The 51033-nt window shown below is 57.9% G+C and carries 51 protein-coding genes and 1 tRNA gene; 21 read left to right on the top strand and 31 right to left on the bottom strand.

Features of this window, described 5'->3' with window-relative positions; genetic code table 11:
* A partial coding sequence (locus VNL17_06595) for a sigma-70 family RNA polymerase sigma factor (protein ID HXI83743.1) occupies window positions 1–1198 on the bottom strand: 1198 nt, incomplete at its 3' end.
* Between the two features lie 154 nt (window positions 1199–1352).
* On the opposite strand from VNL17_06595, the gene VNL17_06590 reads away from it, so the two are divergent.
* The 3 genes from VNL17_06590 to VNL17_06580 are packed head-to-tail and all read left to right on the top strand — an operon-like array spanning window position 1353 to window position 5900.
* Window positions 1353–2327 carry a GDP-mannose 4,6-dehydratase gene (locus VNL17_06590; GenBank protein ID HXI83742.1) on the top strand — a complete coding sequence of 325 codons (975 nt, stop codon included), beginning with the start codon at window positions 1353–1355 and terminating at the stop codon, window positions 2325–2327.
* Between the two features lie 43 nt (window positions 2328–2370).
* On the top strand, window positions 2371–3486 hold the full coding sequence (locus tag VNL17_06585; protein HXI83741.1) for a glycosyltransferase family 4 protein: 1116 nt from the start codon (window positions 2371–2373) through the stop codon (window positions 3484–3486).
* A complete protein-coding gene (locus VNL17_06580; GenBank protein ID HXI83740.1) occupies window positions 3483–5900 on the top strand; it encodes a hypothetical protein in 2418 nt (805 codons plus the stop codon). The genes VNL17_06585 and VNL17_06580 overlap by 4 nt, the downstream gene beginning before the upstream one ends.
* Here VNL17_06580 and VNL17_06575 read toward each other — a convergent pair.
* Genes VNL17_06575 through VNL17_06565 form a run of 3 tightly spaced genes read right to left on the bottom strand, consistent with a single transcriptional unit; the run spans window position 5897 to window position 8537 of the window.
* Entirely contained in the window at window positions 5897–6784 is an 888-nt protein-coding gene (locus VNL17_06575; protein ID HXI83739.1) for an NAD(P)-dependent oxidoreductase, read from the bottom strand. The two genes, VNL17_06580 and VNL17_06575, sit on opposite strands and share 4 nt — an antisense overlap.
* A complete protein-coding gene (gene rfbB / locus VNL17_06570; GenBank protein HXI83738.1) occupies window positions 6781–7785 on the bottom strand; it encodes a dTDP-glucose 4,6-dehydratase in 1005 nt (334 codons plus the stop codon). Before rfbB ends, VNL17_06575 begins: the two co-directional genes overlap by 4 nt.
* Window positions 7785–8537 carry a sugar phosphate nucleotidyltransferase gene (locus VNL17_06565; protein HXI83737.1) on the bottom strand — a complete coding sequence of 251 codons (753 nt, stop codon included), beginning with the start codon at window positions 8535–8537 and terminating at the stop codon, window positions 7785–7787. Before VNL17_06565 ends, rfbB begins: the two co-directional genes overlap by 1 nt.
* On the opposite strand from VNL17_06565, the gene VNL17_06560 reads away from it, so the two are divergent.
* Genes VNL17_06560 through VNL17_06545 form a run of 4 tightly spaced genes read left to right on the top strand, consistent with a single transcriptional unit; the run spans window position 8466 to window position 13334 of the window.
* Complete coding sequence (locus VNL17_06560; GenBank protein HXI83736.1) at window positions 8466–9416, top strand: class I SAM-dependent methyltransferase; 951 nt, start codon at window positions 8466–8468, stop codon at window positions 9414–9416. The genes VNL17_06565 and VNL17_06560 overlap by 72 nt on opposite strands.
* Complete coding sequence (locus VNL17_06555) at window positions 9413–10189, top strand: glycosyltransferase family 2 protein (GenBank protein ID HXI83735.1); 777 nt, start codon at window positions 9413–9415, stop codon at window positions 10187–10189. The genes VNL17_06560 and VNL17_06555 overlap by 4 nt, the downstream gene beginning before the upstream one ends.
* Window positions 10186–11658: a DUF2079 domain-containing protein gene (locus tag VNL17_06550; protein HXI83734.1), complete on the top strand. Its 1473-nt coding sequence runs from the start codon at window positions 10186–10188 to the stop codon at window positions 11656–11658. Before VNL17_06555 ends, VNL17_06550 begins: the two co-directional genes overlap by 4 nt.
* A gap of 29 nt (window positions 11659–11687) precedes the next feature.
* Complete coding sequence (locus VNL17_06545; GenBank protein HXI83733.1) at window positions 11688–13334, top strand: hypothetical protein; 1647 nt, start codon at window positions 11688–11690, stop codon at window positions 13332–13334.
* 59 nt (window positions 13335–13393) lie between these two features.
* On the opposite strand, the gene VNL17_06540 is transcribed toward VNL17_06545, so the two are convergent.
* From VNL17_06540 to VNL17_06460, 17 genes are read right to left on the bottom strand one after another with little or no spacing between them, the layout of a single operon-like run.
* Window positions 13394–14977, bottom strand: a complete 1584-nt coding sequence (locus tag VNL17_06540; protein ID HXI83732.1) for a PfkB family carbohydrate kinase — start codon at window positions 14975–14977, stop codon at window positions 13394–13396.
* On the bottom strand, window positions 14974–15741 hold the full coding sequence (locus VNL17_06535) for a glycosyltransferase family 2 protein (protein ID HXI83731.1): 768 nt from the start codon (window positions 15739–15741) through the stop codon (window positions 14974–14976). Before VNL17_06535 ends, VNL17_06540 begins: the two co-directional genes overlap by 4 nt.
* A 59-nt stretch (window positions 15742–15800) precedes the next feature.
* On the bottom strand, window positions 15801–16340 hold the full coding sequence (locus tag VNL17_06530; GenBank protein HXI83730.1) for an NUDIX hydrolase: 540 nt from the start codon (window positions 16338–16340) through the stop codon (window positions 15801–15803).
* 4 nt (window positions 16341–16344) lie between these two features.
* Window positions 16345–17586, bottom strand: coding sequence for a class I SAM-dependent methyltransferase (locus tag VNL17_06525; protein ID HXI83729.1), 1242 nt, complete (start codon window positions 17584–17586; stop codon window positions 16345–16347).
* Window positions 17583–18323 carry an SDR family oxidoreductase gene (locus VNL17_06520; protein ID HXI83728.1) on the bottom strand — a complete coding sequence of 247 codons (741 nt, stop codon included), beginning with the start codon at window positions 18321–18323 and terminating at the stop codon, window positions 17583–17585. The genes VNL17_06525 and VNL17_06520 overlap by 4 nt, the downstream gene beginning before the upstream one ends.
* Window positions 18320–18841, bottom strand: a complete 522-nt coding sequence (locus VNL17_06515) for a WbuC family cupin fold metalloprotein (GenBank protein ID HXI83727.1) — start codon at window positions 18839–18841, stop codon at window positions 18320–18322. Before VNL17_06515 ends, VNL17_06520 begins: the two co-directional genes overlap by 4 nt.
* Before the next feature lies 1 nt (window position 18842).
* Complete coding sequence (locus VNL17_06510) at window positions 18843–20030, bottom strand: methyltransferase domain-containing protein (protein ID HXI83726.1); 1188 nt, start codon at window positions 20028–20030, stop codon at window positions 18843–18845.
* A 10-nt stretch (window positions 20031–20040) separates the two neighbouring features.
* Window positions 20041–20703, bottom strand: a complete 663-nt coding sequence (locus VNL17_06505; GenBank protein HXI83725.1) for a class I SAM-dependent methyltransferase — start codon at window positions 20701–20703, stop codon at window positions 20041–20043.
* A gap of 20 nt (window positions 20704–20723) precedes the next feature.
* Window positions 20724–21719, bottom strand: coding sequence for a GDP-mannose 4,6-dehydratase (locus tag VNL17_06500; GenBank protein HXI83724.1), 996 nt, complete (start codon window positions 21717–21719; stop codon window positions 20724–20726).
* Complete coding sequence (locus VNL17_06495) at window positions 21716–22726, bottom strand: phosphotransferase (protein ID HXI83723.1); 1011 nt, start codon at window positions 22724–22726, stop codon at window positions 21716–21718. Before VNL17_06495 ends, VNL17_06500 begins: the two co-directional genes overlap by 4 nt.
* Window positions 22723–23307 (bottom strand): haloacid dehalogenase-like hydrolase, encoded by a 585-nt coding sequence (locus VNL17_06490; protein HXI83722.1) that lies wholly within the window; start codon window positions 23305–23307, stop codon window positions 22723–22725. The genes VNL17_06495 and VNL17_06490 overlap by 4 nt, the downstream gene beginning before the upstream one ends.
* A gap of 7 nt (window positions 23308–23314) precedes the next feature.
* Window positions 23315–24355 (bottom strand): zinc-binding dehydrogenase, encoded by a 1041-nt coding sequence (locus VNL17_06485; GenBank protein HXI83721.1) that lies wholly within the window; start codon window positions 24353–24355, stop codon window positions 23315–23317.
* Complete coding sequence (locus tag VNL17_06480) at window positions 24352–25272, bottom strand: transketolase C-terminal domain-containing protein (protein ID HXI83720.1); 921 nt, start codon at window positions 25270–25272, stop codon at window positions 24352–24354. The genes VNL17_06485 and VNL17_06480 overlap by 4 nt, the downstream gene beginning before the upstream one ends.
* Window positions 25269–26090: a transketolase gene (locus VNL17_06475; GenBank protein ID HXI83719.1), complete on the bottom strand. Its 822-nt coding sequence runs from the start codon at window positions 26088–26090 to the stop codon at window positions 25269–25271. Before VNL17_06475 ends, VNL17_06480 begins: the two co-directional genes overlap by 4 nt.
* Window positions 26087–27085 carry an SDR family oxidoreductase gene (locus VNL17_06470; GenBank protein ID HXI83718.1) on the bottom strand — a complete coding sequence of 333 codons (999 nt, stop codon included), beginning with the start codon at window positions 27083–27085 and terminating at the stop codon, window positions 26087–26089. The genes VNL17_06475 and VNL17_06470 overlap by 4 nt, the downstream gene beginning before the upstream one ends.
* A 47-nt stretch (window positions 27086–27132) precedes the next feature.
* Window positions 27133–28101 (bottom strand): hypothetical protein, encoded by a 969-nt coding sequence (locus tag VNL17_06465; GenBank protein HXI83717.1) that lies wholly within the window; start codon window positions 28099–28101, stop codon window positions 27133–27135.
* A 3-nt stretch (window positions 28102–28104) separates the two neighbouring features.
* A complete protein-coding gene (locus VNL17_06460) occupies window positions 28105–29799 on the bottom strand; it encodes a glycosyltransferase family 39 protein (GenBank protein HXI83716.1) in 1695 nt (564 codons plus the stop codon).
* A gap of 86 nt (window positions 29800–29885) precedes the next feature.
* Between VNL17_06460 and VNL17_06455 the strand changes: the two genes are divergently transcribed.
* The 3 genes from VNL17_06455 (at window position 29886) to VNL17_06445 (ending at window position 32882) form a co-directional block, all read left to right on the top strand.
* The gene (locus VNL17_06455) at window positions 29886–30818 is read left to right on the top strand and encodes a glycosyltransferase family 2 protein (GenBank protein HXI83715.1); all 933 of its coding nucleotides are present in this window, start codon (window positions 29886–29888) and stop codon (window positions 30816–30818) included.
* 1 nt (window position 30819) lies between these two features.
* Window positions 30820–31575 carry a class I SAM-dependent methyltransferase gene (locus VNL17_06450; protein ID HXI83714.1) on the top strand — a complete coding sequence of 252 codons (756 nt, stop codon included), beginning with the start codon at window positions 30820–30822 and terminating at the stop codon, window positions 31573–31575.
* A gap of 89 nt (window positions 31576–31664) precedes the next feature.
* A complete protein-coding gene (locus VNL17_06445; GenBank protein ID HXI83713.1) occupies window positions 31665–32882 on the top strand; it encodes an argininosuccinate synthase in 1218 nt (405 codons plus the stop codon).
* Between the two features lie 9 nt (window positions 32883–32891).
* Here the strand turns inward: VNL17_06445 and VNL17_06440 are convergent, their stop codons facing one another.
* The 4 genes from VNL17_06440 to VNL17_06425 all read right to left on the bottom strand — a co-directional run bounded on the left by VNL17_06440 (window position 32892) and on the right by VNL17_06425 (window position 36599).
* Window positions 32892–33392, bottom strand: a complete 501-nt coding sequence (locus VNL17_06440; GenBank protein HXI83712.1) for a glutathione peroxidase — start codon at window positions 33390–33392, stop codon at window positions 32892–32894.
* A 139-nt stretch (window positions 33393–33531) separates the two neighbouring features.
* Window positions 33532–34239, bottom strand: coding sequence for a hypothetical protein (locus VNL17_06435; protein ID HXI83711.1), 708 nt, complete (start codon window positions 34237–34239; stop codon window positions 33532–33534).
* A 67-nt stretch (window positions 34240–34306) separates the two neighbouring features.
* Window positions 34307–35011 carry a PEP-CTERM sorting domain-containing protein gene (locus tag VNL17_06430; GenBank protein HXI83710.1) on the bottom strand — a complete coding sequence of 235 codons (705 nt, stop codon included), beginning with the start codon at window positions 35009–35011 and terminating at the stop codon, window positions 34307–34309.
* A 409-nt stretch (window positions 35012–35420) separates the two neighbouring features.
* Window positions 35421–36599, bottom strand: a complete 1179-nt coding sequence (locus tag VNL17_06425; GenBank protein HXI83709.1) for a lactonase family protein — start codon at window positions 36597–36599, stop codon at window positions 35421–35423.
* Between the two features lie 225 nt (window positions 36600–36824).
* Here VNL17_06425 and VNL17_06420 point away from each other — a divergent pair, with 225 nt between their 5' ends.
* Together VNL17_06420 and VNL17_06415 are read left to right on the top strand one after the other, a co-directional pair.
* Entirely contained in the window at window positions 36825–37193 is a 369-nt protein-coding gene (locus tag VNL17_06420) for an RNA-binding protein (protein ID HXI83708.1), read from the top strand.
* A 289-nt stretch (window positions 37194–37482) separates the two neighbouring features.
* Entirely contained in the window at window positions 37483–37968 is a 486-nt protein-coding gene (locus VNL17_06415; GenBank protein HXI83707.1) for a hypothetical protein, read from the top strand.
* Window positions 37969–38033: 65 nt separating this feature from the next.
* Here the strand turns inward: VNL17_06415 and VNL17_06410 are convergent, their stop codons facing one another.
* On the bottom strand, window positions 38034–38684 hold the full coding sequence (locus VNL17_06410; GenBank protein HXI83706.1) for an HAD family hydrolase: 651 nt from the start codon (window positions 38682–38684) through the stop codon (window positions 38034–38036).
* Between the two features lie 101 nt (window positions 38685–38785).
* Between VNL17_06410 and VNL17_06405 the strand changes: the two genes are divergently transcribed.
* The 3 genes from VNL17_06405 to VNL17_06395 are packed head-to-tail and all read left to right on the top strand — an operon-like array spanning window position 38786 to window position 41990.
* Complete coding sequence (locus tag VNL17_06405) at window positions 38786–39568, top strand: DUF4412 domain-containing protein (GenBank protein HXI83705.1); 783 nt, start codon at window positions 38786–38788, stop codon at window positions 39566–39568.
* Between the two features lie 9 nt (window positions 39569–39577).
* Entirely contained in the window at window positions 39578–40942 is a 1365-nt protein-coding gene (gene argH, locus VNL17_06400; GenBank protein HXI83704.1) for an argininosuccinate lyase, read from the top strand.
* Between the two features lie 31 nt (window positions 40943–40973).
* The gene (locus VNL17_06395; protein HXI83703.1) at window positions 40974–41990 is read left to right on the top strand and encodes a phosphotransferase; all 1017 of its coding nucleotides are present in this window, start codon (window positions 40974–40976) and stop codon (window positions 41988–41990) included.
* Window positions 41991–42256: 266 nt separating this feature from the next.
* Here VNL17_06395 and VNL17_06390 read toward each other — a convergent pair whose 3' ends face one another.
* Both VNL17_06390 and VNL17_06385 read right to left on the bottom strand, forming a co-directional pair.
* On the bottom strand, window positions 42257–42832 hold the full coding sequence (locus tag VNL17_06390; protein ID HXI83702.1) for a hypothetical protein: 576 nt from the start codon (window positions 42830–42832) through the stop codon (window positions 42257–42259).
* Window positions 42833–43161: 329 nt separating this feature from the next.
* Window positions 43162–43383 carry a hypothetical protein gene (locus VNL17_06385; protein ID HXI83701.1) on the bottom strand — a complete coding sequence of 74 codons (222 nt, stop codon included), beginning with the start codon at window positions 43381–43383 and terminating at the stop codon, window positions 43162–43164.
* A 208-nt stretch (window positions 43384–43591) separates the two neighbouring features.
* Between VNL17_06385 and VNL17_06380 the strand changes: the two genes are divergently transcribed.
* From VNL17_06380 to VNL17_06365, 4 genes are all read left to right on the top strand, one after another.
* Window positions 43592–43693 (top strand) — tRNA-OTHER (locus VNL17_06380).
* Window positions 43694–44009: 316 nt separating this feature from the next.
* Window positions 44010–44786 carry a hypothetical protein gene (locus tag VNL17_06375; GenBank protein HXI83700.1) on the top strand — a complete coding sequence of 259 codons (777 nt, stop codon included), beginning with the start codon at window positions 44010–44012 and terminating at the stop codon, window positions 44784–44786.
* A gap of 861 nt (window positions 44787–45647) precedes the next feature.
* Window positions 45648–46445 (top strand): ROK family protein, encoded by a 798-nt coding sequence (locus tag VNL17_06370; protein HXI83699.1) that lies wholly within the window; start codon window positions 45648–45650, stop codon window positions 46443–46445.
* A gap of 3 nt (window positions 46446–46448) precedes the next feature.
* Window positions 46449–47255 (top strand): metallophosphoesterase family protein, encoded by an 807-nt coding sequence (locus VNL17_06365; GenBank protein ID HXI83698.1) that lies wholly within the window; start codon window positions 46449–46451, stop codon window positions 47253–47255.
* A 36-nt stretch (window positions 47256–47291) separates the two neighbouring features.
* On the opposite strand, the gene VNL17_06360 is transcribed toward VNL17_06365, so the two are convergent.
* Window positions 47292–47708 (bottom strand): response regulator, encoded by a 417-nt coding sequence (locus tag VNL17_06360; GenBank protein HXI83697.1) that lies wholly within the window; start codon window positions 47706–47708, stop codon window positions 47292–47294.
* A gap of 88 nt (window positions 47709–47796) precedes the next feature.
* Here VNL17_06360 and dapF point away from each other — a divergent pair, with 88 nt between their 5' ends.
* Together dapF and VNL17_06350 are read left to right on the top strand one after the other, a co-directional pair.
* Window positions 47797–48600 carry a diaminopimelate epimerase gene (gene dapF / locus VNL17_06355; GenBank protein ID HXI83696.1) on the top strand — a complete coding sequence of 268 codons (804 nt, stop codon included), beginning with the start codon at window positions 47797–47799 and terminating at the stop codon, window positions 48598–48600.
* Between the two features lie 154 nt (window positions 48601–48754).
* Window positions 48755–48955 carry a cold-shock protein gene (locus VNL17_06350; protein ID HXI83695.1) on the top strand — a complete coding sequence of 67 codons (201 nt, stop codon included), beginning with the start codon at window positions 48755–48757 and terminating at the stop codon, window positions 48953–48955.
* A 61-nt stretch (window positions 48956–49016) separates the two neighbouring features.
* Here the strand turns inward: VNL17_06350 and VNL17_06345 are convergent, their stop codons facing one another.
* Window positions 49017–49964 carry a small ribosomal subunit Rsm22 family protein gene (locus tag VNL17_06345; protein HXI83694.1) on the bottom strand — a complete coding sequence of 316 codons (948 nt, stop codon included), beginning with the start codon at window positions 49962–49964 and terminating at the stop codon, window positions 49017–49019.
* Window positions 49945–51033: SAM-dependent methyltransferase (locus VNL17_06340; protein ID HXI83693.1), on the bottom strand; the 1089-nt coding region annotated here is incomplete at its 5' end. The genes VNL17_06340 and VNL17_06345, both read right to left, overlap by 20 nt.

The raw sequence follows: 51033 nt of genomic DNA, 5'->3' as shown, positions 1-51033 counted from the left end.
TGATGATTTGCCAGGCACCCAACCCGAGCATCAATCCCGTAACGACGATCGCCGTGCCGGTGTCATGCGTCCGCCACGCCAACGGAATCAACCACGAGAAAAACGCCAGGGTCGTGCAGCCCATCACCACGGCGTTTCTCGCCGGATTCAAGGGAACCATCCCGGGTCGTTGAATGTCCCCGGCCTTTTCGCCCTGTTGACGAAGCAAAATAAACCGCCGCATCATGACAATCGTCATGGTCACGGCAATCACGGCGTAGAGCCACCAGTAGCCCGCCATCGCAACATAATAAGTCGGGTCGCTCCACTGCAAGTGCTGGCGTAAGGCCCCCATTCCGATCTGGCCCGCCACCGCCCAGAGCAGCACGAAAACCCAAAGGCTGGTGAACGCAAATTTTTGGGCCCGCCGTTCGGCTTCCGTCGGGGCGGCGCGCACCACAAGCCAATGGGCGAACATTCCGCTGAAAATCCCCAAGAACGGAGCCAACCATGCCAGGACACCTGATTTCGCTGCCGCCGCACTCGCTGTCGAGGCCGCGGCCGACCCCATTGTCAGTGGCAACGCCGCCAGCACCGCTCCCGAGAACGCCTGGCCCGGCGCCGTCCGGCTCAAGGTGCCTTCCACAAACGAGATTACTTCTTCGTGCAGCATCTTGCGTCCACGCGAGAGCCGTTGTTTCACGGCATCCTCGCTCAATTCCAATTCCACCGCCACGCGCTCTACCGACTGCTGTTCGCGATAAAACAAAATCATTGGTTCACGGTACGCATCCGGAATCCGCTCCAGCGCGCGCCAAAGGATCGCTTCTTCTTCACGACTCACGGCCTGCGCCGCCGGCGATGGCTCGAGCGCCGCCAATTCATGGATCGCGTCCACGGTCTCGGCCGCATGAATCGGCTCGTGACCTTGTCGACGCAGTTGTTTGCCAACCAGAAAACGGGCGATGCCGCACAACCACGAGCGAAGCAGGGACGGCTCGCGCAGTTCGGGAAGCTGTTTCCACGCGGCGATGAACGTCTCCTGGGCGATGTCTTCGCTCAAGGTCAGGCTGCCCGTGGCATTGTAGGTGATCGAACAGACCAATGACTGGTACCGTTCGACGATCTTCCGGAAGGCGTCGCGGTCGCCCGTCAGGCTCCATTCCACCAGTTGCATATCGCTACTCGCTGTCGTCGGCATTGTTTGGGTTGTCATCATATCACCGTATAAGTACCGGGAAAGTGTGAAGAGGTGACAAAGAAACTGTCACAACCACCCGTCATCGAGTCAACATCCTGCAAATCAATGTAGTACCGCGAATTTCACGGCTTGCTTCGCTGGGAACACCCCGGTATCATCCGCCGCTACCGTTATGCCGAGGGCTCTAATCACGGGTATTGCCGGACAGGATGGATCGTACTTGGCCGAATTCCTTTTGGCCAAGGGCTACGAGGTCGCCGGCATTATTCGTCGGGCACGCACTGAGCGGCATGAGCGCATCGCGCACATCCAAAACCGCTTACAACTCCACGAAGGGGACGTGCTCGATCAGGTTTCCCTGACGGGTGTGCTCCAGAAGTTCGAGCCCGACGAGGTTTACAACCTGGCTTCCCAATCCTCCGTGTTCCGCAGTTGGGCCGAGCCGATCCTCACGGGCGAAATCAACGCCCTCGGAGTCAGCCGCCTACTGGAAGCAATCCGCAGCACGAATCCCAAGATTAAATTCTACCAGGCCTCCAGCAGCGAGATGTTTGGCAAGGTCCGCGAATCTCCCCAGAACGAATTGACCCCGTTTTATCCGCGGAGTCCGTATGGGGTCTCGAAAACATATGGCCACTTCGTCACGGTGAACTATCGGGAGAGCTACGGGATCTTCGCCGCCTCGGGTATTCTCTTTAACCACGAATCCCCGCGGCGTGGCCTCGACTTTGTCACACGCAAAATTACGCACGGCGCCGCCTCGATTGCGGCCGGACGCAGCCAGACCCTCGTACTCGGGAATTTGGACGTCGAACGCGACTGGGGGTTTGCAGGCGACTACGTCGAGGCGATGTGGTTGATGCTCCAGCAGCCCGCCCCGGAAGATTTTGTGATTGGGCAAGGGAAGGCGCATAGTTTGCGCGATTTCCTGGGAGTAGCCTTCGAACACGTGGGCTTGAATTGGGAGAAGTTTGTCCAGATAGACCCGAAACTGTTGCGGCCCGCGGAGGTCGAGCACGTGGTGGCCGATTGCGCGAAGGCGCACGCGAAGCTCGGTTGGAAACCGCATACCAGTTTTCGTGAACTGGTGGGAATGATGGTCGACTCAGATGTTCAATTACTAAAGGCCCAATCATCGGCTAGGTGAAAGCCTCTCGCACGGTCACCTTCTATCAGCCCGACCTATCTCCATGCGTATTCTAGTCATTAACCATCGCGACGTCAAAAACCCGCGCGCGGGCGGCTTGGAGGAATTGGTCCAGCAAACTGCCAAATACTGGGTTGCTTGGGGACATCACGTAGATCTCTTGTGTGCGGGCTATGCCGGAGGGCGGCGAGACGAGACGATCGATGGTGTTCGCGTGATTCGCGGCCCGAACGAGTACATTTTCAATTGGTGGGCGCCCTGGAAAGCCCGAGCTATCGGCCCGCGCCAGTACGATATCATTCTCGAATACATCAGCAAGGTGCCGTGCTTTACCCCGATTTTCATTCGATCCACACCCACAGCTGTCATGATCCCGCATCTGTTCGGCAAGACGGCGTTTGCCGAATTGCCGTGGTTGATGGCCGCCTACGCCTACGCACTCGAGCAGCCTATCCCTTGGGTGTACCGCCGGTGCCTGTTTTGGGCCCTGTCGAAAACCACCGCCGAGGATTTGCTGGGCCGTGGCATTCCGGAAGAACGCATGGAGGTCATTTATCCCGGCTTCAACGAGGACCTGCTCAAACCAGATCCGCGGGTGCAGAAGACGCCAAATCCGACCCTGATTTATATCGGCCGCCTGAAACGCTACAAGCGGGTGGATCTGATCATCAGTGCCACGGCGAAATTGCAGGCGCAGTTTCCAGATATTCACCTTTTTATCGTGGGCACGGGCGACTACGAGAAGGAGTTACGGAATCAGGTGGCCTCCTTGGGAGTGGAGAAATCCGTGGAGTTTTGCGGATTTGTGAGCGAAGCGCGCAAGAAGGAACTCATGCAAATGGCCTGGATTGGCGCTCAGACGTCAACCATTGAAGGCTGGGGCTTGGGGGTCATTGAAGCCGCTGCCTGCGGCACGCCGACCGTGGCCAGCAATTCACCCGGTTTGCGGGAGTCCGTCCGGGATGGTGAGACGGGAATTCTCGTGCCGCACGGTGATGTCGAGGCCCTGCGGAATAAGGTGTCTGGTTTGTTTGCGGACACGGCGTTGCGCGAGACGATGGGCACGGCAGCCCGCGCCTGGGCCAGGCAATTCTCATGGAAGGAAATGGCGCACCATTCGTTGCAGTTTTTGGAAAGGGCCGCGGGCAAATCAAAATGAAGACGCGCGTCGGACTCTGGGTCACGCTGGCCGTCGCGCTCGCCTACGTAGTGTATCTCGGCACGTATTGGTTGCCTTTGGGGATGAGCGACCAGGAGCTAAGCGCGTCCGCTTCCCGCGTCTGGGACATCAAACAGCAAATCACCCAACATCATGCACTACCATGGTGGACGCCGTGGTACATGAGCGGATCGAGCTACGGGCTTAACCATGCCCGCGGTTTCTATCTTATCCCGTGGATCGCGTTTTCGACGTTCGCCAATTTGATAACCGCAGGCAAGCTCACCGCATTGATGGCCATCCTGGTAGGCGCCGTCGCCATGTACTTTTGCGCGCGGCATTTCATGAAAAACGAATGGGCCGCGGTCCTCGCTGCTGTCGCTTTCACGCTGCATCCCGAGCAGATCATCCGCGCGGCGGGCCACGAGCACACCACCATCGTGCTGTTCTTTCCATTCATGCCGCTGTTGTGGCTCACATTGTCGCGCGCGCTGGAGAAGAATACGTTTCGCGACACCTTTGTGTGCGCGCTCGTGGCGGTGCTGGCGTGGTGGACCGATAACAAGCAGGCCTTTATCTTTTTTCTCTTCTTGTTTGCCTACGCGCTCTACTGGCTCTGGCCGCGCCGCAAACAATGGCAGTCAACCGCAAAGACATGCGTCTTGCTCGGACTCCTGGGACTGGCGCTGGGTGCATGGGTGCTCGCGCCGGGCGTCGTCGAATCAAGCGACGTAAAATTGTTCGCCGGCGACCCTCTGGAAGGCTGGCAGAAGAATTATTCCTTCAAGAGCCTGTTCGCTTTGGTTGACCGCAACGGCGTGGTCACGAGCAACACCACGAATATCGTCTACACGCACGCGACCACCGCCGGTGTGCGCAGCCAGGCGGAATTGGAGCAGGTCCAGCGAGTAATGTCTCTCGGCTCCAATTCGCCCGAAAAATATCTGGGCATCGTCCTCGTGCTGGTGATCGCCATTACCGCCCTGTGGAACCAGCGGCGCGCGGATCGCCGGTCATTTTGGTTTCTCGTCGCGGCGCTACTGTGTAGTGTGATGTTCGCGACGAATGGCAGCGTCTGGACAGCGAACTGGCTGACGTGGGACGCCTTGCCATCCCAGCCAACACAACCCATGACGGCTGCCGTGCTGCTGTGGCTGTTGGTGACCGTGGTATTTCTCGTGTTTTTCTGGCTACGGAAGCTGACGAATCCCGAAAAGATCGCGCAAGCGTGCGTGGCGCTGGCGATCTTCCTGTTTTTGCCGGGGTTCAAGGTTCTCGCCGATCTGCCTTACTTCAAGGACATCCGCTCGCCATTTGTGTTTTATGACAGCCCCGCGATGTTCTGGGGCGCGATGCTCGTGGGCTTTTTCGTGACCGACTTTCTGGTCGGTGAGAAATGGCGTCGACACATCCCGAGAATTGTCGGCGTGGTCGGCGTGTTGCTACTTGTGGATTATTGGCCATACCAAGGCCCGGCGAAAGAAACCGATGTTCCCGCACGCACTGCTGAAAACTTGCAAGCCACGTATCGTTCGCTGGCGGCGGACAAGGACTGGGTCAAGAGCTGGGCGTTCACTGGTCGCTACTTTCATTTGCTCGGTCCCATGTGGGGTGGCAAACCCCAGGTGTATGAAGCTTTCTACGACTGGATGGCCCCGATCGGCCTCGGAGCGTTGAAACAACAGGCCTTTGGGTCGTGGGAAAACCATCGGGCATTCCTGAATCTGTTGTCGGCCCGCTATGTGGTCTTCGATAAGACCGACCCGAGCAACGCCCAACAGAAGGGATCGCAGCAAATCCTCGCCATGTACCGGCAGAGCTATCCCGTTTTCGTCGAGAACGAAGATTTTGTGGTGTTCCGCAACGACACAGCCCGAGCTTATATTACGGCGTACAGTCGGGCGTGTCTCTACGCAGGGGACGTCCGCAAGTCGGCGACCCTCGCGCTCGCTCTTTCCGCAAGGAACTGGCCGTTGGTTCAACCGAAAGAGGCAGTGGTGCAAACCTGGAGGCCTGACGATGGGCATATAGAAAAATATGAAAAGATTTATAAGGAAGACAGCTCTCCATTTCCGCCGGTTACCGAATCCGTTCCCGTGTCCTTAAGCGACATCCAACTCGTCCGGGAGAACTCACAGTTGATTCGCATCCATCTGACAGCGCCGTCAAGCTGTCTGGCTGTCATCGCGGAGAGCTATTACCCATTTTGGCACGCGGAGATGGATGGTCAACCGACAGAAGTCCTGCAGGTCAGTTGTGGCGTGATGGGATTGGAGTTACCCGCCGGTACTCACACCATCGCCCTGCGCTACCAACCACCACGGGTCTATGCAGTGGCTGGGGTGGTGAGCCTCGCGACGCTCATCCTGGGGATCGGTTTAACTGTCTTTGGCGGCAAACGCTCGGTGCGTTAGCGATTCTTCCACCATTCAATTGTCCGGCGCAGTCCCTCATCAAGTGGATAATGCGGTTTCCAGCCGGTGCCTTCGCGCAGCTTCGTGTTATCGGCCAGAAGATGCATCGGCTCGCTGGCCGGATAGGGGAGGGCGCCGACCTTTAGCAAACTGACCCGGTCGAGCGTCTCGCCGATCTTCCAGGCGATCTCGCGTACGGTGACAGGCTCTCCACTGCCGATATTGACGGCCCCCGTGAGACAGCTGCCGGCCACGGCGCAGGCCGCGGTGGCCACGTCCTCGATGTGCAGGTAATCGCGTACGCGGTCGCCCGGGACCAGCTTCATCTCCTGGTTGCGCAGCAGGGTATTGATGACGGCGGGCACCAGCCGCCGCGGGTCTTCACCGGGCCCGTATTGATAGAAAAAGCGCAGCCACGCGCTTTCGATGCCGACGGATTGGAGTGCGTCAAAGAGTTCGAGTTTGGCTTGCACGTAGGGCGTGGTCGGCTGTGTCGGGGTCGATTCGCGTTGCGGGGGATCAGCGGGTGCATATTCGAAACATGTTCCGGCCCCGATAAAATGCCGGCAGCCCGCTGTCTGGAGCATGCGGGCCAGTCTCAGGCTGGCCTGCACCCAATCTTTGTTTTGCGGGGCATGAAGGTACTTGCCCGGCTCAACATACCAGGCGAGATGAAGACAACAATCGTAGGAAGCCGGTTGGAGGACGAAAGATGGAGCAATCAGATCGCCGTGAATGATGCGCAGAGATGGCTCGATGTCCGCGACGCGACGGAGGTCGCTCTGGGGGCGCACGAGGGCGTGGACTTCGTGGTTTTGACGCACCAACTCACGTGCGACGTGAGAGCCGATGAAGCCGGCACCGCCAGTGAGCAGGACTTTCACAGTCGCGAGCCGTACTGCGCGGCGTAATATTTCTTGAAATCACCGCTCTTGATCTTGCGCCACCACGACGCGTTCTGGACATACCAGTCAATGGTTGCGTCCAATGCGCTCCCAAAATCGCGTTGCGGTCGCCAGCCGAGTGCGGCGAGTCGGCCGGTGTCCAGCGAGTAACGGCGATCGTGACCGGGACGGTCCTTGACCAACTGGATCAACGATTCGGGCTTGCCAAGCTTGCGAAGAATGCGGCCCGCGATTTCGATGTTCTCAACTTCGTTGCCGCCACCGATATTGTAGGTTTCACCGGACTGGCCGTGGGTGATGAGAAAATCGATCGCAGCGCAGTGGTCCTCGACGTAAATCCAATCGCGCACATTGCGCCCGTCGCCGTAAAGCGGTAGGGGCTTGTCTTCGAGCGCGTTCGTGATGAACAACGGGATAAATTTCTCGGGGTATTGGTTGGGGCCGAAGTTGTTCGAGCAGCGGGTGATTGTGACAGGCACGTTATGCGTTGTGAAATAAGCGAAGGCCAGGCGGTCCGCGCCGGCTTTGCTGGCGGAGTAGGGGTTGCGGGGATTCAACGCCGAGCTTTCGGTGAAGCTGCCGCTGGCGATGCTGCCGTAGACCTCGTCCGTGGAAACCTGGATGAACTTCTTTACACCGAACTCCCGGGCGGCTTCCAGGAGCGTGAATGCACCAAGGACGTCGGTCTTGATGAAATCGTCCGCCCAGAGGATTGACCGGTCGACGTGCGTCTCCGCGGCGAAGTTGACGACGACATCGATGCCCTGGCTCCAGAGGCGCGCTACGATTTCGTGGTCGGCGATGTCGCCCTTCACGAACTGGTGGCGCGTGGCGTCCGGAAGATTTGTGAGGTTTTCGAGATTGCCCGCATAGCTGAGTTTGTCGAGATTGACAATGTGCCAGTCGGGGTGCGCGCCCAAGGCGAACTTCACGAAGTGCGATCCGATAAAACCCGCGCCTCCTGTAACGAGGACGCGCATCAAGTCTTTCCTCGCGAAACGCTGAAGTTGGCGCCCTCGCGTTGGGCAACCAAAAGGCTGGTTTCGAGAAGTTTCTCGTGGGATGCGCCGGCATCGGCCCACCAGCCGTCGAGAACATCGAATGCCAGTTGGCCGCGCTTGATGTAGGCGTTATTGACGTCCGTAATCTCGAGTTCCCCACGGCCCGACGGCTTTAACGTGTGGATGATTTCAAAAACCGAGGGGTCGTACATGTAAATGCCGATGACCGCCAGGTTGGATTTCGGGCGGGTTGGTTTCTCCACGATGCCGATGATCCGGTCGCCACGCATCTCAGCCACCCCGTAGGCACGCGGGTTGGCCACTTGCTTGACGTACACGCGGGCGCCTCGCTTCTGTTTGCGGAACGCGGCCACGCCCCTGCGGATGTCCTTCTCAATGACGTTGTCGCCGAGCATTACGACGAGCTTTTCACCGTCGGCAAAGTGCTCGGCGAGCCGCAAGGCGTCCGCGATGCCGCCTTCGCCTTCCTGGTACGTGTAGTTGATGTGCGGCAGATTGAAGGCGCTGCCGTTGCCGAGGAGCCGGAGGAAATCGCCGGCATTGTTGCCGCCGGTCACAATCAGCAGGTCGCGCACGCCCGCGTCCACCAGCGTCTGGATCGGGTAGAAAATCATGGGCTTGTCGTAAATGGGCAGAAGATGCTTGTTGGTGATCTTGGTCAACGGCGACAGCCGCGTGCCCAATCCGCCCGCGAGGATGACTCCCTTCATTTCTGCTCCTTCGGTGCCATGGCGGGCGAGACTAGCGAAGCACTCGGCGCAAGTCAATCGCTGGCGCAGCCGCAAGGGATTATCATGCTTGACTTTGGATTCACGTTGCGGCCTCCTTACCTGTCTGTGCCGGACGGTCAAACAGTACGCGCGGGTGAGACTCAGGTTGATGCAGGCATGCACGATCCGGGCAAGAGGCTTACCTACCAATCGAAAGTAAGCGACCCTTATTCGAGTCACTCGGTAATCCTTTCGCGGGTTGGCGACGGGAAGGGGCGGAGGGTCTTGGATGTGGGAGCTGCGCAAGGAGTTTTGGCGCAACAATTTACACAACGTGGTTTCGAGGTGACGTGCATTGAGGGTAGCGCGGAGTTGGCAGCCATGGGCAAAAGCCAGTGCCACGAAATGATTGTAGCCGATTTGGACAAGCCGCTACCGTCATTGAACGGAGAATTCGACATGATCGTGTATGGTGACATTTTGGAGCATCTGAGGAATCCATTGGAGGTGTTCAAGGGGTTCAATCGCTACCTGCGCCCGAACGGCAAGGTCATCGTTTCGGTGCCGAATTTTGCCCACCTCTGGGTACGTCTCAACCTGCTTCTTGGCCGCTTCGATTACGCGGACCGCGGAATTCTCGACCGGACCCATCTGCGCTTTTTTACGTTGCGGTCCTTCAGGGATTTCCTGGGGGAGGCCGGGTTGGAAGTGGAGGAAATTGTCGCAACACCAGTGCCTCTGCTGCTGGTGGTGCCGGAACGCCGGCATGGCGGCTGGTTGTATGCCTTGCACAGCCTGAACGCCGCGCTGGCAAAAAGCTGGAAAACCATGTTTGGTTATCAATTCGTTGCTGTCGCTCATGCGAGGGCAACGTCATGAAGCCCAAAGTCGTTGTCGTCATGCCCGCCTACAATGCCGGGCGCACGCTACGTATGACGTATGAGGAGCTACCCAAGGACACGGTCAGTACAGTGATCCTGGTGGATGATGGATCGACCGATGAAACGTTACAGATTGCCCGCGAATTGAAGCTGGAGGTATTCGTCCACGACCGCAACTACGGCTACGGTGCCAACCAGAAGACGTGCTATGCCGAGGCGGTCAAGGCCGGGGCCGAGATCGTCGTCATGGTGCATCCGGATTACCAGTACGATCCCCGGCTTGTGCCGCAGATTATCGAGCCGATCATCAAGGGCGAAGCCGACGTCGTGCTCGGTTCGCGACTCAAGCAGGGTACCGCGTTGCAGCAGGGAATGCCTTGGTGGAAGTATTTTTCGAACCGCTTTCTCACCGGGGTGGAGAATTGGATTTTCGGGTTGAAACTGTCCGAGTTCCACACGGGTTATCGGGCCTTTCGTCGGGAAGTCCTGGAAACGGTCAACTACGCGATGAACTCGGATGGATTTATCTTTGACCAGGAGATCGTGGCCCAGGTGGTGGCGGCGGATTTTCGGATCGCTGAGATTGCTGTGCCGACGCGCTATTTTCCAGAAGCGTCTTCAGCGAGTTTGACACAAAGCACGGTCTACGGTCTCAAGATCCTCACCCTGGTCTTCCGGTTTGCGCTGTATCGTTGGAAGGTCATTCCCGGCCGCCAATTCGCGAGTTTGCGGGCACGTTATCGGAAGGCCTCGCCAGATCCCGCTGCATGAAACGCGACACAACCAGTGCGTCGAAGGTATCCGCTGCGATGAAGGGCTCGTTGCGACCATTGGCCATTTTGCTGGGGATTTACACCCTGATGTTTTTCGCCCTGGCCTATCGCAAGTATTCCATCTTTGCGAACGATTCAGCGGACACGGCGATTTTCGTTCACGCATATTGGGCAACGCTGCACGGGAAGTTTTTTTGGCACTATTTTCTTAACATGTGTTTTTTCGGTGATCACGGCGGGTTTATTCTCGTGGCGCTCCTGCCCGTGTATGCAATCGTCCCGACCGTGCCGGCGTTACTCTTCCTACAGTCAGCATTCATTGCGGTCACCGGGATCCCGATGTATCTGATCGCCCGCAAGGCCCTGCAGGATCAATTTGCCGCATTGTGCGTGACCGCCGCTTTTCTGTTGTTTCCCACAATCGCTTCCCAGCACGTGAATCAAATTCACGACACCCAATTCATTATCGTGTTCCTGCTATTCACTTTCTATTTCTACTACACGGAGCAGTTCGGGAGGTTTGTCGCGTTTACGTTGCTGTCGTGCCTTGGTAAGGAGAATGTCCCGCTCACCTTGATGATGTTCGGAGTCTACGCAGCCCTGCAACGGCGGCATTGGAAGTGGATCGTCACCCCGGTGGTCGTCAGCATCGGGGCGATGGCGCTTCTGTTCAAGGTGGTCATGCCCTATTATCGCGGCAACCAACCCTATCGTTCGTTCGCGTACTTCGGCCCGTTGGGTGATACCCCGCTGCAGGTATTGAAAACAGCCGTGTCGGAGCCGGGAAAGGTGTTCTCCGTGCTTTTCGGAGCGCAGAACGTCGTGTTCTTCATCCAATTGATTCAGCCGGTGGCGTGGATCTTGCCGTTTTTGTCGCTATCAATCATCTTTGTCCTGCCCGATCTGCTCGTGAACCTGCTGGCTGATAACGTTTCGCTGAAGGTTATCCGCTGGCATTACAATTTGACTGTGGGCGCGTTTCTTTTCGTCTCCGCCATCTTCAGCATCCAGAAATTGAACGCGTGGTTGGCGAACCGTTTTGGTGCGGCCCGTTACGCCGCGGGTTTCGGCGTGTTGCTGGCGTGCCTGACTTTATCCAGTTGGACGCTCTGGTTCGACCCGAACGATTATGTCCGGCCGCCGCAAGCCGACACATTGGAAAGAGCCCTGGCGATGATCCCCGGCGACCAATCGGTGCTTGTGCCACAAACGATGTTGGCCCACGTCGCCAAGCGCTGGTATTTCAACACCATCCAGCATTGGGTGTATCACGAACACAAACCGGAAAAGATTTTCGATTACAAGTACATTATCATTGATGCAAACGAACGGCGACCTGCCTGGAGCGTGCCGCAAGAGGTCATCAAAGCCTACGCGTCCAATCCCAGTTATGAATTGATGTTGAACGAGCAGAATGTCCTGGTCTTTCGGCGGGCTGGACAAGACATCTTGCAGACCAAACCATGAGTAGTCACGAAAAACAGACGGCTCCGGCAATGAAGACCTCTTCCGTTGGGGCGCCTGACAAGGACTTATCCCGCTGGGAATTGTGCAAGTGGTCGGCGGGCTTCGGTCTCCTTTATGTACTGCTTCATCTCCCGTTTCTATCGCGATACGACTTGTTCCTCAGCTCGGGCAACGCGCAGTGCTATCTGATGATGAAACGGATCCTGTCGGGCGAGTTTTACATCTATCAGTGGGCCGGTGATTACACAGGAATGGGGCCGGTGGATTTTCTGACGGCACTGTTCTTTGCGAGTTTCAAACCCTCGCTGGAGCTTTGCGCCCTGGTGAACCTACTCTTTTGGGGACTGGGCATTTCACTGTTGGTGGCGAGCGTGGGCCTTTGTCTCGGGAAACGGGCGGCCATCGGCGCTGGTTGTGCGCTGGCGATTGGTATGCCGTACTTCTTAAAGTTCACCATCGTGCCCTACGGTTCCGGCTACAATCTCACGGCCACATATGTGGGCTTGTTTGTATGGTTGACGATCCTGCTCTTGCGTCGGGGGCCGCAGAGCCGCCTTTGTGCGCTGACGGCGTTGATCATGGGCTGGCATTGGTACGCGCTCAAGAATGTGCTGGTGGTCTGGCTCGCGATCGGCGTGGCCATGATGGCGTTGCCACAAGGCCGCGATTTTTTGAAACGATTTCTTCGTTCTAAAATGGCGGTCTTTTCAGCATTCGCCTTCCTCGTCGGCTACAGTCCCGAACTGCTCTATAAAATGGGCCTCTTTGCTTCCGCCGCGGAAAGGTCAAAGGACTCGACAACCTTTCTGGGCATTGCGTCCCCGGACTTGATGGTTCGCAACTGGTATATGGAGCTTCGCTGTATCCCGGCCTATTTCAATGCCGATCCCTGGGCACGCTCACCCGAGGGTGTGCATTACCTCAATCACATGGAGAATTGGGAAAGTTTTCCACTGAACCCGGTCGATATGATTGGCATCCTGGCGGCCTTCGTCGTGATTTCCTTCTGCCTGCATATGGCGATTCGCAGTTATCGTGAGAAGAACCTCGAAGTCTTTATCCTGGCAATGTGCCCGTTCGTCACGTTCTTTACCGTGTTGATCGCCGCTCGATCGGGCGGCGGCTATTACGGGATTCGGCGCTATATCATGCCCGCCGGCGTCGGCTTGCTGGCATGGCTGGGTGTGTACCTGAGCCAGGCCGTGAAAGACCGGAACTGGGGAGTCTCGGTTCTCCTCGTCGCAACACTCGTCGCCTCCGTGTTCCATCAAATGGGTATGCACGGATTGCCGGACGAATTGGTGGATTACCGTATAACCGTCCACGACATTGAAGCGGGCGGCTACAAATACGGGATGTCCTGGTATTCCTTTTCGCATCTGCTGACGGCCCTGAGTGATGAGAAGGTCATATTCGGAATTATCGACCGTACATTTCAAAGTCCTTACCAGAAGCCGGCGGCCGAGGCCGAGACTGTCGCAATTGTCTGGCCGGCGATGAATCCTCCGCCGTATGAGTTCGCACAGACGCTGTTCTTCGGGGGCGTGAAGTTCAAGGATGACTCCGTCAGGAAACTACCGGAAACCATTTCCATCCTAGGTCATGAGTATCGGCGGATTAGCGAACCGAAGATCAACGGTGAGCTCGGCTGGGCGCCATACCGGAAAGTTATCTAGCTTGGCTTTGGCAGCTGGAATATAAGGGCGAGCAGGAGATCCTGGTCCGTTTCCGATTATCAGACAGCCGGGCCGATCTGCGCATTCAAAATGGCCAGAATCTCTTCGCGGCGAACGGGGATATTGCCCATCTTTCGGCATTCGACGGCGGCTGCGCAATTCCCGAGGAACACGGACTCACACACATTGGCTCCGGCCGCAAGGCAGCAACTAATCGTCGCCAACATGGCATCGCCCGCGCCCATCGGATCGGCCACAAGGTTGGCAAACGACGGCAAATAATCGGGTTGAAAGCGTTTCTTGATCTCGTGCAGAGGAAGCAATCGGCATTCTTCGCCCATCGGGTTGCCATTGGTGTCGAAAATCATGAGGCCCCGTTCGGCCAGCGTCACGATCAGGGATTTATTGCCCGTCTGCGCCAGAATCAAGGCCCCGAGATCGGCGATGCCGCTTTCCCGGTCGCATAGTGCAACGCGGGCCTCTCGTTCCGAAGGCGTCGCCATGGTTATGCCTTTCAACCGGGTCACGTTCCCCATTTGGGAACTGGACTGAACATCGCCGATCACCGGCACATTCCGTTTTGCTCCAATGGAGCACAGCAACTCCAGCAGCGGGTTGGTAATCACGCCATAACCGAAGTCGCAGATTACGACCGCGTCCGCCGTTCCAGCTGCCGCCGCGATCTTTTCCTGCAATTGGGCTGCGATGGGCGTGTCGAGATTGTGATCACGAAATTGGTTCACGTTCAACAGTTTCTTGCCTTCAGACAAATAACGGGTCTTGAGCGTGGTGGGGCGTGCTGGATCGACCACTAATTCTGCCGGAACGTTGCGCTTCGCCAGTTCGGTCCGTACGTAATCACCTTCGGTATCCTGGCCGATGACACTACAGAACCTGACCGTGGCGCCCAGGGCTTGCACGTGCTGCGCCACGATGCTCGCGCCACCGAGAAATGTCTCGGAATCCAGCGGTCGCACGACGATTACAGGCGCCTCAGCGCTCATGCCAAGGCCATCACAATACACGTAGCGATCGACAATCGTGTCTCCCACCACGAGAATGTTCTTGCCGTGGATTCGCGCGAGCATCTTGCTCATGCTGTCTCCTGTGATGCCGTGGCGTTTGCAGAATCCCTGTACCTGCTCGATACCCGGCTCGATCCGATCCTTCAAATCCTCAATAATACGCGTGGAGGAATAGACCACGTCGCCAGAACTGAGCCGCACCTCGCCACCGTACGATTCAACGATTTGGCGTTCACGGCCAAAACGACCTGTCGTCACATTCTGGAATTCCTTGCCCTTCACGTAGATGTTGGGCTTGATCAACTCCAGGATTGGCCCGGCCCATTCGTGATCGTCAAAAATGACGTAATCCACCACTTCCAGGGCAGCCAGATTCTCGGCGCGAAGATGCTGGGGAACGTACGGGCGGAAATTACCCTTGTGCACAACGCCGTCACCGCTAACCGAGACCACCAGCAGATCACCCTGTTCCTTGGCCCAACTCAGGTGGCGCAAATGTCCCGGGTGCAGGATGTCAAAGCAACCGTGGCATTGCACCACAACCTTGCCGTCGGACTGCGCCTGACTCACGATGACCTGTAATTCCGCCGGCGTGACGATCTTCTTGTGATAGTTCACGATTCTACTTTCCCTTGTACCGCTGGCCGCGGTAAACGTTGCTTGGGGATCGCTCCTGGTTGACGCATCTCCTTCGTCAGGCCCCCAATGGCACGAAAAACATTTAAGAGGTTACGCGGCTTTAGGGCAGACGATCTCCCCACGACCCGTGCCACATCCTGGACGCCGACCTCCGTATAGGTATAGCCGGCCTTCAGGAGTTTCACCAAGGCCTCCGCTTGGTACGCGAAACCGTCTGTGCGGATGGAAATGGTCCTCAAAACATCCCGTGGAAATACGACGGAATGATTGTAATAAGGGACCCGCAGCCGGAACAATGTATTGATGATAATTGTGAAGCCCCGCGAGCCAACCCGTCGCCCCACGGACCGAAATTCCGGATTGGAGATATAGGGAATAACGATGTCGGCGTGCCCGATGCGTTCCAGAATCGAGCCGATGGTCGCGGTCGGCAAAGCATTATCGGCGCAGATCCGGATAATATAGTCGCATTGGGCTGCCGCCGCGCCCTCTTTATAGGCCCCACCGAACCCAAGGTTTCGCTTGTTGTGCACGACCCGAATCTTATCATTCTTCCCGGCCAGCCGCCCCATCACGGCGCCCGTTCCATCGGTGCTGCCGTCGTTGACCAGGATGATCTCGAAATCAGATACGTGGCCGTTGGCCGCGGCCAGAATCGTGTTCACCGTTGCCTCAACGTTTCCTTCTTCATTGAGGGCGGGCACAATAAATGAAACACTCGGTTTTGACGTTGCAGGGCTCATCGCTCGGCGCGGCAGATGGGGGATAATAAGCGAGTTTTAGCGCCCCGGCAAGTTAAAGGTCATGAGCCGCAACCCCGAAAAACACGGTATGCCAGCAGCGCGGCAATGGTGAAATTGTCCTGAATTTGCCCCGCAGCAATCATTTCGAGGCCACGAGCCAGCGGTAGCCATTCCCAGCCCGCCACCTCTTGCTGGTGAATGCTCTGGGGTTCGTGCACCTCAGCAGTTTCGTCGGAATAAAACAGGTGCGTCGGGTTGTACACCGTGTCGAGGCCCGTATGGTAGAAGAGCAGGGGACGCGGATTTGCGCAGCGGATACCAGTTTCCTCGAGGCACTCCCGCACCGCTGCCGCGGCTGGTTCTTCGCCATCATCGACTCTGCCGCCGGGGATTTCCCAGGAGAGCCGGTGGATGAGCAGCCGGTACTGGCGCACCAGCAGGACCCGATCACCCTTGACCGCCACCAGTCCCGCGCGCGGGCCGAAGTCGGTGACGTAGTATTCCTTCGTGTATTCGGCAAACGTGGCTCGGGTCGTATAGACCTTTTGGTAGGGGTTCTCGTACACGAGATGGCGCTCGCCCAGTTGAGGTAATTCCATGACGTCACACAATCTGAAGTTCCGGCATCGGCACGACGAAATGCCCGCCCTGTTCCAAAAACTTTTGGTGCTTGATGAGGATTGGTTGCGCGTAGTTCCACGCCAGAATCACCACATAGTCCGGCTTGCGCTCATAGAGTGATTGCGGCGGCAGGACGGGAAGGTGATAACCCGGACTGAATGTATTATGTTTGCGCGTGTTGTCGTCGGCGATAAAACTGAGCTTGTCGCCGAGATCGAAATGATAGAGTAACGTGGTACACGTGGCCGACGCGCCGAATCCCGCGACCGTCTTTCCCTGCGATTTGAGCCGGACCAGTTCGCCGAGGACCTTCGCTTTGACACCATCGATGCGGGCGGCGAAAGCCCGGAAGCTCTCCGGCTTGTCGAAGTGGAGACGTTGTTCGAGGGCGAGATGCTCGGAAACCGAGGCCGAAACCTTTCGCGGGCCACCGGTCAACTGTGCCGTGCCGCGTAGTGACCCCCCCTTCATTGCAATGCGCTCGACTTCAATCAACTCCATACCGTGTCGCGCGAGGAAGGTCTGCAGCGGTTTCACGGAGTGATAGCACAAGTGTTCGTGGTAGACGGTATCGAAGAGCAGCTTTTCGACGATGTCCACCATGTACGAGACCTCAAACACGAAGATCCCATCCGGAGCAAGCAGTTCCCGAATCCCCTCGGCCATGCCGCCCAAATCGTCGGCGTGCGCGAATACGTTGTTGGCCGTGACAATGGTCGCGGCGCCGTGCGTCTGTTTGATCGTGCGGGCCAGATCCGGCGTGAAGAACGCGCCAAGCGTTTCAATGCCGGATTCCGTGGCTTGTTTCGCGATCTCGCGTGCCGCGTCAATGCCGAGCACCCGCATGCCCCGCTGTTTAAAAAACTTCAGGAGTGACCCATCATTGCTGCCAACGTCGATCACGAGCGCACCGGCCGGCGCGTTGGCCCGCCTCAACACTTCATCCGTGTATTCGCGAAAATGCTCTACGAGGCTCGTGGAGATCGAAGTGACGTAGACGTAGTTGCCGAAGAGGATGTTGGGATCGACGACATCAAGCAGTTGGACGTGTCCGCAGGCGCAGCACAGGTACAGGTCAAGCGGGAAGATTGGTTGCTTCTCGTTCAGCCGCGAGGCAGGGACGTAGTCGTCGGCTATGGGTGTCGGCCCCAATGGCACGACCAATTCGAGGTCGCGCGAGGCACACAAACGGCAATTGTCGCGGTGATAAGAGGGCGAATTCATAGTGACGCCAGGCTGCGGGTCAACGATTCATGGGATTGCAGGGTCATGCCGCCATCTACTACAATGTTCTGGCCGGTCACGATCGATGCCTGGGGGCTGCAGAGGAACGCGATGACCTGCGCAACTTCTTCCGCGGTGCCGATCCGTCCGAGCGGGACGATCTTCTTGAAATGGTCGAGGAGCTTTTCGTTCTTGAGGTAGAATTCCCGCGATTCCTCCTTGATGATCGACGCGGGCGAAACCCCGTTTACGCGAATTCCTTTCGGCCCGAGCATAACCGCGTAATACCGCACCATGTGATCAATACCCGCCTTGGCGACATGGTAGCTGACCGGTTGTCCGGACACAACGAACTGCCCAATGATTGAACTGACCAGCACGATGGCACCGCCACCATCGAATTCATTTGTGAGGCGCTCAATGATTTGTTTGGTCGCGGTCAGGGACGTCTCAATCTCACCGGCCCAACTGTCGCCCTGGCCGCGGTACCGCTGGAGGAAGGCGAGGCTGCTCAGTTTGCCATTCGTTTGGAGAACTTCGGTGAGCGCAGCTTCGAGTTGTGCCTTGTCGAGCAGGTCCGCCACCCAATGACGAACATTCGGCAGGTTCTTATCAGATTCCGCCGGTGCTCGTCGGCCGATGACCGAGACAACATGGCCGTTGTCGGCGAATAGTTTCGCGAGGGCGCGCCCAGTGCCCCGCGTCCCGCCGATAATAAGGCTATGCTGTTTCTTCATGGGTTCCGAACGGCCTCCGTCAAAGATTTCATGAACTGTTGTCGACCGGCAAGATCTGTTTCTTCCGGCGACCACGGCGCAAACGCGGTGTCGGCACGGTTGAATGGACCATTGGTTGTTTCGTGGAACACCAGGAAGTCTGAGCGGATCAGCAGGCTGTGAAATCGCGGGGTATCCAGGCGGTAGTAGAAGGGATGTCCTGAGGAATAGTCGCCAAGCGGGACGACTTCCGTAACCGCACCGGCATCATCGAAAAACACCGCGCTGGCCGAACCCTCAATCAGGTGGAGCGATTCGCTCTTGTTGAAATGTTTGTGCGGCCGGATATAGCAATCCCCCGCGAGCACAATCAGCATCTCATGAATTCGGTTGTCGTTCTCTTGATGCGCGCAGATGCGGATTCGCCGGCGTGGATTCCCGGCCGCCCTCTTTTTTAGTAGATCGATGTCCGCCCTGCCCACCACGGCCAGCGGCCCGTTGACGACGAGGACTTCACTATTGAGTTCCTTGAATCGCATTTCAGACCTTGAGTGCGTACTTGCTGCCGGCGAAAATTGATGCAAACTTTCCGCCCTGTTCCATGAAACGCTGGTTGCTCTGGATCACTTTGTCTTCGCTCTCCGGGCTCAGGCACAGCAGGCACAGTTTTATATCCTTTTCGAGCAGCGCGCTCGACCCATAAATCGGAAGCCGCGATCCCGGCATGAGCAAGCCCTGCTTGTGAGGATTGTCATCGGCAACAAATTCAACACAGTCTTGCAGCCCGAATACGTTGATGAAAACACAACTCAGATGACCGGCGCCCAGGAACGCGATCTTACCTCGCGTCTGTCGGTGGTTGCGGAGAAACCGGCCCAGGCGATCATGCTTGTCCGCAAAACTGTCCCGAAATGCCTGACCGATGGCTTTCTCGGTAGTTGGGGTCGATGGGGCTTTGACCTTCTCGTCAACTTGGGCGATGGCCACCAGAGAGTTCTCGAGGGCGTAGGGAAAACTCTCAAACGCAACGAGAGAGAAACCCCGGGAGGCGAAGCAATCCCGGAACGTTTGTGGCGTGAAGTAGAAGACGTGTTCTTCCCATACCGTACTGTAGTCACACTGCTCCAGGGCCCGCCGGCAATCCGGCGATTCGATCACGAGATAGCCGCCGGGATTAAGCAATCCCTTCAACGCCTCGAGGAAGCTCGCGATGTCATGGGCGTGCTCCAGTATATGCCTCGCGATCACAATGTCCGCGCGGCCATGCGCGCTCACAATGCCGCGGATGGCAGGAGCGAGTGCGGCTTGAATCGTCTCCCCACCGGCGCAGGGATCATCGATGCCCAGATCGGTTTTTAAGTCGATGCGCCACGTCTTCTTCAGCCCCCGCGACTCCAGACGGCGCAGCGTCGTGTCATCTTTGTAGCTCACCCCCCAGATCGTCGACTTTTCCGTGATGCCCGGAAGCGCGGCGATCATGTCCGCCACGCGGTCGAGATGCGGTTCCGGCTCGCGATAGGTGATCCAGTCGAAGCGCGGTCGCAGTTCGTTTGCGGGCGGGGGATCGAGGAGTTGAATCACGCCGCAGCCCTGGCACTGGCCGACGGCGAGTGGGTGGGTGTATTCCTCTTGGTTGTGGTCGCGGAGGAAACGATTGCATAAGGGCTGCTTTCCGAAATCGAGCAGCATGGCGACGGTGTCCCGCTGGCAAAGTCGACAGATATTCATAGGGCTGATATCACTCAAAGACGATGTAGGAGTAATCGCCGGTGTACCCCGTCTGTTGGAACAGCCATTCCCATTCCTTGGGCGTCAGGAACGCGCGGCAGGTGAGCTGCCAGTAGAGCAGGTTGGCCTTCTCACGTTCGTTGCGATAGGTCTCGATGATGATGTGCTTGGGGCCGCGTCCCACGCGCTCGATTTCCTGAAGGGCCGCGAACAGTTCGTAGTTGTAGAGATTGTGGAGCGTGTTCACCGTGAAGACGAAATCGAAGGAGCGATCGGCGAACGGCAGTTTGCTCGCGGTGCCAACCTGGAGAAAAGGCCGCACCTCCTCCTTTGCGTGCTCGATGCCATACGAAGAAATGTCGATCCCGGTGACTTTCGCTCCCGGCACCACCTGGGTGAATTCGTACAGCAGGAATCCCTTGCCGCAACCGACATCGAGAATGTTGGCACCGGGCTTGATCTGGTAATGACGCGCCATGGCTTCTGCGACAGCCCGCCAGCGTCCGTCGTATTTATACCCGCCATAACCATACTTGCGGTCGCCGTCCCAGTAATCCTTGTCAAACCGGGTGGCCACCTCGGCGCATTCCGCCTTGTCGGCTTCGTTCACGCGCGCGACGTAGTCACGCTTCGTGGACTTATGCACCTTCATGATGAAATCGACGTATGCCATGGGATTGCTGAGTTTGCCCGCTACGGCTTGTGTTGATATTCGAGGGACTGACGGGCGATTTCAATCCAATTCTCCTCCACCCAGCGGCTGATCTCCGTCAGACCTTCTTGCAGGCTGATCTGGGGCGACCAATGCAGCTCGGTGCGGGCGCGGGTCGAATCGATTACGTATGCGGCGTCCTGTCCGGGGCGTTCCTCCACGACCGTTGTAGCATCCGCGAATTTAACACCCATGCTTTTACAGATCATTTCCACTACATCGCGCACGGCAACGCCCCGGTCGGGGGATAGGTGGTAAATCTCGCCGGGTTGGCCGCGTTCCAGCACCGCGAGTTCGCCGTGGGAGACGTCGCGGATATGGATGTACGACTTCACCGCCTTCCCGCCGCCATGGAGTTGAATCTTCTTTCCAAGTTTCACATAGATGGCCGAGCGCGGGATGATTTTGAACAACTGCTGACGCGCCCCGTACACGTTGGTTGCGCGGACGGTCACGAGAGGAAATCCGAACTGCTTGTGGTACGTGCGCAGCAGAAAATCGGCGGCGGCCTTGGAAGCGGCGTAGGGGGTGCTGGGATTCATGGGCGCGGCTTCCGTTACCGTGCCCACACAAGTGCCGTATACTTCCGGCGAGGAGATGTGCAGATAACGGCGCAGGTACTTCTGTTTGCGAAGATGATTGACCAGCAGCGCCAGCGAGACGGTGTTGGTCTGGAACCAGTGTTCGGGATGCTCCCAGCTCGGCGCGACTTCGCTCTGCGCGGCAAAATTCACGATTTGTCCGGGCTGCTCCGCGTCCAGCAAAGCGAGTAGTTTGCTCGTGTCGTGGTTGAAATCGAATTGATGATACCGGTAACGTGATAAATCCTTCCGCGACTTGTATTTCAGGAACAACGCGGAACGTTCGGCAGAGCGACTGACGCCGATGACTTCATTGTTCGGGTCGTCGAGCAACAGGTCGACAAAATCCTGCCCAGAAAACGAGTTGGCGCCGAGCACGACGATCTTGTTCTTCATGACCGAATCTCCTTCAAGGCGCGTCGCGCGTTTTCGAGTTGTTGGGCTTGCCGCGCTTTCTGGTCGGCTTCGCTACGGGCGAAACGCCTCCGTTGGCCACCCACCGGCAGAAAATCATTCAGGAGGATGCAACACCATTTTATCCGGTACACGGGCAACAAAAGGTCCATCCGCCGGGCATGCGCTTCCGGCTGGGAGAGGCCGGAGGTGATGGCGTGGACGACCGCCGGATAAAAATCCGCGGAAACGGACAGAGACGGCTGACAGAAGAAATCGCAAACAGTCTTCGCGGGGTCATCCCAGCCGGCATACTCGAAGTCCATGAAGCGTAGGCGACCCGTGGGCTCCAAAAGCGCGTTGTGAAAGCCGAAGTCGGATGGTGACAGGCAGCGGTCCGACGCGACGATCTCCGCCTCCAAGGGCAATCCCAATGCTGTAGCCTTTGTTCGTGCTGCTCCCGCAATCGTATTCCAGCGGGGTACGAGATCGTCACGAATAAATGCTGCCGCTGCCGTGTCTTCCACGGCACGAAGATTCTGTAGCCGTCGCTCAACGCAAGCCAGATGCCCGGCGATGCTGAAGCACGCCTCGGAGGCAATGGGCAGGGCTTTCGCCGTGGGTTTATCCTTGTAGCGGTTCAATTCGTTGAAGAAATCCAATGCCTGTTTTACGGCGTCCTGGTCGACTTCGGTGACCAGTAGCCGTCGTCCTTCGACGAATTCAAACAGTCCGAGATGATTCTTGGGATCGCACGCCAGCGGCCGCGGCAGACACCGCACACCGCTTTGCCAGGCAAACGTCGCGAAGGAGAACTCCGCCGCAAGCCGGTCGCGTTTGTCGTCGGGATGTTGAAAGTAAGCTTTCAGTAGCGCGGGCTTTCCCGTTGTGTGAACGCGGAAGACACGATTGTTCGCGCCGCCAACGAGTTGCTCCGGAGGATGCGTTACCGACAGCCCCGCTTTCGCGACGAGGGCGGCCACTGCGTTGTCGAAGTCTGCGGCGTTCATGATGGGAGCAGCCGATCGCCGATTTCCGGCCAGGACGCAAAACGGTGAAACTGTCGGGCCTCGGGATGATGATTGTTGGGATCGAACAGGATGCGCTCGACGTCCCGAGGGAAGGCGGGTTCACCCAGGAACTCCGGGAGGTCGTCGATAAAGTGCGTGCAGCCGACTTCCGCAATACGCTTCAGCTTGGCTTCCTTGGTCAATTCCAGAAACACATGGTCGCCGTCCAGTCCCTTGCTTTTGAGCCATCCGCGGGCGCTCTGGTGGAGATCGTACTGTTGGCCGCGGAATGGATGGCGGGTTTTGTGGCTGATGATGTACGCGGAGATACTGCGCTCTCGACAGCGCGCAAAAAAGTCCAGCACACCCGGAAACGGCGCGGCGTCCGCCATGCACGCCCCGTACACGTGCCCCTGCAACTCGGTCCACAAATCCTCCTGGCCGCAGCGACGCAGGTAATCGCGCACTGCGTCCTTGACAACGGGCGTCTCCTTGGGGACCAGCCCTTGTTTCACGGCTGCCTGGTAAAACACCTCGTCGTAGCAGACGATGGTGTTGTCGAAATCGACGCCGATCAGCATGCCGCGGTTACTCCCGGGCCATGTCAATGATGGGCCGGGCGACTTTTCCGGCTTCCAGATCATCGATGGCCTCGTTGATGCCATTCAGGGAATAGGTCTTTGACATGAGCGGCGCCAGATTCAACCGGCCCTCCTCCAACAACTGGCAATAGCGCGGGAAATCACGATCGGGAAGATTGTCGCCACCCCACGTGCCCAGCAAGCGCTTGCCCATGTTGAGTTGACGCGGATCCAGATCCAAGCGTTCTCCGTGGCGCGCGTTGCCGACAATGACCGCCGCTCCACCCTGGTTGCGAACGCACTGCAAGGCTTGCTGCATCACTGACGGACGTCCCGTGGCCTCGATGGCAAAATCAACCCCACTGGGACAGAGGCGCAGGATTTCGGCGACGGGATCTGTGGTGGCGGCTTCCACGCAATGGGTCGCGCCCATTTGCGTTGCCAGATCCAGTTTGTCCCGGTGCAAATCGACCGCGATGATCATTTTGCAGCCGGCGATGGCTGCGGCCGCGACCGCGCACGACCCGATGCCGCCGATGCCGAAGACCGCGATGGTTTGGCCCGGTTTGACCTGCGCGGCATTGAACACTGCGCCCAGTCCGGTCGGGACGGCGCAACCGAGCATCGCCGCATCGCGCATGTTTACCTTCGCAGGAAGGACAGTGAGCCGATTCTCACTGATGACGGAATATCGGCTGAACGTGGTGATCGCGCCGGAGTTTACTTTTCGACCGTCCCAGTGATAAACGGTGCCGGGAACATCTCCGCCCGAACCTTTGATCCAAGAGAGGATGGCGCGGTCACCTTCCTTGACCTTGGTGACGCCGGGGGAAACGCCGCGCACGATGCCGCTACCCTCGTGGCCGAGGCAGTGCGGAAGAAACTTGTCCTCGCCGCGATAGCCCCGGCATTCCAACACCTGCGTGTGACAGACGCCGCTGACCGCGATCTCGACCAGCACCTGGCCGGGTTTCAACACGGGAATCTCCAGCTCGCCGAGAACCAGCGGCTTGCCCGTCTCCACCAGAATGGCCGCGGTGGTCTTCACCGCGCCGCCTGCAGGATTTTCTCGGCGATGTGCGGACCCGTCAGGCCGAAGACCTCGCGCGCGTACTCCTGTTCGCCGGCTTCGTGGAGAAACGTGTCCGGGGTTGCGATGCGGCAGAGGCGCGCCTTCTGGGCTGGGCGATCCGCGAGCCACTCCGCAACGCTGCCACCGAAGCCGCCAAGAAGGCTGTGCTCTTCGATCGTTGCAACCACCTTGAACTTGGCGAATGAATCAGAGAGAAGCTCTTCGTCGAGAGGTTTAACAGTGTGAAAGCTCACGACCTGGGCCGAGATGCCCTTTTCTTTCAGCACGTCTGCCGCTTCGAAGGTCGTGGGCAACATGTTGCCTGTGCTGAGCAGGCACACATCCGTGCCGGGACGAATGATGATGGCTTTGCCAATGACGAAATTGGGGATGTCTTTGTGGACGACAGGCTCGCCTTTCTTCCCAAGGCGCATATACACGGGGCTGTCCTGCTGGAGGGCGGCGCGCAGGGCTAGCCGCACTTCAACAGCGTCGGCGGGACAGATCACGATCATGTGGGGAAGCACACGCAGGAAAGCGATGTCCTCACAAGAATGATGCGTCGCGCCGAGGGAGGCGTAGGACAAGCCTCCACCAACCCCGACGATCACGACGGGCACGTTGTGATAGCAGACATCGACGCGGATCTGTTCCATCACGCGAGTAGTGATGAACGGCGTGATTGTGTAGGCAACCGGGCGAAGTCCGCACGACGCCATGCCCGCGCCTACGCTGATCATGTTGGCCTCCGCCACGCCGCAATTGAAGAACCGGTTCGGCACTCGTTTCTTGTAATCGTCGAACAGCCGATTGCCGATGTCACCGGAGAGCATCACGACACGCTCGTCTTCAGTCGCGAGCTTCGTGATCTCGGAAGCAAATGCGTTTCTCACGTGAGCCCCAGCTCCTGCCTGGCCTTCTGGAGTTCGTCGGCGTTTGGACTGCGGTAGTGCCAGTTGTTATCGTCTTGCATGAACGACACGCCCTTGCCCTTCACAGTGTGGGCAATGATGGCCACCGGCTTGCCGCTGCCGGCGGGAACCGGCTTCAGGGCGGTCAGCAAGGCGTTCAGGTCGTGGCCGTCCACTTCGGAAGCGTTCCAGCCAAAGGCTTCCCATTTCTGACGCAAGGGACTCAGGTTCATGATTTCGTTGGAGCGGCCCGTGGCCTGCCACTTGTTGTAGTCCACAATTACCGTGACGTTATCGAGCTTGTGAATGGGCGCGAACAGCGCGGCTTCCCAGACGGTTCCTTCCTCGCATTCGCCGTCGCTCATCACGACGCACACCCGGTACGAACGACCCTGGATGCGCCCGGCCAGCGCAACGCCCAAGCCCACCGATAACCCGTGCCCGAGCGAGCCGGTCGCCAATTCAACACCCGGCGCACAGTGCGGACTGGGTTGTTCGGCGAGGGTGCTACCGGATTCCGCGAAAGTGTCGAGCAGTTTCATCGGAAAGAAACCGCGATGCGCCAGCGTCGCGTAGAGGGCGGTGGCCGCGTGGCCCTTGCTGAGGATCAAGCGGTCGCGATTGGGATCGTCGGCATTTTTTGGATCAATGGCCAGCGCGCCCGAGTAGGCCGCGACCAGGATGTCCACACACGACAACGCCGAGCCGAGGTGTGGCGTGCCGGCCTTGTGGGACAACTCCACGACCTTGCCGCGGATACTACGCGCGAGCGCTTCGAGTTCGCCAAGGTTTGGTGTCATTGAAACTTGAGCGCCTGCATCGTCTTGATGTTGTAATAGCGGATGTCGGTCAGCGGGTTGGGAATCCGTCCTCCGCGAAACGCCGCGGTCAGGTCGCGAACCGCATCTTCGACGCTATGGTTCGCTTTAAATCCGAACTCACGGTCAATCTTCTCCGACGAGATGTGATAGGAACGGTTGTCGTCGGTCGGTTGCGTTTCGACGGGAATATCCTGGCCGACGACTTTGCGCACGACATCGGCAATCTCGCGGACCTTGAGGTTGTGATAGCCGGCGTTCCAGATTTTGCCCGCAATCTGCTTGTCGGGCGCCTCCAGCAACCGCAGATACAGGTCCGTCATGTCTTCGATGTGCAGGTTGGGACGGCGCTGTTCCCCACCAAACACCGTGATCTTGCCCTTGTTGATCGCGTGATTGGTGAGAATGTTCACGGTCAAATCCAGCCGCAATCGCGGCGAGTAGCCGCAAACCGTCGCGGGGCGGAGTGTCACGGTGGTAAAACCGGGGGTTTGGTATTTTGCCAAGACCTCTTCGCACATCGCCTTGTACTTTGAGTAATCTGTCAGCGGCTCAAGCGGCAACTCCTCCGTGACGTTCTCTTCCTGCTTCACGCCATACACGCTGGAACTGGAGGCGTAGACAAATCGCTTCACACCGCTATCCCGCGCGATCTGGACGAGCGGCTCGAACGCATCGAAATTGATGGACCGGCCAAGTGTGGGGTTCAGTTCGAAGCTCGGATCGTTCGAGATGCAAGCGAGGTGGATGACCGCGTCTGTGCCCGGGAGTGTTTTCTGCAACAGCTTGCTGTCGCGCAAGTCGCCTTTGATGGTTTCCAGATTCGCGTGTTTGGGCAGGACATCCTCGCCATAGAGGAACAAATCCAAAACCCGCACCCGGTAGCCCGCGCCGAGCAGCTTGGGCACCAGCACCGCGCCGACGTAACCCCCGCCGCCTGTGACGTATATGACCTGATTATTCCCGTTGTTTTTCATGCCGTGTGTCGGACTAAGATGCCTGTTTTTGGCAGACAGCGCAAGAGCTAAGCCTCTTGCAGAAGCAAATGATGCAATGCGGGCAGGGTGGCGCGGTGGTCACCGCAGAAGTAAAAACTTTCCCCGCCTTCAGCGACGGTGCGCACAAGAATTGTCTTCCAAGGCCGATAGTAATACTGCGGATTCGATTTTTCAGCTTCCGTGCGCCAGTCGCCATCGATCTTGATGAGATCGAATGCCGCCGTCGTGAACTTCTTGATACTCCGGCCGTCCTGGATCGCGGTGTTGCGGGCCATTGATAAAGCCTTGAGGTAGATTTCCGGTCCCATCACCGCTGAGCCAAAACACAGGAGTACACCGCCTTCGAGGTTCTCCACGGATTTCGTAAAAATCAGGAAATCGCGATAGCTCGTCTCGCCCGTGGCGGCGGCATTGAAGTTGGGGTGTTCGTGGATGATGTCGTAGCCGATGCCCACGTGCACGGTTGCCGGGACGCGGTGGCGCCAGGCGGCGGCCAGCACGCTCAATTGCTTGTGCGGGAAATTGCTCTCGGCGATCCTCTTGCCCACGCCTTCGCCGAACCCAAGCCCGTCTCGCGCCGCCGCATTGACGACCTCGTTGAGTTCGCCCGTCTCATTCCACAATCCGAACTCGCCGGTTTGGATGTAGCGGGCCACGCTCTCGGTGGTGGCGCCGATTCTCGCCAGTTCGTATTCGTGAATCGGGCCGGCGCCGTTCATCGCGACATGCGTGAGCAATCCGCGTTCGATCAGGTCGATGATGTGGGCGCTGACACCCGCGCGCAGAACGTGCGCGCCCATCATCAGGATCACGGCCGCGCCGCGCTTGCGCGCCAGCAAGATCCGATCGGCCAGCTTCGCCAACTCTGGGTGCTCGAACGGAATCGGTGCTTGGTCCGCCGTTAGCCAATGGTCAGCCTGCAAGTCGTTAACGCGTTCCGCCAGCGGCTTCAGTTTCAGACGCGCGCGATCAAATTGTGGGTATTGCGAGGGCATGGTTCAGGGAAATTGATACACGAAGAGCGTGTCGGCCACACGCGCAATCGGCTGGTGGGTTGTCCGCAGCCAACTCCACTCGGGTCGCATCAATTGCGAGGCGGAGACCACCAGCCAGCCTTGCACGATTTGGCGAGCTTTCTCGGCATCGATACGCGTGTTTGGAATCTTCAGGTATTCGATGGAATACTGGGTGCCGAAATAATCGAGATAGATTTGGCCAATATGGCGTTCGTCGAGAAAGGCCTTTAACCGCTTCGCGTCCTGTCCCCAATCGTAATTCGAGTCGACCAGGTATTTGTAGCCATTATCGGCGCCGCCCGCGGTTTCGCTGAAAAACTGCAAGTATAGAGGCGCGCAAAGCAGGCAGATGATTGTTTGCCACGCAACCAGGCCGCCCACGAGCCATTGTTTCAAGCGCGGGATGGCGCAACCAATACCGACAGTGAGCAGGGGAAACATTGGGAGCAAGTGGCGCACGCCGATGTTTACTTTGCTCGTCATCGCCGCGAGCAGGAACAGCGCGGCGCACGCCCATGCCACCCACTCCAGCGGGCGCGTTTGCGCGCGGTTCTTAAGGAACACAACAGCGGCTGTGATCAAGAGACCTATATACGCCAGCGGTGATTTCAAGAAGAGGGTGACCGGGTAATAGTACCACCAGCCTTGCTGGGACCACTCCCCGAGCAAATAACCTTCATGCCCGGTTTTCGAATGCCCGAGGGTGAGCGCCAGCCCTTTGAAGAAGTCGGGTGGAATCAGCAATGGACGAAAACCCTGAAACCAACCCGGCACTCCCAGCGCGGTGGCTTGGGCTTCGGGCATCGGTGGCGCAGGCAACCAGCGTGGGAAATTTACGAGGAGCACGACGGCCCATGTTGCGGCGAACCCGATTGCTGCCATCTTGAAGACATTGACTTTGGCGGCGCGGAGCTTCTTCCACGATAGCACCATCATGACGACATACATCGGGGCGAGGGTAATCGCCGTGAATTTCATCAGCAGCGCCACGCCCGTGACCGCGCCGCACAGCGCGATGTTCCGGTTCGTGGGAGATTCGAGGAATCGCGCGAAGAGAAAGATAGCGGCGGACATTGCCAGCGTGACGCCGATGTCGGTAGTGATGAGATGGCCATGGGCGAGGGCGTTTGGGTTGAAGACCCATAATGCCAGGGCGCACAACGCGGCAAAGTCGTTTGCGGTTGCCTGTCGCACCCAGAAGAAAATCAATGCGCCGACCGCGAGGGTGAGTATGATTTGCACGCAACGCCCCGCAAGCATGAGACCGTCGCCATCATTCTTTCCATCGTACACAAACATCTGGCCGAATAGCTGACTTTCCGGCAACGCCCAGAAGTACCAGTTGTCTCGTCCCCCCGGAAAATATTCCTGCCAGGCGCGAACCGGGCCGAACCACGGGCGCGTCCAAGGATAGCCGGCCCGGCCTTCCAGCAGCGCCCGCGCGTTGTCTGAATAGTTAATGTTCATGAACAATAACGGAACCGCAGGCAGCATCTGAGACAAAGGTGGGTGTTCCGGCTGAATCTTGTAGCGATATCCTGTCCAGTAGGTGTAGCCCGCGCTGAGAGCCGTGGTTTCGTCTACGGTTGCGCTGTCCCTGCGGGCGGCCACCATCATCAGGGCGGCCATTATGACGAGCAAACCGGTGGCGATGTAAATCGCTGGAGATTTCCGCATGGCGGGAGTTTTTGCGGAACGGCGGGGGCAATGCAACGCATTTTTTCATGGAAAAGCGCCCGGGTTTGCCTAAACTGCCTCCACTTGTGGAAGCACCACGTTATTCCGTAGTCATTCCGGTCTACAACGAACAGGAGAACCTGCCCGAATTGTACCGTCGGCTCACGGCTGTCCTGAAACCGCTCAAGGAACCGTACGAGATTGTTTTTGTCGATGATGGCAGCCGCGATGACTCACGGGCCCTCATTCGGAAGCTGGCAACGGAGGACAAGAACGTGCGTGCGCTGTTTCTTTCACGAAACTTCGGACACCAGGCGGCGTTGTCGGCGGGACTGGATCACTCGCGAGGGCAGGCGGTAATCGCTATGGACTGCGACCTTCAAGACCCACCGGAAGTCATTCCGCAGTTGATTGAGCGGTGGCGGGGGGGCTTTCAAGTAGTCTATGCCATCCGCAAGAAACGCAAGGAAACCGTCCTAAAGAAGGCGGCGTATGTTTTATTTTACCGTTTGCTTCACGGTATGGCAGATCTCGACATTCCTATGGACGCGGGCGACTTCTCATTGGTTGACCGGCAGGTCGTGGACATCATGAAGAAGATGCCGGAGCGGAACCGTTTTATCCGGGGCCTGCGGTCATGGGTGGGCTTCCAGCAATGCGGTCTGGAGTACGAACGCGATGCGCGTCATGCGGGTGAACCCAAGTACACCTTCACGCGACTGGTGAAGCTGGCGTTCGACGGATTTCTTTCGTTCTCGTATGTGCCGCTACGCATGGCCTTCTGGCTTGGCCTAACCGCTTTCCTGATGTGCCTGATCTATACCGGCTATGCGCTTTACGGAAAAATCGTGCTGGGCGCCAATCCGCCAGGGTGGACGTCTCTCATGATCGCCGTGATGCTACTGGGCGGGGTGGAGTTGGTCCTGATCGGCATCGTCGGCGAGTACATCGCGCGCATCTACGATGAAGTGAAACAGCGTCCGTTCTACGTCGTCGGGGAACGCATCAACAACGATTGACTTGCAGGCTGCCTACTACAGCGAGTACGCCGCGATCCAACGGGAACACTGGTGGTATCGCGCGCGCGCGGAAATTCTCGAAGCGATTCTCGCCCGGCGTTTGCACCCTGGCCGACAACGCCTGGTCCTGGACATTGGTTGTGGACCCGGCGGGATGCGGCCGATGCTGTCGCAATTTGGACGGCTGGTCTCAACTGATTTCACCTTTGAAGCCTTGCAGTTCTGCGCGGCGCAGAAGCTCGACCATCTTGTTGCGGCGGACGGCATGCGACTGCCCTTTAGAAACGGGGAATTTGATGCGGCTGTTGCCTTTGACGTGATCGAGCATCTGAACGACGATGGTTTGGGGGCGCGTGAGTTGTTTCGCGTTTTGAAACCGCAGGGCTTGCTCTTCGTGACCGTCCCTGCATTTCAGTTTCTTTGGGGACGGCAGGATATCGTCAGCCATCATTTTCGTCGTTACAATGCCGGGGGATTGTCGGCAGTTGTGCGCGGGGCTGGTTTCGACATCGAGCAGATCAGCTATTTCAACACGTTTTTATTTCCCCCCATCGCGGCCATCCGGTTGGCCTACCGCTGGCTGGGGTTAAACCACGCGCGCAAGGATGAGGAGATGAAATCTGATTTCTCGATGCCTCATCAAGGCTGGCTGAATGAACTGCCTCGAAAAATCTTCGCTTCGGAAAAACCATTTTTACTGCGAGGAAACCTTCCCTTCGGCGTTTCGCTTTTGTGTATTGCGCGCAAGCCTCAATAGGCCTTGAAACCGCATACGTGCCAGCAGTTAGGAATTGCGAGAGATTTTTCGTGATTTTTGCGCGCCACAGCCTTACAACCAGCAGCCTTATGAAGATTGTCGTCGCTTACTCGGGCGGGTTGGATACCTCGGTCATTTTACGGTGGCTGAAGGACAAGTACAAATGCGAGATCATCGCGTTTTGCGCGGACATCGGGCAGGAGGAGGAACTGGCCGGCCTCGACAAAAAAGCCAAAGCCACTGGCGCGAGCAAATACTACGCGCTCGACCTCGTGGAGGAATTTGCCCGGGATTTTATTTTCCCGATGATTCAGGCGAGCGCCATCTACGAGAATCAATATTATCTGGGTACCAGCATTGCGCGTCCACTCATCGCCAAGGCACAGGTGGAGATTGCTCGCAAAGAAAAGGCCGACACGGTGGCGCATGGCGCGACGGGGAAGGGGAACGACCAGTGCCGCTTCGAGTTGACCTATGCCGCGCTCGCACCGGAGCTGAAGATCATCGCGCCGTGGCGCTTGCCCGAATACCAGAGCCAATTTAAGGGCCGCACCGAGATGCTCGCCTACTGCGCGAAGAACGGAATCAAGGTTGAAGCCAGTGCGAAAAAGCCCTACTCGATGGACCGCAACCTATTGCATATCTCGTTCGAGAGCGGCATCCTCGAAGACCCATGGGCCGAGCCGCCCGCAGACATGTTCAAGCTCAGCGTCTCGCCCGAGAACGCGCCGGACAAGCCGGAGTACGTCGAATTGGAATTCGAGTCCGGCAATTGCGTTGCGGTAAACGGCAAACGACTTTCGCCGGCCAACGTCATGCGCACGCTGAACAAACTTGGAGGCAAGCACGGCATCGGACGCGTGGACCTCGTTGAGAATCGCTTCGTTGGCATGAAATCCCGGGGTGTGTACGAAACGCCGGGCGGGACCATTCTGCATTTCGCCCATCGCCAGATTGAAACCCTGACGATGGATCGCGAAGTCATGCACCTGCGCGACGGGCTCATCCCGCGCTATGCGGAGCTGGTGTACTACGGATTTTGGTTCAGCCCCGAGCGCGAGGCGCTGCAAGCGCTCGTCACCGAGAGCCAGAAGAACGTCACTGGCACCGTGCGGTTGAAATTGTACAAGGGCAACATCATCACGGCGGGCCGCAAGAGCCCACTTTCTTTGTACAACCCGTTCATTGCAACGATGGAAGCGGACAAAGGCGCCTACAACCAGACGGATGCGACCGGCTTTATTCGGTTGAATGCCCTGCGCCTGCGCACACGCGCGGCGGTGCTGAAAAAGGCGAAGAAGAAATAATCTCGGGCCCTACTTGGCCGCGAGAGCGCCTTCAATCGCAGCGGTCACTTCGGGAGAGTCCGGGGTTGTTGCCGAGTCAAAACGCTTGAGGATGGCGCCATCGCGCCCGATGAGGAACTTCGTGAAATTCCATTTGATGTCGCCGGGGAAGGGTGAATCGGTGCCCGCCAGAACGGTGTAGAGTGGATGGCGCTGCGGACCGTTCACGTCGATTTTGTCGAATAGCGGGAACGTCACGTTGTATTTGCTGGAGCAGAACAGCTTGATCTGTTCGTCGCTGCCCGGCTCTTGCGAGCCAAACTGGTTGCAGGGAAACCCAAGGATGACAAGGCCCTTGTCCTTGTTCTTTTCGTAGACGGCTTCGAGGGCGGTGTATTGCGGGGTGAAACCGCATTTGGAAGCCACGTTGACGATGAGGAGCACCTTGCCCTGCCAGGCGCCCAACGACGTGTCCTTGTGGTCGATATCTTTGACGGGGATTTTGTAGAGGGGTTGCGCGTGAGTGGTCATGGTTTGTATGAGCAATGATGCCGCAAGGAGCGCGAAAGTTTTCATGCGAGCACGGTAACATGTGATTCGGTGGCGCTCAAGTGGCAACGATTGCCCGCATGAACACTCCAAGTGTCGAATTGGCCGCAAGTTCTCGCAGTTATTTCCGCTTCAGGAAACGAAACGAGAGCAGGCAGCCGAGGCCCATTCCGACGAGTCCGAACGAGCCAGGTTCGGGGACGATCGTTGCGGACAGGCCGGTGGTGTCTTCAAAGGCCCCATTGCCGCCATTACCAACTACAAAATCAATGGTATCGCCCGCGAGGATGCTTTGCGTGCCCGAATACGATGTTGGGCTGGGGCTTCCAAACACAGTTGAATTGAATATCGAGGTGCCATTGTGCAGGACGTGCACATCCGAAGAATCACCCACCGAACTGAGGCCCGAAAACGTGGCCGCGAGGGTGAATGTTCCGGAGGAGGACGCAGTCCAGCGGATGATTGAAACTCGATTGCTTTCACCGCCTTCTTCCGCGAGCTGTCCTGGCTGGTAGGTGGTATTTGCGATGGTGATGGGATTTGCCGTTCCATTGTGCAAGATGAATGGACGGCCATCATTATTGCCGGGATCGCCGAGCCAGCCGCTCAGACCACTGCCAAACCAGCTGTTTGTGTTGACGGGATCGAGGCTGAAGGTTGAACCGACACCGTACGACCACCCGTAGCTCCAGGCGCCATTGGGGTTGTTGACGGCGGAAAAGTCCGTGGCGGCGTTATAGGACTGCGCGGCGCTCGATCGGGCGAGGACGGCGAACGCCAGCAATGCCGTGAAGATCGAAGCGATTGTGAGGTTTTTGGATGTAGTCATGACGGATTCCTTAATTTGGCTTGTTTTCAAAGGCGATTCTTTTGTGTGTGTTATTATTTACGTAGAGTTATTTTCGCTTCAGGAACCGGAACGACAGCAGGCAGCCGAGGCCCATCCCGACGAGGCCGAGCGTGCCGGGTTCGGGGACGATCGATGCGGACAACGCAGTAGTGTCTTCATTGGGACCATTGCCTCCGTTGCCGACCGCGAAATCAATCGTGTCTCCGGCGATGATGCTCTGAAGGCCCGAATAGGATGTTGGGCCGGGGCTCACGGTCGAGTTGAAGATCGAGAGTCCATCGTGGAGAATATGCACGTCTGCGGAATCACCTGCCGAACTGAGACCGGAAAACGTGGCGGCAATATTGAATGTGCCCGAGAAGGGGGCGGTCCATCGGATAACGCTATACGCGTTGCTGGCACCGGGTTGTTCGGCCAACTGGCCCGGTTGATAAACTGTGGAGGTATTGTTGGTAACCAAACCAGCGGTGCCGTTGTGAAGTGCGTAAGGTATGCCACCGTTACCCGTGCTGTTTAGCCAGCCGCTCAGAGGTACGCCGGGGGCGTAGGCGGCCGTGTTGCTGGTATTCAACAAAAAGCTCGTGCCAAGCCCAAACGTGTAGCCGTAGCTCCACGCGCCATTGGGGTTGTTGACGGCGGAAAAATCCGTAGCGGCGTTATAGGACTGTGCAACCCCTGGTCGGGCGAGCACAACGACGGCGAGCAACGTGGCGACGGTTGAGATGAGGGCGGACTTCTTGGATGTGGTCATGACAGGACTCTCTTTTCTGCCCCGAAAGCCTTCGGGGCGCTTGGTTGTTTGTGTTTCTGTTTTGTTCCGAAAATTCCTGGAGCGTCAGATTTCTTCGGGGGATTGAAGGACACGCGCTTTACAACGGCGCGGCTATACCCGCAAAAGTCATATGAGCAACAGTTGGCCGGTCGAAAATTGAGAGAAGGAAAGGGTGGGCACGAGGGAGGGCAGCCAATCGAAGATTGGCCCAAGCCGTTGGCATGGGGACACAACTCCCCACGCTCGATCTTAATCAACACGAACTTCTCCCTCTCTGCGCCTGCAACCACAGCTCGCAACTGCGGTCTCCGGAGCCAGCAGAACACACCTTTGCAGGGAAGTCAATCAACTAAGGTAAGTGATTCAGCAAGGGCGAGTCTTGTGCGAATCACGACAGTGGCAGGAAGACCACGCAAACGGGGGAAGGCACGTCGAGAGTTTGGCCGGTGGCTTTGAGGCGGCCGGTCTTGGGATTGATGCGGAAGACGACGAGGCTGTTCGAGTCCTGATTGGCAACCAACAGAAAACTGCCGGACGGATCGATGCCAAAAGCCCGCGGCGTTCTGCCGAGCGAGGATTGGTGCTCGACGAGGGTCAACTTGCCGGTGCTTTGGTCCACCGCATAAACGGCGATGCTGTCGTGGCCGCGGTTGGAGCCATAGAGGAATTTGCCATTTGGGAGGATGGCGATCTCGGCACTCGTGTTGAACCCGGTAAACTTGTCCGGGAGCGTGGTGATGGTTTGTGATTCTTTCAAAGCACCGTGCGACTCGTCGTAATCGAAGGCGGTGATCGTGTTGTTCAATTCGTTGATGACGTAGAGGTGGCGGCCATTGGGATCCATGGCAAAGTGGCGGGGACCCGCGCCGGGCGCGAGTGAAGCAGAGGGTGGATTATTCGAGGAGAGCGCGGCGGTTGTTGGGTCAAATTGGTAAACGAGAAGCTTGTCCAGTCCGAGGTCGGCACAAAAAGCCCGGTGATTGGCGATATCGAACCCGACCGAGTGGGCGTGCGGCCCTTCCTGTCGTTTCGGATTTGGGCCGGAGCCGTGGTGTTGGAGAAGCGCGCTCACTGATCCGAGAGAGCCATCGGCCCGTATGGGAAACGCGGCAACACTGCCGCCGCCGTAATGTGCCACCAGAACGCATTTGCCCGACTGATCCACCGCGAGATGGCAGGGACCTTGACCGCCGGAGTTTTGCTGGTTCAGCAATGTCAGCTTTCCCGTCGCCGTGTCGATGGCGAAAGCGCTGACCGCACCGTTGGGTGTGCCTTCAAATCCGCCGCTCTCCCGGACCGCGTAGAGAAAGCGATGGCTGGGATGGATGGCCAGAAAGGCGGGATCGGCCGTCTCCACGGCGACGCCGAGGGAAGTCAACGTGCCGGTGGCGTTGTTGAGGCGGCACATATAGATGCCTTTGCCAGTGGGACTCGAGCGGGTGCCGAAATAGACGAGGCATTCGCCTTGGTCGGGAGGAGGAGGGACGGCGTTGAGGCCCAAGGCAACCCCGGCGAATAGATTTATCAGCAATAACAGGCTGTGGATGAGGGCAATGTTCCCGCGCATGACGGCCACAATAGGCAGAATTGGCGCACAAATCGACTGAAAATTCTTGTTGCCAATGGGAGTGTTTTGCGTATATTTTTCGGTAGCTAGCATATGGAAGAAGAGCGCAGTGAGATTGGTGGAATGTCAGTCACGCCGTGTTTGCCTGGTGGCAGTCCGAAACCCGATGAGCGGGAACAGTCACTGAAGCCTCCTACCGCAGCAGAAGGAAATAACTAAACCCTTATGGCAACCAAGCTATTCGTGGGCAACCTGTCGTTCAACACGACCGAAGGCGATATTCTCGACCTGTTCAAGCAGGCGGGCAATGTCACCAGTTGCGAACTCATCATGGACAAGTTCACGGGCAAATCCCGCGGATTCGCGTTCGTCCAGATGGGCACTCAAGAAGAGGCCAACAAAGCCGTGACCGATTTCAACGGCAAGGAACTGGACGGTCGCGCGCTCACCGTAAATGAAGCCCGTCCCCGTGAGGAACGTCCCCGCGGTGACTTTGGCGGCGGTGGTGGTGGCGGATTCGGCGGTGGCGGTCGTGGCGGCGGCGGTGGCGGCAAACGCGACTTCGGTGGCGGCGGCGGCCGTGGTCGTCGTTAAGACTCGCAGAACCACAAGAAGGTAATTACGTGAAGGGCGTCTCGCACGGGCGTGGCGCCCTTTTTTTCTTCGTTGGGCCATCGTGCGGCCCGTTGATCGCGGTGGTGCATTTTCACCTTTCAATCATTACTGAATTGTAATCGATTATGCAGTCCCGGAAACTTGACACGCTAGTAGACCACCTTTAGCATCCGCAATCAATGGATCAGAGGGACAGGCAGTTTGCGCCGCATCGCGCGGTTACAACTTTGCCGAGTTAACAAAAAACATATTAAGGGGAGGAATCGCAATGAAAGCAATGCGTATCGCGGTGGTGGGGAGTGTATTGATTGGCTTGGTGGCCGTGACTGTTCACGCCGGTTTGTTTGATGCGAACATCAGCGGGAAGGCGACGGAAGAGCCAAATACGGTGATTGTCTCGGCGTCTTTCTCGAGCAAGCAGATTCTTGGGACCAACAAGACGGAGAAGCTGGTCCTTGATTCTGAGACGGGTGCGCTTGAGGTGGTTGACCAATGCGGGGGCTTTATCACCAATATAGTGACCATCGTGGGCAACCCTGTGAGCATCGGGCCAGACTCAAACAGTAATGCAGTGAACTTTGTGCTGTTGTCATTTGGGGGCAGCGGTGACACGAATGGGGCCGGCGTCGTCACGATCTCGAACGGCAAGACGTTCAAGGCAACTGAGAGCTTCCAGATTGCTATCGATGGAGCAATCTTCGTCGGTAAGGTTACGACAAGTTCGGCGTTTAAGCCGGCTTCAACCTGTCCATAACCAGTTGTTCGTTGTTCAAGAGGCGGTGGATTGATTCCACCGCCTTTTGTTTTTGTGGCGGCCGGTTACAAGAAGGCGAGCACCTGTTCGGGCCGGGCCACGATGTGCGCCGCGCCGCTCTTGACCAACTCTTCGCGGTCGCGGAAACCCCAGAGTACGCCGACGGCATGCATGCCTGCGGCGCGGGCGGTGTGCATGTCAGTGTTGGTGTCGCCGAGATAGAGCCATTGTGCGGGTGGCACGCCGAGTTCCTGCGCGATCTGAAGCGCGGCGGTCGGATCGGGTTTCAGTGGGACATTGGGCAACTGACCGCGGACGACCGCGAAGGGTGACGGGTCGAAATAGTGCGCGATCATTCGTTTCGTGAAATCATCTGGTTTATTGGACAGCACGGCGAGGCTGAGATGGCGCTCCGCGAGCGCTGAAATCAGTCCGGGGATACCCGCGTAGAGTTTGGTCAGGTCGAAGCAGTGCGCGTCGTAGCACTCGCGCATCAGGCGCAAGGTGTCGTCCAGCAGATCCTGCCGGTCCCGGGGCAGGGCACGGGCGCAGAGTTCGCGCGCACCGTCGCCGACGAAGTGGCGATAGCTTTCCGGCGGATGCGCGGGGCAACCGAGCTGCGCGAGCGCCCAGTTGGTGGCGTTCGCCAAATCGGCCAGCGAGTCGGCCAGCGTTCCGTCGAGATCGAAGAGAACGGCGCGGATATCGTGTTTCACGCGGCCATGGTACTCAACGGCATCGGAAGGGGCGATTTTTTTGTTGTTGTGGCGGCAGCGCGCTTGCTACGGTCAACGCCATCCATGAAGGAGAACAAGACATGAAAGCATTTCGACTTTGGACAATGATCGCGGCGGCGGCGTGCCTGACTGCGCCGGCGGTGTTTGGGCAACGGATGTTTGGCGGGGTCCGCGATTTCGGCAGCGCGCAGATGGCGAAGGTTTTTGGGAAGAACGAGGCGTTCACGGCCACTGCGGACATGACGATCGCGGACAAGTCGCGCCCCGAGCCGATGCAGATGGAGTCGGCGTACGCGGTGCTCAAGGGCAATGTGCGCACCGAGATGGACATGACGACCATGAAAGGCGTGAACATGTCACCACAGGCCGTCGCCCAGGTGAAACAGATGGGCATGGACCGGACGATCAACATTTACCGGGGGGACAAGAAGCTGTTGTACCTGGTGTACCCGGGCCTTAAGGCCTATTGCGAAATCAACCCGGCGTCGGACCAGCCGACTGACAAAACCGAGCAGAAGGAAGCGAAGATCGAAGTCACCGCGCTGGGCAAGGAAACGGTGGACGGCCACCCCTGCGTGAAGAACAAGATCACCATTACATCCGATGACGGCAAGCAACACGAGATGATCGCCTGGCAGGCCAGCGACATGCATGACTTCCCCCTCAAGACCGAAATGCAAGCCGGCGGCGCGACCATCACGACGCACTTCCGCGACATCAAGATGTCGGCGCCGGACGCGTCACTCTTCGATCCGCCAAGCGACTTCAAAGGGTACGGCAGCATGCAGGAAATGATGATGGCCAATATGCAGCGCATGATGCCGCCCGGCGGAACGCCCCCGCAAGGCAACGGTAATCAATAGTTACGCTTCATGAAGAAATCAGCCCAACAAACCTGGGGCGGACGCTTCTCGACCGGGCCGGCGGAAGCCGTCAAGGCTTACACCGAGAGCGTCAGCTTCGATTGGCGGTTGTTCAACCACGACATCGCCGGTTCCATCGCGCATGCGAAAGGGCTGGCGAAGGTCGGCCTGCTCACCCAGGCGGAAGTGAAGAAGATCGAGCACGGCTTGCGCGCCATACAGCACGAGATTGAATCCGGTAAATTCAAGTGGGATTTTGACTGCGAAGATGTTCATATGAATATCGAGGCGGCGCTGGTTCGCAAGATTGGCGCGGCGGGCAAGAAGCTGCATACGGGCCGCAGTCGCAACGATCAGATCGCCACCGACATTCGGCTCTGGCTCATCTCGAAAATCCGCGGCACAAATTTCGAGATTCGACACTTACAGAGTGCGCTCGTTGCCTTCGCGGAGAAGGAGCGGGACGCGGTTATTCCGGGCTACACGCACCTGCAGCGGGCCCAGCCGGTGTTGCTGGCGCATCATCTTCTCGCTTATGTCGAGATGCTAAATCGCGACGCCGGGCGCTTCGCCGATTGCTCCAAGCGCGCCAACGTTTGCCCGCTCGGTTCCGGTGCGATTGCGGGTAGCACGCTCAAGCTCGACCGCGCCTACGTCGCAAAGCTGCTCGGCTTCGCGGGTGTCACGCAGAACTCGATGGACGCCGTTAGCGACCGCGATTTCGTCGTGGAATTTCACGCGGCGGCGGCGCTCACAGGCGCGCATTTGTCGCGATTGGCGGAAGACCTGATTCTCTGGTCGAGCGCGGAGTTTGGTTTCATCACGATTGCCGACGCGTACACGACCGGCTCGTCGCTGATGCCGCAGAAGAAGAATCCAGACATCGCGGAATTGGCGCGCGGCAAGACGGCGCGGCTCTACGGCAATCTGGTGCAGGCGTTGACGCTCCTCAAATCCCTGCCGTTGACTTACAACCGGGATTTGCAGGAAGACAAGCAACCGCTGTTCAAGTCGGCGGATATTTTATTGTCCACACTTCACATCGTGGCGGAAATGCTGCGCCACATCCACGTGAACCACGTCAAATGCGAAGCCGCCGCGAGCGACCCGATGATGCTGGCGACGGACCTCGTTGATTTTCTGGTGGAGCAGGGGATGCCGTTCCGCGAAGCCCATCACACTGTCGGCGCGCTCTGCGCCGAGGCGGAAAAGACCCACAGCTCGTTGTCCAAGCTTGCCGCCAAGAAGTACGGCCCCGCCGCCGGCAAAGTATTCGACGTCCGCCGCGCCCTCGCCGCCCGAACTGCTGTCGGCGCCCCGTCACCAAAGAATGTGGCGGCGCAGATCAAGCGCTGGAAGAAATTGCTGAAGTAGCGAGCAATCATTCGATGTCAGGAGTCAAGCCTTGACCCCTTTACCAGGCAACGCGGTCACTCTTCCGGCCGTGGACCATCGGCCCACGCTTGCCGAGTTGGAACCGTTGGCAAGGGCTGCGCTCGCTCATCATGGCATCATTGCCGTCGAGCTGCAGAACCTGCGCTACTACAACAATGCAACCTACCGCGTCGTCGCAGGTGACGGACGGCAGTTCGTGTTGCGGGTAACGTGCAATCACCATGGCGAAGCCCGGTTGCGCTCCGAGATGCAGTGGCTGCGGGCGATGCAATCCGATCCCGGCGTCCGCGTACCCGATCCGGTCGTCACGTTGGCTGGCCAACTCATGCTCAAAACCTCCGCGCCGTCGGTGCCCGAACCGCGTTGGTGCAACGTATTTCACTGGTTGGACGGAATGACCATCGCGGAAGCGCAGATGAATGCTCACGACTTCGGTTTGATGGGTGCCGCCTCTGCCCATCTTCATCAATCGAGTGCCGCGTTCGATCCCGCGCCCGGGTTTGATCGACCTTCGTGGGACGAGGGGTTCAGCCTCGATCGCGATGGGAACGGTACGTTGGAACCGATCATTGCCTACTTGCGAGGCCACCTGACGAACGAAGCGATCAACCAGTTCGTTCTTCTCGCCGAGCAAGGCCGTGGGCTGATGAGCAGGCTGCGTCTGGATCCTCTGGGCTACGGCCTCATCCATGCCGATCTCCACGCCGGTAATTGCCTTTTCCGGAACGATGGCGTGGCCTTCATCGACTTCGAGGATCTCAGTTGGGGCTATTTTCTCTACGACGTGGCCACCGCGCTGTTTGGTTCGATCGAGCGGCCAGATTACATCGATTTGACTGAGGCCTTCACCACGGCCTATGCCCGTATTCGTCCGCTGCCCGCGGATTTCGCACAGCAGCTCAGGCTCTTTCAGGTGTTGCGCGCCGTCTTTCTTACCAACCTCGCTGTCACTCGCCATGACCCCCGCGAAAACGCATGGTGGGAAGGCTATGTTGTCAGTAAACTGCGCCGGCTGTTACATTCCTAGCCCTGTATCAATTTCTCCTGTTCGCAGAGTCCGTCTCGGTGACGTGAGTCCTTGCTGCCGAACTAATGTGGCGGCGCAGAGTAAGCGCTGGAAGAAGTTGCTGAAGTAACCGGAAAGCCTGGTTCTTTCGAAGCCGATGAATACAGGTTGACCTGCTGCCACAATCGGCACGTAAACGACGGTCTATCCGCTGTCGAAAAAGAGCGGCCCCGGTATTTGACCGGGGCCGCTGACCATTTCGCGAGCGCTTGTCGCGACTGGTTCGGTTATTTGGTGTCGTGGCTCTTGAACGGTTCCTTCAGCACGACTTTGACGCCAGAGATGCTCTGGGTCACGGTGTTGCGGACCGTATCCAATGCCGACGAGCCGACCTTTTCGGCGGCCTTTAAGGCGCCATGAGCTGCCGCCGAGGCGGCATCTTCCGCGCTCAGGCCCAATTCCTTGGCGCCCTGAATCGCTCCTGACAGCAGGCCGGTTGCGGCATGACCGAGTTGACCGCCGACTGCAGCGGTGTCGCGGATCACGACGCCGGCCGTGTGGCCGATGGTATCGAGGGCCTCGCCACCGACCTGTTTGGTGCCGCGGAGCGTTCCGATTACGATTCCTTTGGCGGCATCTCCGATGTGCGCGCCGACCTGCGTGGCACCGCGGACGGCACCACTCGCGGTATCGGCAATCGCGCCCGTCGCCGCTGCACCCACCTTACCCGTGTCCTTCAGTGTCGTGGTGAGTGCGTTGCTGACAGTGTCCACGGTCGCCTTGGTGATGTCACCCGTTCCTTTGATCGCGGCCACGATGTCATCCTTAACCGACTCTACCAATCCTCCGACTTTCGTCGTCATGATAGTCCTCCCTTCCTATTTAGGGACTGAACAATGTAAGCCTGAATCATCGGCAAATCAAACGGCCGACCGTCATCCTGCGACGTGGTGTTGTACCGTGTTGTGGGCCGCGATTCCGATTGTGCGAACTCGCCGCCAAGAAGTACGGCCCCCGCCGGCAAGGTGTTCGATGTCCGCCGCGCCTACGCCGAAGAATGTGGCGGCGCGGATCAAGCGGTGGAAGAAGATCCTGCGGTAGCAAAGGACCGCTCTGGAGTGCGGTAATGCGAATGTGTCCAGAGTACTGAGTTGACCCCAATAACTCCCTTCCTATTTAGGGACTTAATAATTTAAGCCTGAATCCTCGGCAAAGCAAACGGACCGCCGTCAGCGGGGGAGATGATGTTGTACCGTCTCGTGGGCTGCGATCCCGATTGTCCGAGCTCGCCGCCAGAAAGTACGGCCCAGCCGCCGGCAAAGTATTCGATGTCCGCCGCGCCCACGCCGAAGAATGTGGCAGCACAGATCAAGCGGTGGAGGAAGTTGCTGAAGTAGTTCTGGCGAGACCTCATTCGATTCTACTCTCGAGTGTCGATACTAAGGACTGACCCCCTCACTTTATTTAGCCTTTGAAAAATGACAGTCCGGGCAAACCCGGCAAACGTTTTGCACTGAATATTGTAGGATGTTACGACGAAAGAGCTTGAAAAAATTCAAGGAAGGCCGTAAAGACGGGACAGCAAGAAAAAAGGGCTCGACGCTGTAACGCCGAACCCTTCCGTGGACGTGGCGGAGATGGATACCGCGCCGCCTGTAGTCCTTACCAGATTGCAGGATGGCAAACGAAGCCGGAGTTCGCAGGTTCGAATCCTGCCGTCCACGCTTGCTTAAAATTTCTCTTATTTCCCTGCTTAAAAAAGAACCTAAACATTTGTTTCGCCGTGCAACATCTATATCGCTTGCGAAAACATTTGTTACACGTATCAGCTTACATAGCTAAATCGCTTCCGGTTGTCAACTGCGTATACGTATAAGCATACGTAGCAGTAGTAACCGGCGTTGTACCGGGAAACACGTTCCCGGAAGCAATTTGCGCAATAGTTTTAGAAGCGTTCCCGGTAGCAATCCTAGTGTAGTTGCGTAACGCATTGTGACGCTAATTGCAACGCTCCCGGTACCGTGTTAATTAAGCAGCATAGTGAAAGCCCGAAAGCGGAGTATCAAACCGAAGTTTCTTCGGACGGATGAAACTCGAAATGCCCTGGATTTTCTGAAACAGGCGCATTCATCCATTCGTCAGACGTACAGTGAGCCGATGGCTTGGAAATGGGTCACGATCTCGTTGCATGGGGCTTTGTACGGATTCGCTATTTGCGCCTCGAAGGGGACTGATCCGTCGAACGTGACATATCGACGGAAGGACAAAAAGAGTCCCAACGAAAAACAACCGTTCGATTTGGATAAGGAAAAGTTGTTGAGCTTTGGCGATGCTCTGAAAGTCTGCCAAGACCAGAATTGGCATCGTGGCGTTATGGACGGGAAGCCATTGGTAATGACTCCCGATCAGCAGAAAGCCGTCGACGAACTTCATAAACGGTTTCGGAATGTCTTTGAGCATTTCATCCCGCATTCATGGTCAATCGAACTTCACGGGTTTCCCGAAATCTCCGTGCATGTCTTGGACGTGATCCAGTTTCTCGCCATTGATTCCAGTACGCCCCATCTGATTCTGACGACCACCGAGCGGCGGAAATTGAAATCCCTTGTTATCCAGTCCAAGAAATTGCTCAAACGGCATCCGCTTCACTTGGAATTGCAACAGTTGGAATCAGGAAAAGCGGAGTGGTGGAAGCCAAAGAAGCGGAAGAAGCGTAACAAGGGTCTTGCCGAACTTGACCGCATATTGGAACAAGACGAACAACAACGCCAGCAAGCCCGACAACCAGCCGACGCAGGCAAACCGATTGCGCCGTAGCCGATGCCACTTCCGTGCAAACATCTGCAAACAAACCCTACCGTATTGATCCGGCGTGACGGACCTAAACGATGCCATCAAACTCACGCGTGATTATTATAACCGTAGCATGTGTGGTTGCTACACCCTAACGGTTGATTTGAGGAAGGTAGCTGACCGGTTCGGTGCGCCGATGCCGAAGGGGGAGTTGTGAGCGGAAAGCGGAAAACCTTCGGCAGAAAGACCGGAGCATGACAGAGATCCTTCGACTCCGCTCGGGATGACAAACCGGAGAATTAGGGTGGGACGGATGGCGGTCCCTTCGGTCTGAGGCTGTGCAGGCGCCGACCGCCGCTACAGCGTGACCGGGCTGCCCCGGCGATCCCAGACGGCCACGACGGAGCGTGGCCCCCCCAACAAGTGCGATACCAGAATTCTTCTGGACATCGAATTCCGATAGTGGTATGATCCGTGGCATGTTCTCCAATTGGAAGAAGCGGTTAAGTGGTGGATGGAACGGCGGTTTGCCGCCCTTGCCCCTCGGCCTCTCCTGTGTCGAGTTAGACCGCCGCTACAGGGGGCAGAGTTCAAATGGACGACGCGGCGTCTCATCCGACTCGGCTCCACGCCCTACAATCCCGGCATTCTGCGCGTTTGATTGTGGAAGGATCACCGGGGTGGAGGGAGTGCCAAACATGCTTTTTGCGAAACGAACCCCCATGCTAAGAGGCCTGTTATGAACGCGTTAGGAAGTTGGGCATTCAAACTTAGCAAAGATGCTTGGACCGGTATCGGTGACGGATACGGCTATGGCGTGCCGTCAGGTGCGGCATGAGCCCGCTTCCAATCAATGTGGGTGGCGGATAGAATCCGAAACATCCTATGTTCCTAGGGGTTGAAATTGGCGGGACAAAGCTGCAGGTCGGTGTCTGCGACCGGCGCGGGGACATCGTGCAACTGGTGCGCGTGGCGGTGGTGCGACGGAACGGCGCACAGGGAATTCTCAGACAACTGGAGATCGTGATTCCTGCGCTGCTCGCGGCGCATCGGGTGAAGGCCATCGGGGTTGGTTACGGCGGGCCGGTCGATTCTCCACGCGGTCGCGTTGTTTGTTCCTTTCATATCAAGGGATGGGACGGATTTCCGTTACGGCGCTGGTTTGTGCAACGCTTCAAATTGCCCACGATCGTCGAGAATGACACGAACGCGGCGGCGTTGGCGGAGGCGCTGGTTGGGGCGGGCAGGGGGCGACGGGCTGTGCTATACTCGAACGTCGGCACGGGGATTGGTGGTGCGTTGGTGGTGGAGGGTGTGATCTACAACGGACGCTTCGGCGCAATGGAGATCGGGCACACGCGCTACTTCGTTCGTGGTCGGTGGCGCATTTTGGAAGAGCTGTCGTCGGGATTGTCCATCGAACGCGGCAAGACCACGCTCGCGCTGTCGGCGAAGTATTACGGGGTGGCGCTCGCCAACGCGATCATGCTGGTCAATCCGGACATTGTCGTGGTCGGCGGCGGCGTGTCGCTGGCCGGGGAGAGATTTTTGGGGCCGGTCCGCAAAACGGTGGCGGGATTGATGTTCGGGCCGTTTCGCAAGAATTACCGGATCGTGCCGGCGGGGTTGGGGGAGACGGTAGTGGTAGTAGGCGCTGCGTTGTTAGCGACGCGGGAGAGTTGAACAATGCGATACCTTGTTTTTGGAGATGTTCATGGCAACGTGTTGGCGCTCGACACGGTGCTGGAGGCCGGCCGTGCCCGTGGCACCGAAGGCTATCTCTTTGTCGGGGACCTGGTCGGTTACGGCCCGAATCCGCTGGAGTGCATTGAACGTCTGTTGCCGTTGGCGGAGTGCGGCAGCCTGGCGTGGGTGTTGGGGAACCATGAGATGGCGGTCCGCGGGGATGTCGAGCCGACGGGTTACAGCGACGAAGCCCTCCAGACGCTCGAATGGACGAAAAAACTGCTCGAGACCAACCCGCCGGCCAAAAATTTCCTGGCGTCAGGCCACCTGACCTCGGTTGCGAATGACTTGATCTGGTTGGCGCATGATTCGCTGGCGGATCCGGGCAGCGGGGGTTATCACCGCTGGCCGAGGAATGCGAAAAGTGAGTTGGCCTGCTTGCGGCACGAGCAGGGGCGCGTCTGCTTCTACGGGCATACGCACAAGATGCGGGCGGAAATGACCAAAGGAGCGACGCCTGTCATGCTGGTGCCAATGACCGCACACGAAACCGACGGGATCGATCCGCATCCGCTCCATCTGGAGCCGAGAGACATGGCGTGGGTCGGCACCGGCTCGGTTGGCTTCCCGACGAATGCCCAGCGCCGGCCCGAGTTTCTGATTCTCGACGTGACCAATGACAATGATTGGCGGATCGAGAAATATGAGGTGGCGTATAATCGCGAGCAGGCGCGGGAGCGCGTTCGCGCGGGGCTGGGTGGCGAATGCAGCAAGGAGGTGGCGGAACGAATCGCGCGCTGGCTGTAGTCCCGCCAATTCGAGCCGGGTGTGAGGACGAGCAGCTTAGTCCAGCAGTTCCTTCAAGCAGCTGATGAGATGTTGAATGGGAAAGGGCTTGACGAGATATTTTGAATCGGTCTGTGTCAGAAACAGGTTGATCTTTGCGTCGGCGGCAAAGCCAGTGATGAAAATGAAACGGTCGGCCAAAATGGGGCGGAGGTCGCGCGCTTTGACGTAGAATTCGTCACCACGCAACTTCGGCATCATGACATCGCAAACCACGGCGTCGTACTCGTTGGCCCTTACTTTGACGAGGGCCTCTTCGCCATCGTTGGCGACGTCGACAAGGAAATTTGCGTCGGCGAGGATCCATTGGAGAGCCTGGGCCAACTGCTTGTCGTCATCGACCAGCAGAACGGCGTGGAATTCAATGGTGTCAGATGGCCGCACGGCCAGGTCAGGTTGGTTCTGGAAGTCCATAACTTCGCCTAGTCGAAAAGCAACTGAAGTGCCAACCACCGCATCTGAACCTTGCAGAAAGAGTGTAATAGGAGCATAAACGCGGGTTATGGGGCTTAAATTCGTAAAAATGAGCGGGGCGGGGAACGATTTTGTCGTTGCGGACAACCGCGATGGCGGCTTTCGGCCTGACCGGGCAAACGTGACGCATATTTGTGACCGACGTTTTGGGGTGGGGGCCGATGGGCTCTTGCTGGTCGAACCGTCAACGTCCGCCGATTTCTCCATGCGTTACTACAACGCGGACGGCAGCGAGGCGGAGATGTGCGGTAATGGAGCGCGCTGCATTGCGCGTTTCTACAGCGAGCGCTGCGACACAACCCGGCGCGAACTCAAGTTCGAGACCCGCGCGGGCCTTATCGAAGCGACCGTCAGCGGTTCGCACGTCCGCCTGACGATGAGCGAACCGCACGATCTACAGCTTCGCAAAAAGATTCAACTCAAAGGCGGATCGCGCGAGTACCATTTTATTAACACGGGAGTTCCGCACGCGGTATTTTTCACGGACAATGCTGATCGCGAGATGGTGCAGGATGTCGGGGCGGAAGTACGCCACCATAAAGACTTCGCCCCGCGCGGGACGAATGTGGATTGGGTGCAGCCACTCGGCGGCGGCGCGATCCGTGTGCGCACGTACGAGCGCGGTGTGGAAGCTGAGACCCTGGCTTGTGGGACGGGCGTGGTAGCTTCGGGAATCGTGGCGCATCTTGTGCATGGGGTACCATTGCCCGTTAAGGTGACGGTGCAAAGCGGGCGAGTTTTGGAAGTGAATTTCTCGCGTGAAAACGGGCGATTTGGCAGCGTAACTCTCGCTGGCCCCGCCGAGTACGCGTTTGAGGGGACGCTGCTCTAAAGCGGTGGGATTGGCTCCAACTCCGGCGTTGACAAGGCGGGCGCTTTTTCTATACTTCCCACCGAAGTCTTTGGAAGTGCACCGCCGTTTTGACGTTTTTGGAACGGCGGTTTGCCATATCAGGACTGAACGAAGAAAGGCGAATGGAGAAGCTATGGCATCTGGTAAAGTGAAGTGGTTCGATACGAAAAAGGGTTTTGGGTTCATTCAACAAGAAGGCGGCCCCGACGTGTTTGTGCATTACACGAGCATCTCCGGTAACGGCTTCAAAAATCTTGAGGAAGGTCAGCCCGTTGAGTTTGAGTTGGTCGAGTCCCCCAAGGGTCCGAAGGCGTCCAACGTCACGGCAAAATAAGTAACATTCCAATAAATACATGAGCCCCCGGCAACGCAAGTTGCGCGGGGGTTCTTATTTTCTACGCCTTGTCAGGACTCGAAAAATACGTTGGGATTTTGCCCTTTTTCAAGCGACGAAACTCATCCGGCTGCTCGCGTTTCGTCTGCCGATATTCCCGCACGCCACCTGAATCGCACCCTAGCAAGAGCGCGTGGGCCTTGTAAACACGGGGTCGACCGATAACGCGCACCCGGTCGGATTGCTGCGCGGGGCGTTTGTCCAGAACGAGAAAACTCAGGGGCAGGCTGCGGAGATCGACACCGGCGATCTTCGCGAACCGCGCCCAATGGCCATCCATGAAGACCTCCGGTGGCGACGGCGCGAAGTGGTGACACCAGTGCCGATCGTTTTCGGGCGTCAACATTCCACACGCGGCCTGATGCGTGCAGGGCGACACAACTCGAAACACACCGCGCAACCGCTCTCGCACCGTGATTAATCTGCGGCTCGCATCGTAGGTTCCGGGTTCAACCCAAATCACCACCGTTGCGTGGGCGGCCGAACTGGCCAATTCGTCGAGTTGGGCGTCGGCCAGTTCCGTGATTGCGTGGCTGATGAGGAGTGTGCCGGACATTTGCTCGGGCGGTCTTTCCAGCCAGACCTTAATGTCAGGAAACGCTTTGCGCGCTTCGCGGGCAGCGTATTCCATCGCCAATGGCGAGCGGTCCCAGAAGAGAAACGTTGCGGATGGATCTGCGCTAAAATGTTCCAGAAACGAGCGTGCGGCGATGCCGCTTCCGCAGCCCCAGTCGATGATTTTTCCCCCATCTGCAGGCGGCGACCAACCTCGTTGCTTCAGTTCGTTGAGAACGTAGTCCCACTTCCAACGAATGCGCTGGCCGAAGGTCTGGTCGTAGCTCTCCAGGTCGCACTCGTTGTGCCAGTAATCCTGCGTGCCGGCGGTCCCATCGAGAAACGCCCCGCGCAGCCGCTCCAGCGCTTTCCAGTCAACTTTTTCCCAGTCCATGCGCAAGTAGCGAATCCAACGAGTGGTGTTTGATTCCGAAGAACTCCTTGAACTGAGCGATATGGTCGCGAGCGGCTCTTGACGTGAACGGTTCCGAATGGCGCACCGCCGCAATCATCAGGTTCTTGGGGGTATGCTCGGTCGACACGAATTCAATCATCTTCGTCTGATAACCGGCCCATTTCAGGTACAACCCACGCAAGCCATCGGTGGACCATTCCGCCATGCGTTCGGCCATCAGGCCGTGTTCGAGCACGGGCGCCAACGGTTCGGGACGGCCCATCTGCGGACGCACCTCCTTGTGGCAGCACGGGGCCACGATAATCAACTTTGCGCCCAGATCGATGCCGCGACGGATCGCGTGGTCCGTGGCTGTGTCGCAGGCATGCAGGGCAATCAGCGCATCGGTCTTGGGCAGGGCGGCGCTTTCAATTGTGCCCGCTATGAACTCCAGCCCTTCTGCCCGAATTTTGCGGGCGAGTCCGTTTGTTGAGTTGACCAGCTCCGGCCGCGCTTCCACACCCAGCACTCGAGCCGGTCGCTTCCAAAAGCGTGCAAACAAGTGCCAAAGACCAAACGTCAGATAGCCCTTGCCGCAGCCCATGTCGGTGATCGTTGGTACACCACCTCGAGCCTCCGTCCACCCGCAGTCCTTCGCGAGGTGCGTGAAGATATCCAGGTAATGGTTGATTTGCGCATGCTTGTCAACCATTGCGGGACGAACCTGTCCCCGATCATTAACCACGTCCAATCCGCTGAGCCAATCGCGCGCGGAATCGTCGAGGATTGTTTGCCGCGGCTGATCGTGTGAGCGTGGGGGAACCGCGGTCGAAGAAGGTTTGTGGGTGGTCAGTTTCGCGACGCCCGACTCGGGTACGAAGAGTTGCCAGTCCCGTTTGGTGGTATTGAGGAGTGCGCTGCGAAAATGCGCGCCAACCCGTTCCTTCACCCAACTCGCCGCGTCGCTGGCCGGCAAGTTCTTGGTGACGTCGTGTGTTGCGTACCGATAGGTGAGAGACAGATGAGGACCGGCCTTCAGTGTGACCAATCGCCCCAACACTTTCTCGGG

It is taken from the genome of Verrucomicrobiia bacterium (assembly GCA_035577545.1).
Classification (GTDB): Bacteria; Verrucomicrobiota; Verrucomicrobiia; order Palsa-1439; family Palsa-1439; genus Palsa-1439.
Note: the sequence above shows the minus strand (reverse complement) of the source record. Positions and strands in the feature narration are given on the sequence as shown.

Coding starts and splice junctions, on each gene's coding strand:
- VNL17_06590 (HXI83742.1), top strand. CDS start 1,353: ATGCCGAGGGCTCTAATCACGGGTATTGCCGGACAGGATGGATCGTAC.
- VNL17_06585 (HXI83741.1), top strand. CDS start 2,371: ATGCGTATTCTAGTCATTAACCATCGCGACGTCAAAAACCCGCGCGCG.
- VNL17_06580 (HXI83740.1), top strand. CDS start 3,483: ATGAAGACGCGCGTCGGACTCTGGGTCACGCTGGCCGTCGCGCTCGCC.
- rfbB (HXI83738.1), bottom strand. CDS start 7,785: ATGCGCGTCCTCGTTACAGGAGGCGCGGGTTTTATCGGATCGCACTTC.
- VNL17_06560 (HXI83736.1), top strand. CDS start 8,466: ATGCTTGTTGGTGATCTTGGTCAACGGCGACAGCCGCGTGCCCAATCC.
- VNL17_06565 (HXI83737.1), bottom strand. CDS start 8,537: ATGAAGGGAGTCATCCTCGCGGGCGGATTGGGCACGCGGCTGTCGCCG.
- VNL17_06555 (HXI83735.1), top strand. CDS start 9,413: ATGAAGCCCAAAGTCGTTGTCGTCATGCCCGCCTACAATGCCGGGCGC.
- VNL17_06550 (HXI83734.1), top strand. CDS start 10,186: ATGAAACGCGACACAACCAGTGCGTCGAAGGTATCCGCTGCGATGAAG.
- VNL17_06545 (HXI83733.1), top strand. CDS start 11,688: ATGAAGACCTCTTCCGTTGGGGCGCCTGACAAGGACTTATCCCGCTGG.
- VNL17_06535 (HXI83731.1), bottom strand. CDS start 15,741: ATGAGCCCTGCAACGTCAAAACCGAGTGTTTCATTTATTGTGCCCGCC.
- VNL17_06530 (HXI83730.1), bottom strand. CDS start 16,340: ATGGAATTACCTCAACTGGGCGAGCGCCATCTCGTGTACGAGAACCCC.
- VNL17_06525 (HXI83729.1), bottom strand. CDS start 17,586: ATGAATTCGCCCTCTTATCACCGCGACAATTGCCGTTTGTGTGCCTCG.
- VNL17_06520 (HXI83728.1), bottom strand. CDS start 18,323: ATGAAGAAACAGCATAGCCTTATTATCGGCGGGACGCGGGGCACTGGG.
- VNL17_06515 (HXI83727.1), bottom strand. CDS start 18,841: ATGCGATTCAAGGAACTCAATAGTGAAGTCCTCGTCGTCAACGGGCCG.
- VNL17_06510 (HXI83726.1), bottom strand. CDS start 20,030: ATGAATATCTGTCGACTTTGCCAGCGGGACACCGTCGCCATGCTGCTC.
- VNL17_06505 (HXI83725.1), bottom strand. CDS start 20,703: ATGGCATACGTCGATTTCATCATGAAGGTGCATAAGTCCACGAAGCGT.
- VNL17_06500 (HXI83724.1), bottom strand. CDS start 21,719: ATGAAGAACAAGATCGTCGTGCTCGGCGCCAACTCGTTTTCTGGGCAG.
- VNL17_06495 (HXI83723.1), bottom strand. CDS start 22,726: ATGAACGCCGCAGACTTCGACAACGCAGTGGCCGCCCTCGTCGCGAAA.
- VNL17_06490 (HXI83722.1), bottom strand. CDS start 23,307: ATGCTGATCGGCGTCGATTTCGACAACACCATCGTCTGCTACGACGAG.
- VNL17_06475 (HXI83719.1), bottom strand. CDS start 26,090: ATGACACCAAACCTTGGCGAACTCGAAGCGCTCGCGCGTAGTATCCGC.
- VNL17_06470 (HXI83718.1), bottom strand. CDS start 27,085: ATGAAAAACAACGGGAATAATCAGGTCATATACGTCACAGGCGGCGGG.
- VNL17_06465 (HXI83717.1), bottom strand. CDS start 28,101: ATGCCCTCGCAATACCCACAATTTGATCGCGCGCGTCTGAAACTGAAG.
- VNL17_06460 (HXI83716.1), bottom strand. CDS start 29,799: ATGCGGAAATCTCCAGCGATTTACATCGCCACCGGTTTGCTCGTCATA.
- VNL17_06445 (HXI83713.1), top strand. CDS start 31,665: ATGAAGATTGTCGTCGCTTACTCGGGCGGGTTGGATACCTCGGTCATT.
- VNL17_06440 (HXI83712.1), bottom strand. CDS start 33,392: ATGACCACTCACGCGCAACCCCTCTACAAAATCCCCGTCAAAGATATC.
- VNL17_06435 (HXI83711.1), bottom strand. CDS start 34,239: ATGACTACATCCAAAAACCTCACAATCGCTTCGATCTTCACGGCATTG.
- VNL17_06430 (HXI83710.1), bottom strand. CDS start 35,011: ATGACCACATCCAAGAAGTCCGCCCTCATCTCAACCGTCGCCACGTTG.
- VNL17_06425 (HXI83709.1), bottom strand. CDS start 36,599: ATGCGCGGGAACATTGCCCTCATCCACAGCCTGTTATTGCTGATAAAT.
- VNL17_06420 (HXI83708.1), top strand. CDS start 36,825: ATGGCAACCAAGCTATTCGTGGGCAACCTGTCGTTCAACACGACCGAA.
- VNL17_06415 (HXI83707.1), top strand. CDS start 37,483: ATGAAAGCAATGCGTATCGCGGTGGTGGGGAGTGTATTGATTGGCTTG.
- VNL17_06405 (HXI83705.1), top strand. CDS start 38,786: ATGAAAGCATTTCGACTTTGGACAATGATCGCGGCGGCGGCGTGCCTG.
- argH (HXI83704.1), top strand. CDS start 39,578: ATGAAGAAATCAGCCCAACAAACCTGGGGCGGACGCTTCTCGACCGGG.
- VNL17_06390 (HXI83702.1), bottom strand. CDS start 42,832: ATGACGACGAAAGTCGGAGGATTGGTAGAGTCGGTTAAGGATGACATC.
- VNL17_06385 (HXI83701.1), bottom strand. CDS start 43,383: ATGAGGTCTCGCCAGAACTACTTCAGCAACTTCCTCCACCGCTTGATC.
- VNL17_06370 (HXI83699.1), top strand. CDS start 45,648: ATGTTCCTAGGGGTTGAAATTGGCGGGACAAAGCTGCAGGTCGGTGTC.
- VNL17_06365 (HXI83698.1), top strand. CDS start 46,449: ATGCGATACCTTGTTTTTGGAGATGTTCATGGCAACGTGTTGGCGCTC.
- VNL17_06360 (HXI83697.1), bottom strand. CDS start 47,708: ATGGACTTCCAGAACCAACCTGACCTGGCCGTGCGGCCATCTGACACC.
- dapF (HXI83696.1), top strand. CDS start 47,797: ATGGGGCTTAAATTCGTAAAAATGAGCGGGGCGGGGAACGATTTTGTC.
- VNL17_06350 (HXI83695.1), top strand. CDS start 48,755: ATGGCATCTGGTAAAGTGAAGTGGTTCGATACGAAAAAGGGTTTTGGG.
- VNL17_06345 (HXI83694.1), bottom strand. CDS start 49,964: ATGGACTGGGAAAAAGTTGACTGGAAAGCGCTGGAGCGGCTGCGCGGG.